Source organism: Streptomyces sp. NPDC057877, from assembly GCF_042796855.1.
GTDB lineage: Bacteria > Actinomycetota > Actinomycetes > Streptomycetales > Streptomycetaceae > Streptomyces.
On sequence record NZ_JBHVMS010000002.1, the window covers coordinates 453980 to 511214 of the forward strand.

Consider the following 57235-nt stretch of genomic DNA (forward strand, 5'->3'; position numbering starts at 1 on the left):
GGCCGGGAACAGCGCCATCCGCTCACCGCGCGCGGTGGACTCCTGAACGACATTGCCCAGGACGTAGTTCCCGCCGTGCCCGTTGACCAGCACCAGGGCGTCGACGCCCGACCGGCGGAGCGACGCCGCTATGTCCCGTATCACCGCGTGAAGGGTCACGGAGGAGATGCTGACGGTTCCCGGCCAGGCCGCGTGCTCGTGCGAGCAGGAGATCGTCACCGGAGGAAGGAGGTGCACCGGGTGTACGGCGGCGATCTCCCGGGCGATGGCGCAGGCCACGAGCGTGTCGGTGGTCAGCGGGAGGTACGGGCCGTGCTGCTCGAGGCTCCCCACCGGCAGGACGGCGACCTGCCGCGCGGCGCCCGCGCCCCGGGTGCGTACGTCCTCTGTGGTGTCCGTCGGCAGTACACCGCCCGTCGGCAATGCACCGCCCGTCGGCAGTACATCGTATGCGGTCGGCAGGCCGTGCGCGGTCGACGAACCATCGTATGCGGTCGACCGTATCTGAGAACCACTCATTTCTTCCCGGCCCTTCATCTCTGCATTAGGAACGCGAGAATCATGACAGAAAACCTCGGCATAATCGGCACCAAGTCACCACAGCGCACCGGCGTGGAACGCGTCGTGAATGCCCCGCTCCCCACCGTGTACGGCGAATTCCGCGCCATCGGCTATCTCGACCACGACCGGGGTGACGAACAAGTCGCCCTGGTGCACGGCGACATCGGTGCCGAGGACGTGCTGACCCGGCTGCACTCCGAATGCCTGACCGGCGACGCCTTCGGATCCCAGCACTGCGAGTGCGGTGACCAGTTGGCCTCCGCGCTGCGTGCCGTCGCGGCCGAGGGGCGCGGCGTGGTCGTCTACCTGCGGGGCCACGAGGGCCGCGGCATCGGACTGCTCGCCAAGCTGCGCGCGATGGCGCTCCAGGCGGAGGGCCTGGACACGGTCGAGGCGAACCTCGCGCTCGGTCTGCCGGTGGACGCCCGGGACTACGGTGTGGCCGCCCAGATCCTGCACGACCTGGGTGTGAACTCGGTCCGGCTGATGTCCAACAACCCCCGCAAGCGGGAGGCGTTGGTCCGGCACGGCATCCAGGTCACCGAGCAGGTACCGCTGTTGATCCCGCCCTGCGAGAGCAACATCACCTATCTGCGGACCAAGCGGGAGCGGCTGGACCACCACCTGCCCCACCTGGACGCGACGGCGCCCCGAGCCGCGGGCGTCACTCCGTAGGGGCTTCGCGGGTCACCCCGTAACCGCCTGGTGCACCAGCCGCTTCAGGTCCGAGAACACCGTGTGCGACGTCCGGGGCCGCACCTGCGTCATGAACTGCACGGTCAGATCGCGGCTCGGATCGACCCAGAACGTCGTGGTCGCCACCCCGGTCCAGCCGTAGGTGCCGAGGCCCGCCGGTGCCTTGGTGCGGTCGGGGTCGATCACCACCGAGACGCCGAGGCCGAAGCCGACGCCCTCGTTGCCGGGTTCGTCATGGGCCGGGCGGCTGCCGAACGCGCGCAGATCTGCGCCGCCGGGCAGCTGGTTGGCGGTCATCAGGTCCACCGTCCGCGGGTCGAGCAGGCGTACGCCGTCGAGTTCGCCGCGGCGGCGCAGCACCTCCGTGAAGCGGTGGACGTCGTAGGCGCTCGCGACCATGCCGCCGCTGCCGGACAGGAAGCGGGGCCGCCCGTGCAACGGCAGCCCGGGGACGGGCTTGACGCCGCCGTCCTCGGTCTCCCCGTACAGCTCGGCGAGCCGCCCGGACTGCTCGCCGTCGACCTCGAAACCGGCGTCCGGCATGCCCAGCGGGCCGAAGATCCGCTCGGCGAAGAAGGTGTCCAGCGGTTGCCCGGACACCACCTCGATGACACGGCCCAGCACGTTGCTGGCGACGGAGTAGTTCCACTGGGTGCCCGGTTCGAACTGGAGCGGCAGTCCGGCGTACACCTCGATCGTCTCGGCGAGGTCGGCGCCCGGCGGCACCGACGACTCCAGTCCGGCGTCGCGGTAGAGGGCGTCGACGGGGTGCGTGTGGTAGAAGCCGAAGGTCAGGCCCGCGGTGTGGGTCATCAGATGGCGGATCAGGATCGGCCCGGCGGCGGGCCGGGTCCGTACGTCGTCCCCGGAACCGCCGTCGTACACCCGCGCGTCGGCGAACGCGGGCAGGTGCCGGGCCACCGGGTCGTCGAGCCCCAGCCTGCCCTCCTCCACCAGCAGCAGCGCGGCGACGGCGGTGACCGGCTTGGTCATGGAGTAGATCCGCCACAGCGTGTCGGACTCGACGGGGAGCGCGGCGGCGAGGTCACGGTGGCCGTAGGCGGTCAGGTGGGCCACGCGCCCGCCGCGGGCGACGGCGACCAGGAAGCCTGGCAGCCGTCCCTCGTCGACGCAGCGGGCGAAGTGCCCGTCGAGGCGGTCCAGTGCCCTCGGGTCCAGTCCGGCCCCGGCCGGGTCGACCTCTTGCCGCAGTCGTGCCATCACGTGCCTCCGGTGCGCTCTGCTCCGCCGTCGTCGCCTCTGACCTCAATCGTCGCCCGGCGACCAGCCGACCGGGCCCTTTTGACGTCCTTGATCGCTGATGGTCAAGTGCCCGTGCCGGTCGGCACCGACACCTCCGGCGAGAGGGGCCGGGCCGGTGCGCCCGGCGTCAGCCCGCGGCTTCCGGCTGCCACGGGCCGACGCCCAGCTTCCCCGTCGTCCCGAGGTCCAGTTCCGGTGTCACGGTCACCGGGTCGGCGCCGGGCTTGGCGCGCACTCTGGCGTACGGCGCGTTCACCGGCGTACCGGCCTGGACGGTGTTGCGCCACACCAGGGAGGAACGGGCGCTTTCGCCGGGTGCCAGGTCCAGCGGGCGCGGCGGGCCGTCGGTGCCGGGGCTCATGGCGATGTCGTCGCTGCCGTCCAGGACCTTCACGTCGGTCACGACGTCGTGGTCCTCGCCGAGCACGTCCACCTCCGGGTAGCCGTCGAGGCGGTACGGGGTGGTGCCGCAGTTCTCCAGCAGCAGCCCGACGACCCGCAGCCCCATCGCGGCGTCCCCCTGGTCCGCCGTCAGCCGGATCCCGGACTCCGGGCACGGGCCGCCCGGCGCGGGTGCCTCGTCGGTGGGGACGCTGCGGACCTTGAGGATCCGCACCAGCGCCTGGCCCTGCGGGGTGACCAGGGGCTGGTGCGCGTCGAGGGTGTGCCGCACGGTCCCGCCCGGCGGAACGGAGGCGACCGTCTCCGTCAGACTGTCCTGCGCCTCTCCGTACTCCGACGTCACGGACAGGGTGACGGTGTAGGTGTGGGCCTTCGCCTCGTCGTTGGTGACGCTGAGCGCGGCGCAGCCGTCGTAGCCGACGCCGCCGAGGGCGTCGACGCGTACGCCGTCCAGCTCCAGGCCCGTGGTGTCGACGGGCTGGGCGGTCGCGCACGCCGTGGACGACGGGGTGCCGCCGTCGGCGGTGCCGTCGCCGTCGCCCTCCGCCGTGCCGCAGGCGGTGAGCAGGAGGACGCCGACGAGCGCGGCCGGTGGGGTGAGGGAGGCGGGACGCATCCGGTCACCCCACCAGGGCCGCGCCCGGCGGGTCCGTGGCGGAGGCCACAATTCCTGTTACAGGGGTGTCACAAGGCGCAGGTGGGAGGGGGCGGCACGGCCGTCAGACCGAGACCGTCTCGCGCCGCTCCACCGTGGCGGCCGTCCGCTCCCCGAGCCGCTCGGTCGGCACCTTGTGCGTCTCCCGGGCGGAGAGCGCGGCGACCACCGGCGGCACGCACAGCGCGGCGGTGAACAGGGCCACCGCGAACCAGTCGTCGCCGTCCGGGCCCGCGATCCGCGCCGCGAACGTGACCGCGAAACCGGCCACGGCGAAACCGATCTGGGTGCCGATCGCCATCCCGGACAGCCGGACCCGGGTGGAGAACATCTCGCCGTAGAAGGCGGGCCACACGCCGTTCGCGGCGCTGTAGACGACACCGAAGGCGACGATGCCGAGGACCAGGACCAGCGGGTAGGAGCCGGTGGAGATCGCCCACAGGTAGAGGAACATCGTCACCGCGCTGCCGACGGCGCCGACCAGGAACACCGGGCGGCGGCCGATCCGGTCCGACAGCGAGGCCCACAGCGGAATCGCGGCGAGCGCGACGACATTGGCGAGGGCGCCCACCCACAGCATCGACGACCGGCTCATGCCGACCGAGTCGCTGGTGGCGTACGCCAGCGCCCAGACGGTGAAGATGGTGCTGACCGAGGCGATCAGCGCGGCGGCGACCACCCGCAGCACGTCCGCCCAGTGCTCGCGCGTCAGCACCGCCAGCGGCAGCTTCACCACGCCCGCGCTGCTCGCCTGCCGCTCGAAGGCCGGGGTCTCGTCCAGCTTGCGGCGGATGACGTACCCGACGACGGCCACCCCGACGCTCAGCCAGAACGGCAGGCGCCAGCCCCAGGACATCAGGTGCTCCTCGGGGAGCGCGGCGACGGGGATGAAGACCAGCGTGGCCAGCAGTTGCCCGCCCTGGGTGCCGCTGAGGGTGAAGCTGGTGAAGAAGCCGCGCCGGTGCGGTGGCGCGTGTTCCAGGGTCATGGAGTTGGCGCTGGCCTGCTCACCAGCGGCCGAGATGCCCTGGAGCACCCGGCACAGCACCAGCAGCACCGGGGCGAGGGTGCCCACCTGGTCGCGGGTCGGCAGACAGCCGATGAGGAACGTCGAGACGCCCATCAGCATCAGCGTGAACACCATGATCTTCTTACGGCCGACCCGGTCGCCGTAGTGGCCGAGGAACAGCGCGCCGATCGGACGGGCGGCATAGGCGACGCCGAAGGTGGCCAGGGACAGCAGGGTCGCGGTGGCCGGGTCGGACTCGTCGAAGAAGACCTCGGGGAAGATCAGCGCGGCGGCGCTGCCGTAGATGAAGAAGTCGTAGTACTCCAGGGCGCTGCCGATCCAGGCGGCCGTCGCGGCCTTCTTCGGCTGACCGGGCGGCTGACCGGGCGGCTGACCGGGCGGCTGGCCGGGCGGCTGGCCGGGCGGGGCGGGGCTGCTGGGGGATGCGGGGACGGACACGCGGCGGCTCCTTCGGGCGCTCCACCATAGGCGGAGGGGTGCGGGGAGGGGGAGAAGTGCCGATCTGTTGAGCGGCTAATTAACCCACTAGATAGTTAGTCGCGGTGGGTAGGGATGTTGCGCCGAGGTGTCCCACGTGTCAAGGGGTCGGGCGGCACCGGGCCGCCCCCGGCTCACTCCGCCGCGCGGTCCGCCGTCAGATAGGCGATCACCATGTCGCCCAGCATGTTCCGGTAGTGCTCGCGCTGCTCCGGATCGACCAGGTCGCGGCCGAACAGGGCCCCGAAGGTGTGCCGGTTGGAGACCCGGAAGAAGCAGAACGAGCTGATCATCGCGTGCAGGTCGACGGCGTCCACGTCCGCGGTGAACAGCCCCGACCTCCGCCCCGAGGCGAGGATCCGGTGGATCACGTCCAGCGCCGGGGAGCCGATCCGGCCGAGCTTCTCGGAGGCGGCGATGTGCTCGGCCCCGTGGATGTTCTCGATGCTGACCAGGCGGATGAAGTCGGGATGCTGTTCATGGTGGTCGAAGGTGACCTCGGCGAGGCGCCGGATGGCGGCGACCGGGTCGAGGTGGTCGACGTCGAGCTGCTGCTCGGCCTCGCGGATCACCCCGTACGCCCGTTCCAGCACGGCCGTGAACAGCTGCTCCTTGCCGCCGAAGTAGTAGTAGATCATCCGCTTCGTGGTGCGGGTGCGGGCGGCGATCTCGTCGACGCGGGCGCCGTCGTAACCGGCCCGCGCGAACTCCTGGGTCGCCACGTCGAGGATCTCGGCCTTCGTGCGGACGGCGTCCCGGATCCGCCCGTTCGGTCGTGCCGGTTCGTCGACGCTGGTCATCGGGTTCCTTCGGGCGTAGGGCCAGTGCCGGTGATTGTAGAAGGAGCGGCACGGCGGATGCCGTGAGGGCTTTGCAAGGATCCGCGCTTGGGGTATGACAGGGGGACTAACTCACCAGTTCGTACATTGGCATCCCCCTGTAAGGGCTGCCCCGCCCAGGAGGTCCGCGTGGCCAAGGACTCGTTTCTCGTCGGGCTGATCGGTTCCGGCATCGGACCCTCGCTCAGCCCCGCCCTCCACGAGCGGGAGGCCGACCGCCAGGGCCTGCGCTATCTGTACCGGCTGATCGACATCGACACGCTCGGGGTGCCTCCCGAGGCGGTGGGCGAGCTGCTGCGCGCCGCCCGTGACCTGGGGTTCGACGGGCTGAACATCACGCACCCCTGCAAGCAGCTCGTGATCGGGCACCTCGACGCGCTCGCCCCGCAGGCCCGGGCGCTGGGCGCGGTCAACACCGTCGTCTTCGAGGACGGCCGTGCCACCGGCCACAACACCGACGTCACCGGCTTCGCCGCGTCCTTCGCCCGTGGACTGCCCGACGCCCCGCTGGAGCGCGTGGTGCAGCTCGGCGCGGGCGGCGCGGGGGCGGCCGTCGCGCATGCCATCCTCACCCTCGGCGCCGGTCGGGTCACCGTCGTGGACGCGCTGCCGGAGCGGGCCGCCGCCCTCGCCGACTCGCTGGGCCAGCACTTCGGACCGGACCGCGCCACCGCCGCCACCCTGGACCGGCTGCCACGGCTGCTCCGCGAGGCCGACGGTCTGGGCGGCCTCGTGCACGCCACGCCCACCGGCATGGCCGCCCACCCCGGCCTGCCGCTGCCCGCCGGGCTGCTCCACCCCGGGCTGTGGGTCGCCGAGGTCGTCTACCGCCCCCTGGACACCGAGCTGCTCACCACCGCCCGCGCCCTGGGCTGCGCCACCCTCGACGGCGCCGGGATGGCCGCCTTCCAGGCGGTGGACGCCTTCCGGCTGTTCACCGGGCGGGAGCCGGACAGCGCCCGGATGCTCGCGGACATCGCGGAACTGGCCGGGCCGGTCACCGCACCCAAGTAAGCCATCCCGAACGGCAGCCCCCAAGCGGTGGCTCCCGTAGGGCAGTCCCCAGAAGGTGGCTCCCGCAGGGCAGTCCCCTAAGCGGTGGCTCCCGCAGGGCAGTCCCCTAAGCGGTGGCTCCCGCAGGGCAGTCCCCAGAAGGAGGCTCCCGCAGGGCAGCCCCCAAAAGCAGCTCCCCCAGCGCGGTCCCCACAAGGCAGCTCCCCGAAAGGCAGCTTCCGACAAGGCGGCTTCCGGCAAGGCAGCTGCCGACAAGGCCGTCCCCGTCGAGGCACCCCCCGACAAGGCACCTCCGACCGGCAGCCCTCCAACGGCAGCCCCCGAAAGGCAGGCCCCCGTGCGCACCTCCATCGCCACCGTCTCCCTCAGCGGATCCCTCACCGAGAAGCTCACGGCCGCCTCCCGGGCGGGCTTCGACGGCGTCGAGATCTTCGAGAACGACCTGCTCGCCAGCCCCCTCACCCCCGAGGAGATCCGCGCCCGGTGCGCCGATCTGGGCCTGAGCATCGACCTCTACCAGCCGATGCGGGACATCGAGGCCGTGCCGCGGGAGGAGTTCGCCCGCAATCTGCGCCGGGCCCGGCACAAGTTCGAGCTGATGCGCAGGCTCGGCGCGGACACCGTACTGGTCTGCTCCAGCGTCTCCCCGCTCGCCGTGGACGACGACGATCTCGCCGCCCGCCAGCTCGCCGAACTCGCCGCTCTCGCCCAGGACTTCGGCATCCGTGTCGCCTACGAGGCGCTCGCCTGGGGACGGCACGTCAGCACCTACGACCACGCCTGGCGGATCGTGGCCGCCGCCGACCACCCCGCGCTCGGCACCTGCCTGGACAGCTTCCACATCCTGTCGCGCGGCTCGGACCCGAAGGGCATCGAGGACATCCCCGGCGAGAAGATCTTCTTCCTCCAGCTCGCCGACGCGCCCCGGCTCGCCATGGACGTGCTCCAGTGGAGCCGCCACTACCGGTGCTTCCCCGGGCAGGGTGGATTCGATGTGCCGGGGCTCGTCGGCCATGTACTGCATACGGGATACCGCGGACCGTTGTCCCTGGAGGTCTTCAACGACGTCTTCCGTCAGGCCGAGGCCGCTCCGACCGCCGTCGACGCCCACCGCTCCCTGCTGGCCCTGATGGAGACCGTGGGCGCGGCCCAACTGCCCCCGCCCGTGGTCCCCACCGGCGTCGCCTTCGCCGAGCTGGTCACCCCGGACTCCGCCCCGGTCACCGCACAGCTCGCCGCCCTGGGCTTCGCCCGCACCGCCCGGCACCGCAGCAAACCGGTCGACCTGTGGCAGCAGGGCGACGCCCGCGTCCTGGTCAACACCGGTCCAGGGGCCCGCCGCGACGGCACCCAACTCGCCGCCGTGGGGCTGGAGTCACCCGACCCCGCAGCCGCCGCCCGCCGAGCCGAGGCCCTGCTTGCCCCGGTGCTGCCCCGCCGCCGCGCCCGCGAGGACGTGCCCCTGGACGCGGTGGCCGCCCCCGACGGCACCGAACTCTTCTTCTGCGCCACGGGAGACCCCGAACTCCCCGACTGGCGCACGGACTTCGTACAGGTCGAGGACGCCTCCGCCAGCCCCGGCGTGACCCGTGTCGACCACCTCGCCCTCACCCAGCCCTGGCACCACTTCGACGAGGCGGCCCTCTTCCACCGCACCGTCCTCGGCCTGCGCGCCCAGGAGAGCGTCGACGTCGCCGACCCCTACGGCCTGCTGCGCAGCCGCGCCGTCACCAACGCCGACGGCAGCGTCCGGATCGCGCTCACCGTCGGCGCGGCGCCCACCGACGACACCGTGCGCGCCCAGCACATCGCGCTGGCCACGGACGACGTCATCGCCGTGGCCCGCCGCTTCCGGGACGCGGGCGGCCGTCTCCTGCCGGTGCCCGCCAACTACTACGACGACCTCGCCGCCCGCCACGACCTGCCCGACGACGAGCTGGCCACCTATCGCGAGCTGGACATCCTCTACGACCGCGACGCGCACGGCGTCTTCCGGCACTGCTACACCACGACCGTCGGCCGGGTCTTCTTCGAACTGGTCCAGCGCGACGGCGGCTACCGCGGCTACGGCGCCCCCAACGCCCCGGTCCGCCTGGCCGCGCAGCACGCCGCGCGCTGAACCCCGTACGGCAGCCGCCTACTTGGCCGACTCGACCGCGTGGCCGCCGAACTGGTTGCGCAGCGCGGCGACCATCTTCATCTGCGGGGAGTCCTCCTGCCGGGAGGCGAACCGCGCGAACAGCGAGGCGGTGATCGCCGGGAGCGGTACGGCGTTGTCGATCGCCGCCTCCACCGTCCAGCGGCCCTCGCCGGAGTCCTGGGCGTAGCCGCGCAGCTTCTCCAGGTGCTCGTCCTCGTCGAGGGCGTTGACGGCCAGGTCGAGCAGCCAGGAGCGGATGACCGTGCCCTCCTGCCAGGAGCGGAAGACCTCGCGGACGTCGGTCACCGAGTCCACGGCCTCCAGCAGCTCCCAGCCCTCGGCGTAGGCCTGCATCATGGCGTACTCGATGCCGTTGTGGACCATCTTGGAGAAGTGCCCGGCGCCGACCTTGCCCGCGTGGACATAGCCGTACGGGCCTTCCGGCTTGAGGGCGTCGAAGACCGGCTGGAGCCGGTCGACGTGCTCCTTGTCGCCGCCGACCATCAGGGCGTAGCCGTTCTCCAGGCCCCACACGCCGCCGGAGACACCGGCGTCGACGAAGCCGATGCCCTTGGCGCCCAGTTCGGTGGCGTGCTTCTCGTCGTCGGTCCAGCGGGAGTTGCCGCCGTCGACGACGACGTCACCGGCCTGGAGGAGACCGGACAGCTCGTCGACGACGGACTGGGTGGCGGCGCCCGCGGGGACCATCACCCAGATCGTGCGCGGCGCGTCGAGGCGCTCGACGAGTGCGGCGAGGGAGTCCACGTCGGAGACGTCGGGGTTGCGGTCGTAGCCGAGGACGGTGTGGCCAGCGCGGCGGATCCGCTCGCGCATGTTGCCGCCCATCTTGCCGAGACCGATGAGACCGAGCTGCATGATCACTTCACTTCCTTGAGGTCACGGTAGGCGGCCACGAGGGCGGCGGTGGAGGCGTCGAGGCCGGGTACCTCGGCGCCCTCGGTGAGGGCGGGTTCGACGCGCCTGGCGAGGACCTTGCCGAGTTCCACGCCCCACTGGTCGAAGGAGTCGATGTTCCAGACCGCGCCCTGTACGAACACCTTGTGCTCGTACAGCGCGATCAGCTGGCCGAGCACCGACGGGGTCAGCTCGGCGGCGAGGATGGTGGTCGTGGGGTGGTTGCCACGGAAGGTGCGGTGCGCCACCTGCTCCTCGGGCACGCCCTCCGCGCGCACCTCGTCGGCGGTCTTGCCGAAGGCGAGCGCCTGGCCCTGCGCGAACAGGTTGGCCATCAGCAGGTCGTGCTGCGCCCTGAGGTCGTCGCTCAGCTCGGCGACCGGCCGGGCGAAGCCGATGAGGTCCGCGGGGATGAGCTTCGTCCCCTGGTGGATCAGCTGGTAGTAGGCGTGCTGACCGTTGGTGCCGGGCGTGCCCCACACCACCGGCCCGGTCTGCCACTCCACGGCGCGCCCCTCGCGGTCCACGGACTTGCCGTTGGACTCCATGTCGAGCTGCTGGAGGTAGGCGGTGAACTTCGACAGGTAGTGGCTGTACGGCAGTACGGCGTGCGACTGCGCGTCCAGGAAGTTGCCGTACCAGACGCCCAGCAGGCCGAGCAGCAGCGGGGCGTTGGCCTCGGGGGGAGCGGTGCGGAAGTGCTCGTCCACGGTCCGGAAGCCGTCGAGCATCTCCCGGAACGCCTCCGGGCCGATGGCGATCATCAGGGAGAGGCCGATCGCGGAGTCGTAGGAGTAGCGGCCGCCGACCCAGTCCCAGAACTCGAACATGTTGTCCGGGTCGATGCCGAACTCCGTGACCTTCTCGCCGTTCGTCGACAGGGCGACGAAGTGCCGGGCGACGGCCTTCTCGTCGCCGCCGAGCCCCTGCAGCAGCCAGGAGCGGGCCGAGGTGGCGTTGGTGATCGTCTCGATGGTGGTGAAGGTCTTGGAGGCGACGATGAACAGGGTCTCGGTCGGGTCCAGGTCGCGGACCGCCTCGTGCAGATCGGCGCCGTCGACGTTGGAGACGAAACGGAACGTCAGCTCGCGCGCGGTGTACGCCCGCAGCGCCTCGTACGCCATCGCCGGGCCGAGGTCGGAGCCGCCGATGCCGATGTTGACGACGTTGCGGATGCGCTTGCCGGTGTGGCCGGTCCACTCACCGGAGCGGACGCGTCCGGCGAAGTCGGCCATCTTGTCGAGCACGGCGTGCACCTGGGGGACGACGTTCTCGCCGTCGACCTCGATCACCGCCTCGCGCGGGGCGCGCAGCGCGGTGTGCAGCACCGCCCGCCCCTCGGTGACGTTGATCTTCTCGCCACGGAACATGGCGTCCCGCAGCCCGAAGACGTCGGTGGCGGCGGCCAGTTCCTGGAGCAGGGCGAGGGTCTCGTCGGTGACCAGGTTCTTGGCGTAGTCGATGCGCAGGTCACCGACGCGTACGAGGTACCGCTCGGCGCGGTCGGGGTCGGCCGCGAACAGCTCACGCAGGCCCGGGACGCCCTGCGCCCGGTGGTCCTCCAGGGCGGCCCACTGCGGGCGCCGCGTCAGCAGGGGGGTGTCAGACATGGGAGGCGGTCTCCTTGGTGGCCTCGCCGCGCAGGGCGACGGCGTACATCTCGTCGGCGTCGAGGCGCCGCAGCTCCTCGGCGATGAGTTCGGAGGTGGGGCGCACCTTCAGGGCGAGGGTGCGCGAGGGCTGGTCGGGCAGGGCCAGCGTGGCGAGCGGGCCCTCGGGGCGGTCGATGACGATCTCGCCCTTCTCGGTGCCGAGGCGTACGCCGGTGACGACCGGACCCGCGGTCTCGACCCGGTCGACGGTGACGCCGAGGCGGGCCTGGAGCCAGCGGGCGAGCAGCTCGGCGCTGGGGTTGTCGGCCTCGCTCTCCACGGCCGCGGAGGTGACGGTGAGGCGGGCCTGGTCCAGGGCCGCGGCCAGCATCGAACGCCACGGGGTGAGCCGGGTCCAGGCCAGGTCGGTGTCGCCGGGCGCGTAGGACTTCACGCGGGTCTCCAGGGCGGCCAGCGGGTGCTCGACGGCGTACATGTCGGTGATCCGGCGCTGGGCCAGCGCGCCGAGGGGGTCCTTCGACGGGTTGTCCGGCGCGTCCACCGGCCACCACACCACCACCGGCGCGTCCGGCAGCAGCAGCGGCAGCACGACGGAGTCGGCGTGGTCGGACACCTCGCCGTAGGTGCGCAGGACGACCGTCTCACCGGTCCCGGCCTCGGAGCCGACCCGCACCTCCGCGTCCAGCCGGGAGCGGTGGCGCTCGCGGGGGGTGCGGGCGTGCCGCTTGATGACGACCAGGGTGCGCGAGGGGTGCTCGTGGGAGGCCTCCTCGGCGGCCTTGATCGAGTCGTAGGCGTTCTCCTCGTCCGTGACGATCACCATCGTGAGGACCATGCCCACGGCGGGGGTGCCCAGGGCACGGCGGCCCTGCACCAACGCCTTGTTGATCTTGCTTGCCGTGGTGTCGGTCAGGTCGATCTTCATGGCCTGCGCCAGCTCCGTCCGTCTTGTGCGAGCATCTCGTCTGCTTCCTTCGGACCCCAGCTGCCCGACGCGTAGCGCGCGGGCCTGCCGTGCGTGGCCCAGTACTCCTCGATCGGGTCGAGGATCTTCCAGGACTCTTCCACTTCCTGGTGACGGGGGAACAGGTTGGCGTCGCCCAGGAGGACGTCCAGGATCAGCCGTTCGTACGCCTCCGGGCTGGACTCCGTGAACGACTCGCCGTACGCGAAGTCCATCGTCACGTCCCGGATCTCCATGGAGGTGCCCGGCACCTTGGAGCCGAACCGGACCGTCATGCCCTCGTCGGGCTGGACGCGGATGACGACCGCGTTCTCGCCGAGTTCCTCGGTGGCCGTGGTGTCGAAGGGCGAGTGCGGAGCCCGCTGGAACACCACCGCGATCTCGGTGACCCGGCGGCCGAGCCGCTTGCCGGTGCGCAGGTAGAAGGGGACGCCCGCCCAGCGGCGGTTGTCGACCTGCAGCTTGATCGCGGCGTAGGTGTCGGTGGTGGAGGCCGGGTCGATGCCAGCCTCCTCCAGATAGCCGCGCACCTGCGCGCCGCCCTGCCAGCCCGGCGCGTACTGGGCGCGCACGGTGTGCCGGGCCAGGTCCTGGGGCACCTTCACCGCCCTGAGGACCTTCAGCTTCTCGGTGAGCAGCGACGCCGCGTCGAACGCGGCGGGCTCCTCCATCGCGGTGAGCGCCATCAGCTGCAGGAGGTGGTTCTGGATGACGTCACGGGCCGAGCCGATGCCGTCGTAGTAGCCCGCCCGGCCGCCGATGCCGATGTCCTCCGCCATGGTGATCTGTACGTGGTCGACGTACGACCTGTTCCAGATCGGCTCGAACAACTGGTTGGCGAAGCGCAGCGCCAGGATGTTCTGGACGGTCTCCTTGCCCAGGTAGTGGTCGATGCGGAACACCTGCTCCGGGTCGAACACCTCGTGCACGATCGCGTTCAGCCGCTCGGCGGACCTCAGGTCGTGCCCGAACGGCTTCTCGATGACGGCCCGCCGCCAGGAGCCCTCGGGCGCGTCGGCCAGCCCGTGCTTCTTCAGCTGCTTGACGACCTTCGGGAAGAACTTCGGCGGTACGGAGAGATAGAAGGCGTAGTTGCCGCTGGTGCCGCGCGAGGCGTCCAACTCCTCGATGGCGGACCGCAGTTGCTTGAACGCGGTGTCGTCGTCGAAGTCGCCGGGGATGAACCGCATGCCCTCGGCGAGCTGCTGCCAGACCTCCTCGCGGAACTCGGTGCGGGCGTGCTCGCGCACCGCGTCGTGCACCACCTGCGCGAAGTCCTGGTCCTCCCAGTCCCGGCGGGCGAAGCCGACCAGGGAGAAGCCCGGGGGCAGCAGGCCACGGTTGGCGAGGTCGTAGACCGCGGGCATCAGCTTCTTGCGGGACAGGTCGCCGGTGACCCCGAAGATGACCAGCCCGGACGGGCCCGCGATGCGCGGCAGTCGGCGGTCGCGGGGGTCGCGCAGCGGGTTGTTCCAGTCGGCGGTCGCCTGGTCCGGCGGGCTTTCGGCGCGCGTGTCGGTCGCGGTGGGCGCGGGCTTCGTCGTGCTGCCCGTGGCCGCGGTGTCCGCGGTGGCCGCGGTGTCCGCGGTGTCCGTGGTGTCCGTACGCTGCTCAGCGGGCGCGGTGTTCGTGGTGCTCTGTGCGGCCCCGGTGCTCGTGGTGTTCCCTGCGGGCGCGGCCTTCGCGGAGGTCACTGCTCCTCAACTCCCTTGCTGTCCATCGACTTCGTCACGGCGTCCAGCAGGTCCTGCCAGGCCGTCGCGAACTTGGCCACGCCCTCGTCCTCCAGCTGGGTGACGACCTCGTCGTAGGAGATGCCGAGGCGTTCCACGGCGGCCAGGTCGGCGCGGGCCTGGGCGTAGCCGCCGGTGACCGTGTCGCCGGTGACGCGGCCGTGGTCGGCGGTGGCGTCCAGGGTGGCCTCGGGCATGGTGTTGACCGTGCCGGGGGCGACCAGGTCCTCGACGTACAGGGTGTCCTTGTAGGCGGGGTCCTTCACGCCGGTCGACGCCCACAGCGGGCGCTGCTTGTTGGCGCGGGCCCCGGACAGGGCCAGCCAGCGGTCACCGGCGAAGACCTCCTCGTACGCCTCGTAGGCGAGGCGCGCGTTGGCGAGGGCCGCCCGGCCCTTGAGGGCGAGCGCCTCGTCGGTGCCGAGCAGGGTGAGCCGCTTGTCGATCTCGGTGTCCACGCGGGAGACGAAGAAGGACGCCACCGAGTGGATGGCCGACAGGTCCAGGCCCGCCTCCCGCGCCCGCTCCAGACCGGCGAGATAGGCGGCCATGACCTCGCGGTAGCGCTCCAGGGAGAAGATCAGCGTGACGTTGACGCTGATGCCCTGGGCGATCACCTCGGTGATGGCGGGCAGGCCCGCCCTGGTCGCCGGGATCTTGATCATCACATTGGGGCGGTCGACCAGCCAGGCGAGCTGCCGGGCCTCGGCGACGGTCGCCGCCGTGTCATGGGCGAGGCGTGGGTCGACCTCGATGGAGACCCGGCCGTCCCGGCCGCCCGACGCCTCGTACACGGGATGCAGTATGTCGGCGGCGGTCCGCACATCGGCGGTCGTCATCATCCGTACGGCCTCGTCCACGGTGACGCCGCGTACCGCGAGGTCGGCGAGCTGCTCCTCGTAGCCCTCGCCGGAACCGATGGCGGCCTGGAAGATGGAGGGGTTGGTGGTGACGCCGACCACGTGCCGGGTGGTCAGGAGTTCGGCGAGATTGCCGGACGTGATCCGCTTGCGGGACAGGTCGTCCAGCCAGACGGAGACGCCCTCGTCGGACAGGCGCCGCAGGGGCTCCGGGGTGGCGGTCGCTTCGGTCATTGTGATCATCTTCTTTCTGGCGGTCGGATCAACCACGCGCGGCGGCGAGGGATTCCCGGGCCGCGGCGACGACGTTCTCGGGGGTGAAGCCGTAGGCGGCGAACAGGGTCGCGGCGTCGGCGGAGGCACCGAAGTGCTCGAGCGAAACGATCCGTCCTGCGTCACCTGTGAACCGGTACCACGTCAGACCCACCCCGGCCTCGACCGCAACGCGGGCCTTCACGGACGGCGGCAGCACGCTCTCGCGGTAGGCGCGCGGCTGCTCCTCGAACCACTCCACGGACGGCATCGACACCACCCGGGCGCCGATCCCCGCCGCCTCCAGCTCCTCCCGCGCGGCGACCGCGAGCCGCACCTCCGAGCCGGTGGCGATCAGGATGACCTCCGGCGTGGCGGTGGAGGACTCCCGCAGGACGTAACCGCCCTTCGCCGCGTCCTCGTTGCGCTCGTAGACGGGCACGCCCTGCCGGGTGAGCGCGAGGCCGTGCGGGGCCGGTGCGGTGGTGTGGCGGCGGAGGATCTCCGCCCAGACGACGGCGGTCTCGTTGGCGTCGGCCGGGCGGACCACGTTCAGGCCCGGGATGGCGCGCAGCGACGCCAGGTGCTCGACGGGCTGGTGCGTCGGGCCGTCCTCGCCGAGGCCGATGGAGTCGTGCGTCCACACGTACGTCACCGGCAGCTGCATCAGCGCGGACATGCGGACGGCGTTGCGCATGTAGTCGGAGAACACCAGGAAGGTGCCGCCGTAGATGCGGGTGTTGCCGTGCAGGGCGATGCCGTTCATCCCGGCCGCCATCGAGAACTCGCGGATGCCGAAGTGGACGGTGCGGCCGTAGGGGTCGGCCTCGGGGAGGGGGTTGTCCGTGGGGAGGAAGGACGACGTCTTGTCGATCGTGGTGTTGTTGGAGCCCGCCAGGTCGGCCGAGCCGCCCCACAGCTCCGGGACGACCGCGCCGAGCGCCTGGAGGACCTTGCCGGAGGCGGCCCGGGTGGCGAGGGACCTGCCCGCCTCGAAGACGGGGATGTGCTCCTCCCAGCCCTCGGGCAGCTCGCCGCGGCTGACGCGGTCGAAGGTGGCGGCGCGCTCGGGGTGGGCGCCGCGCCATTCGTCGAGCCGCTTGTCCCAGGCGGCGTGCGCCTGGGCGCCCCGGTCCAGGGCCTCGCGGGTGTGGGCGAGGACGGCGTCGGGGACCTCGAAGGTGCGCTCCGGGTCGAAGCCGAGGACGCGCTTGGTGGCGGCGATCTCCGCCTCGCCGAGCGCGGAACCGTGGGAGGCCTCGGTGTTCTGGGCGTTCGGGGCGGGCCAGGCGATGACCGTGCGCATCGCGATGATCGAGGGGCGCGCGGTCTCGGCCCGCGCCGCCTTGAGCGCCGCGTACAGCGCGTGCACGTCGACATCGCCGTTCTCGGCGGGCGTGATCCGCTGCACGTGCCAGCCGTAGGCCTCGTACCGCTTCAGCACGTCCTCGGAGAAGGCGGTCGCGGTGTCGCCCTCGATGGAGATGTGGTTGTCGTCGTAGAGGAAGACCAGGTTGCCGAGCCTCTGGTGGCCCGCGAGGGAGGAGGCCTCGGCGGAGACGCCCTCCTGGAGGTCGCCGTCGGAGACGATCGCCCAGATGGTGTGGTCGAAGGGCGAGGCGCCCTCGGGCGCCTCGGGGTCGAACAGCCCGCGTTCGTAGCGGGCCGCCATCGCCATGCCGACGGCGTTGGCGACGCCCTGCCCGAGCGGACCCGTGGTGGTCTCCACGCCCGCCGTGTGGCCGTACTCCGGGTGGCCGGGCGTCCGGGAGCCCTGGGTGCGGAACGCCTTCAGGTCGTCGAGGTCCAGCTCGTACCCGGCGAGGTAGAGCTGGGTGTAGAGGGTCAGCGAGGTGTGGCCGGGGGAGAGGACGAAGCGGTCGCGGCCGGTCCACTCCGGGTCCGCCGGGTCGTGCCGCATCACCTTCTGAAAGATCGTGTACGCGGCAGGGGCCAGACTCATCGCCGTGCCCGGATGCCCGTTCCCGACCCGCTGTACGGCGTCGGCCGCCAGCAGACGGGCCGTGTCGACGGCCTGCCGGTCGAGGTCCGTCCAGTCGAGGCCCTCGGGTGTCTGCGCGCTCATCTGTAGCCAGTCCTCTTCAAGAGTTCATGAAAAGCTGCATCGTCCCTGGTGAGACGCGTTCGACTGTAAAAGTCTGACTTTTCAAAGGACAGGTCGGGGTGTGTCAGCCTGTGGTGAAAGTGGGACACCCTGACGGCCACGAAGACCCTCAAGGCGGCGCGAGAAGGACATGGCGGACACAACCATCGCGGAGCACGACGGCACGGGCAGCGGCAGCGGCAGGGGCAGCGGCATCGACACGTTCGCCTTCCCGGTCGAGGAGAGCATCTGCGGCGTCGGCATCCAGATCGGCCCGATGGGCACCGACGGCGGCTGGCAGGGCGGCGCACCCCTGGAACGCGTCCACCGCATCGACTTCCACGTGGTGATGTTCTTCACCGACGGCCCCGTACGCCACATGATCGACTTCGCCGAGTACGAGGCCACCGCGGGCGATGTGCTGTGGATCCGCCCCGGACAGGTGCACCGCTTCACGACCACCGGCGAGTACCGCGGAACCGTCCTCGCCATGCAGCCCGGCTTCCTGCCCCGCGCCACCGTCGAGGCCACCGGCCTCTACCGCTACGACCTGCCCCCGCTGCTGCGCCCCGACCCCGCCCAGCTCGACGGCCTGCGCGCGGCCCTCGCCCAGCTCCGCCGCGAGTACGAGGACACCGTCACCCTGCCGCTGAGCCTGCACACCTCGGTACTGCGGCACTCGCTCAGCGCCTTCCTGCTGCGCCTGGCCTACCTCGCGGCCAGCTCGGCCGAGGGCGCGCGGCAGCGGTCGGACACCACCTTCACCCTCTTCCGGGACGCCGTCGAGCGGGGCTTCGCCACCAACCACAGCGTCAGCGCCTACGCCGACGCGCTCGGCTACTCCCGCCGCACCCTCGTCCGCGCGGTGCGCGCCGCCACCGGCGACACCCCGAAGGCCTTCATCGACAAGCGGGTCGTCCTGGAGGCCAAGCGCCTGCTCGCCCACACCGACCTGCCCATCGGCCGCGTCGGCGCGGCGGTCGGCTTCCCCGACGCCGCGAACTTCTCCAAGTTCTTCCACCAGCACACCGACGCGACCCCGGCGGCGTTCCGGGCCGAGCTGCGCTGACACGGCGAAGAGGGCCGCCACGCGCGCGGGGCGGCCCACTAGGCAAACCCGGGAGGGAGGAGTCAGCGGCCGAAGTGGAACCAGTTCACATTCACGAATTCAGCCGGCATACCGCTGGGTGATGTGCTATTAAAATAGTGCGTGCCGGTGACGGAACTGATGTTCGCCGGGATGGTCCGCCAGGACTGCCACCCGCCGGTGTTGCCCACCGCGAAGCTCCCGATCGGCGCGTTGCCACGGCTGTCCAGGCGCACCTCGACCAGACCGCTCACGCCGGACCCGGCGCCGCTCGCGACCCGGGCGACGAACTGCCTGGCGGCGCTGGAGCCGAAGTTGACGCCCCGGTAGAGCGCCCAGTCGCCGTTGGCCAGCGCGCCGATGTTCTGCCCGCCGCCCGAGTCGGACGTCGACTCGGTGATCAGACCGGACTGACCGTCGTAGGACTCGGCCTGGATGGCGCTGTAGGCGTCGCGGTTGCCGGTCGGCGGGGGCGTGGTACCGCTCCCACTGGCCGACAGGACCTGGACGTAGTCGACGACCATCGGGTGCCCCGGCACGGTGGCCGCGTCCGGGCCGCCGCCGAAGGCGTCCACGAAGCCGCCGCCCATCGCCACGTTGAGGATGATGAAGTAGCCGTGGTTCGTGGCGTTGGCCCAGGTGGTGGCGTCCACCTGGTTGGCCCGTACGGTGTGGTAGTTGATGCCGTCGACGTAGAAGCGGATCTCCTCGGGGCTCGTCGAGCGGTCCCACTCCATGCCGTAGGTGTGGAAGCCCGCCTGGCAGGTGGTGCCGGGGCAGGCGCGGGAGCCGCCGATGCCGGTGGTCTCGTTGCAGGGGCCGCCCGGTGAGGTGCCGCAGTGCATCGTGGACCACACCGTGTTCAGGCCCTGGACGTTCTCCAGGATGTCCAGCTCGCCCACCGACGGCCAGTTCCAGTAGTTGCCGCGGTAGGGGGAGCCGAGCATCCAGAAGGCGGGCCAGTAGCCGCGGGCGGCGGCGCCGGTGACGTTCGGCATCTGGATGCGGGACTCCACCCGCAGCTTGCCGCCCGCCGGGGGCTCGAAGTCGGTGCGGTTGGTCTCGATACGGCCCGAGGTCCAGTTGCCCGCGGCGTCCCGGCGCGGGGTGATGCGCAGGTTGCCGTTGCCGTCGAGGGAGACGTTGTTGGTGCTCGACGTCATGGTCTCGATCTCGCCGGTGCCCCAGTTGGCGGGGCCGCCCGGGTAGCCGGTGCCGGTCGAGTAGCGCCAGTTGGCGGTGTTGACGCCGGTGCCCGCGGCGCCGTTGAAGTCGTCGACGAAGACCTGCGTCCAGCCGGACGGCGGCGGGGGTGCCGCCGCGGTCGCGGACGGGACGGCGGCCGTGGCGACGAGCCCCGCCAGGCCGAGGCTGCCGAGGACGGCGAGGAGCGCCCGCCTGAGGGGGCGCCGCCGTCTGTGGGATGTGCCGGAGGTTTCACTCATGGGGGGTGCCTCTCGGTACGGATCAGTACGGATCGGGGCGGGTGGGATCGGTAGGGGTGCGGGTGGGATCGGTGCGGTGAAGGGGGGGGGTGGGTTCGGTGGGGGAGGGTGCGTGCGGTGGGGGTGCGTGCGGAGGTGCGTGTGGTGGGGGTGCGTGTGGTGGAGGTGCGAGCGGTGGAGGTGCGAGCGGTGGAGGTGCGAGCGCACCGAGCCCTGGGGTGAGAGCGCTCTCAGAACTCGGTGCGCCCGCCAATGTGCTCCGCGGCACTGCGGTCGTCAAGAGGTGCAACGAGGAAAGTACTTGCCGGGCAAGGGAGTTCATTTCGTGAAGACGGCACAAAGACGACACCGCGCGGTCCGTTCCCCCGAGGCGGGAACGGACCGCGCGGGCGCGGCGGCTCAGCGCTGGGCGGCCAGCTCCCGCTCGGGCTCGACCTCCTCGCGCAGCCCGTACCGGTCGTGCGCCCGGCGCAGTGGCCGCGGCGCCCACCAGGCATGGCGGCCCAGGAGCGACATGGTCGCCGGGACCAGGAGCATCCGCACCACCGTGGCGTCGATCAGCACCGCGAGGGTCAGGCCCAGGCCGATCTGCAGGATCGGGGAGAAGCCGCCCGTCATGAAGGCGCCGAAGACCACCGCGAGCAGTAGCGCGGCGCACGTCACCACGCGGCCGGAGCGGCGCAGCCCGGTCACCACGGCCTCCTGGTCGTCCCCGGACACCTGCCGGGCCTCGCGCATCCGGGCCAGGATGAACAGCTCGTAGTCCATGGCCAGTCCGAACGCGATGGCGATGATCAACGGCGGCGCGGTGAGGCTGAGCGCGCCCAGCCCCTCGGCGCCCAGCAGGCCCGCCAGATGGCCGTCCTGGAACACCCACACCACCGCGCCGAGCGCCGCGCCCAGACTGAGCAGCGTCGTCAGGATGGTCCGCAGCGGGATCAGCACCGACCCGGTGAACGCGAACAGCAGCGCGAAGATCCCGGCCAGCACGGTCACGGCCGCCCAGGGCGCCCGCTCGGCGAGCATCTCGCGGAAGTCGACCAGCCGCGCGGCGGTGCCGGTGACCTCGACCGGGGCGTCCCCGCGGATCTCCCGTACCGACTCGACCAGTTCGGTGGCCTCCTTGCCGTCGACGCTGCCCGAGGGCGGCAGGGAGACGACGGTGGTGCCGTCAGGCAGCTCACGGGACTGCGCGGCGGGGGAGAGCGCGAGGATGCGGTCGGCCGTCGCCGGGTCGGTGTCCGCCCCGACGACGACGGTCACGGCGTCCACGCCGCTGCCCGCAGGGAAGTGCTCCCCGACCGTGTCGTACAACCGCCGTGCCTCGCTGCTCGTGGGCAGCTGCCGGGCGTCGCCGATGTTGACGGTCATGCCGGTGACGGGCAGCGCGAGCACCAGCAGCGCCGGTACGACGGTGGCCAGGACGGCGACCCGGCGGCGGACCGAGAAGCGGGCGAGCCGGGCGAAGAGGCGGCCCTCCGCGCCGTCCGGGCGTTCCTTGGCCGGGTCGATCCTCCCGCCGAACCGGGCCAGCAGCGCGGGCAGCAGGGTGAGGGCGGCCAGCATGTCGACCACCACCACCGCGGCCACGGCCAGGCCCATGCTGCGCAGGAAGGTGCTGGGGAAGACCAGCAGCCCGGTCAGGCTGACCGCCACCGTCAGCCCGGAGAACAGCACCGTGCGCCCGGCCGCCGCGACCGTGCGGTGCACGGCCTCGACGACGTCCGCGGTGTGCCGCCGTTCCTCCCGGAAGCGGACCAGCATCAGCAGCGCGTAGTCGACGGCGAGCCCGAGCCCCAGCATCGTGGTGACCTGGATGGCGTACACCGAGATGTCGGTGACCTGGCTGAACGCGAACAGCGCGAGGAAGGCGCCCGCGATGCCGCTGACCGCGATCACCAGCGGCAGCCCGGCCGCGCGCAGCCCGCCGAAGATCACCAGCAGCAGGACGAGCACGACGGGCAGCGAGATCAGCTCGGCGTTGGCCACGTCCTCCTGGGCGCGCTCGCCGAGCTGCTTGCCCAGCAAGGGGCCGCCGCTGACGTGTACTTCGGGCGCGTCGATCCGCTGGAGCCGCTCGGCCGCGGCGTCCACCGCGCGTTCCTCGGCGTCGTCGTCGAGGCCGCCCTCGAGGGTGACCGGGATGAGCACGGCCCGCCCGTCCTCGGAGGTCAGGCCCGGGGTGGCGTACGGGTCGGGCACGGCGGCGATCCCGTCGACGGCCCGCACCTCGGTGACGGCCCGCTCGACCTCGCCGCGCAGGGCGGGGTCGGTGACCGCGGGGGCCTCGACGATGCCGGTGAGGGACTCGCCGATCGGGTCGGCGCGGTCCAGGTACTGGGCGGCGCGCTCCGACTCGGTGCCGGGGACTTCCGGCACGTTGTCCGAGAGCCGCGCGAAGACGCCCGTCCCGAGCCCGAAGCCGAGCAGCAGGAAGAGCACCCACAAGAGGATGACGGTCAGTGGGCGGCGGGTCGCCGCCCGGGCGAGGCTGGACAGCACGGTCCCTCCCGGCGTGTTGTCGGCTGGTGTCGTCCCACAGACTCCTGCCGGAGGGGGTGCCGCCGGATCGCCGGAGGGAGCGGTTTCCGGCACTCCGTCGCACGGGGGAGGCGGGGTCGTTAGCTCGGTCGCACGGGGGAGGCGGGGTCGTTGGCTCGGTCGCACGGGGGAGGCGGGGTCGTTGGCTCGGTCGCACGGGGGAGGCGGGGTCGTTGGCTCGGTCGTGCGGGGGAGGCGGGGGTGGTGTCCTGGCCGTGCGGGGGAGGCGGGGGTGGTGTCCTGGCCGTGCGGGGAGGCGCGGGTGGCGCCTTGGTCGTGCGGGGGAGGCGCGGGTGGTGTCCTAATCGTGCGGGGGAGGGGCCGACCGGGGACTGAGGCCGGAGCGCTACGGCGCCCCCGGTGACACCAGCCCCGTCTCATAGGCGCAGATCACCGCCTGCACCCGGTCCCGCAGCCCGAGCTTGCCCAGCACATTGCTGACGTGGGTCTTGACGGTGTGCTCGCTGACGAACAGCGTCGTGGCGATCTCGGCGTTGGTCAGCCCGCGGGCCAGCATCCGCAAAGTCTCCACCTCGCGCGCGGTGAGCACGTCGAGGCGCTGCGGGGTGACGTCGGCGGCCGTCGACTCCTCCCGGCGGCGCCGCACGATGTCCGCGACCAGCCGCCGGGTCACCGCGGGCGCCAGCAGCGAGTCCCCGGCCGCGACCACCCGCACCGCGTGCACCAGGTCGTCCCGCCGCACGTCCTTCAGCAGGAACCCGCTGGCACCCGCGTACAGCGCCTCGTACACGTACTCGTCCACGTCGAACGTGGTCAGCATGACCACCTTGCACCCCGACCCCGCGCACACCCGCCGGGCCGCCTCCAGACCGTCCATGACCGGCATCCGGATGTCGAGCAGCAGCACGTCCGGGCCATGCGCCTCGACAGCGGCGACCGCCTGGGCGCCGTCCCCCGCCTCGGCGACGACCTCGATGTCCGGCTGCGCCTCCAGGATCATGGAGAAGCCGCTGCGGACCAGTTCCTGGTCGTCGGCGACGACCACCCGGATGCTCACCCGAGCGCCGCCTGCCGCCGCTCGGCCGCGGGCAGGCGTACGACGACCCGGAAGCCGCCGCCCGGCCCGTGCCCGGCCTCCGCACTGCCCCCGCAGGCCGCGGCCCGCTCCCGGATGCCGATCAGTCCGTGCCCGCCGGTCGGTCCGCCCCCACGGATCCGTTGGCGCGCGCCGGGCGCCGGAGTCCCGCCCGGCCCCTTGCCGTCGTCGGTCACCGTCAGGGTCAACTCGTCCTCCGTCCAGTCGAGGTCGACGGCCGCGGAGGAAGCGTACGCGTGCTTGACGGTGTTGGTGAGCGCCTCCTGCACCACGCGGTAGACGGCGACCTCGGTGTCCGGCGGCAGCGGGCGCGGTTCACCGCGGGTGCGCAGGGTGACCCGCAGGTCGGTGGAGTCGCCGACCTGGCGGACCAGGTCGGCCAGCGCGGCGACGCCCGGCTGCGGCAGCCGGGCCGGGACCTGGCCCCGGTCCTCCGCGAGCACCCCGAGGATGCGGCGCAGTTGGGCCATCGCGTCCCGGCCGGTCCCCGCGATCGCCTCGAACGCGGCCTGCGCGCGGGCCGGGTCGCTGCGCACGACGACCGGCCCGGCCTCGGCCTGTACGACCATCAGGCTGACCGCGTGGGCGAGGATGTCGTGCATGTCCCGGGCGATCCGGGACCGTTCCTGCGCCCGGGCCCGCGCGGTGTCGGCGGCGCGCTCCCGCTCCAGTCGCCGGGCGCGTTCCTCCAGGGCGGCGGTGTAGGCGCGCTGGAGGCGGGCGAGGACGCCGAACGCGTACGCGGAGACCACGCTCATCACCTGGAAGGCGTACTCGTAGGGACGGGCGTCCTCCTTGTGGATCATCGTGAGGGCGACCCCGAGCAGCCAGCCGACCAGCATGAAGCGCCGCTGCCAGGGCGGGCAGAGCGCGGCCACGGTGTAGAGGACGACCAGACCGCCGTAGATCACGTCGGGTGCGGGGGCGTGGTGGACCGCCATCGCCGAAGTGGCCGTCGACACGGCGCAGGCGGTGAGGAAGGGCGCGCGCCGCCGCCAGATCAGCGGCAGCGCGGTCGCGGCGCCGAGCAGGTAGCCCGGCCAGGTCAGCCGGTCGTCCGGCTGGCCGGGGAAGATCCAGGGGAGGGAGGTGGCGAACAGCACCGCGGCGGCGAACGCGGCGTCGACGGCGTACGGGTTCGCCGTGCGCAGCCGGGCGACGGCAGCGGAGAACCAGGACCGGGTGGGCATGAGCGGCTCCTCGGGGCAAGGGCCGTTCCAGTATTGCGAGCGCCTTGGTCCCGGGCCTCACCGGTGCGAGGGATATTGGCGCCCGGTGACCGTGAGCCGACATGATCGCCGGGCGGGCGACAGGCATGCAGGCGACACGGCGGATGCGGAAGGCGGAGAACAGTATGCGGTTGACCATTCTGGGCGGCGGAGGATTCCGCGTGCCGCTGGTGTACGGGGCACTCCTCAGGGACCGGGGAGCGGGCCGGGTGACGGACGTCGTTCTACAGGATCTGGACGCCAGGCGACTGTATGCAGTCTCCCGTGTACTGGCTGAACAATCCGCGAACATCCCCGACGCCCCCCGCGTCACCGTCACCACCGACCTCGACGACGCCCTCCGCGGCGCCGACTTCGTCTTCTCCGCGATCCGCGTCGGCGGCCTCCAGGGACGCGCCGACGACGAGCGGGTGGCGCTGGCCGAGGGCGTGCTCGGGCAGGAGACGGTCGGCGCGGGCGGTATCGCCTACGGGCTGCGGACGGTCCCCGTCGCCCTGGACATCGCCCGGCGGGTGGCCCGGCTGGCCCCCGACGCCTGGGTCATCAACTTCACCAACCCGGCCGGACTCGTCACCGAGGCCATGTCCCACCACCTCGGCGACCGCGTCATCGGCATCTGCGACTCGCCGGTGGGCCTCGGCCGCCGTATCGCCCGGGTGCTCGGGGTGCGCGACCCCGCCGCGGCCTGGATCGACTACGTCGGCCTCAACCACCTCGGCTGGGTCCGCGCCCTGCGCGTCGGGGGCCGCGACGAACTGCCGCGCCTGCTGGCCGACCCCGACCTGCTCGGCTCCTTCGAGGAGGGCAGGATCTTCGGCGCCGACTGGCTCCGCTCGCTGGGCGCCGTACCCAACGAGTACCTGCACTACTACTACTTCAACCGGGAGACCGTACGCGCCTACCGCGAGGCCGACCGCACCCGCGGCGCCTTCCTGCGCGACCAGCAGGCGGGCTTCTACACGACGGCCACGGACCCCGAGGCCTCCGCCCTGGACGCCTGGCAACGCACCCGCGCCGAACGCGAGGCCACCTACATGTCCGAGAACCGGCAGTCGGCCGGAGCGGGCGAGCGCGAGGCCGAGGACCTCGCGGGCGGCTACGAGAACGTCGCCCTCGCCCTGATGCGGGCCATCGCCCGCGACGAGCGCGCCACCCTGATCCTCAACGTCCGCAACCGCTCCGCCCTCTCCGTCCTGGACCGGGACGCCGTCATCGAGGTCCCCTGCCTGGTCGGCGCCAGCGGCGCCCACCCCGTTGCCGTGGACCCGCTGCCCGGCCACGCGACCGGGCTGGTCTGCGCGGTGAAGGCGGTCGAGCGGGAGATCCTCGCCGCCGCCGCGTCCGGCTCCCGCGCCACGGCCGTGAAGGCCTTCGCCCTGCACCCGCTCGTCGACTCGGTGAACGTCGCCCGCCGCCTCGTCGACGGCTACACCGCCGTCCACCCCGGACTCGCCTATCTCAGCAAGGACTGAACTCGGGGGGAGGGCCGAGCCGACTCCTCCGGACAGCAAGCTCAGCAAGAATTAAGAGAGCGGTAAAGCGCCTGGTCATAAGCGGTATGTGAAGCTCCACAGCCATCCCGGTTCGCCTGCCGTACACCGGGAGTTCGCCTGTCGCCTCTGTGATGCGGCGTAAGGAGAGAGAAAGGTGTCACCGTGCGAGACCCGCGTATGTCCGCCATCGGTAAGGGCCTCAGGCGCCGCGGCCGGTTGATGGTGCAGGCGGTGAGCCCGCCGCGCCGGGTGAGTCCGCAGCGCCGCACCCTGAACGCGGTACCGGCCCAGCGGGAGCGGCAGGACACCGTGGGCGGCTACGTCGCCCCGCTCGCGCCCCGGCTGGTGGACTCGCCGGTGTTCGTGCTGTCCTCGGTGCGCTCCGGCTCGACCCTGCTGCGGGTGCTGCTGAACAGCCACAGCCGGATCCGCGCCCCGCACGAGATGCATCTGCGCACGGTGCACGTGCAGTTCTCCCGGGACTTCACGGCGGACGCCATGAAGGAACTGCGGCTGGACCGGCAGGAACTGGAGCACGTGCTGTGGGACCGCGTCCTGCACCTGGAGCTGACCCACAGCGGCAAGGACGTCATCGTCGATAAGACCCCGGCGAACACCCTCATCTTCCGCCGCCTGGAGCGATGTTGGCCGAACGCCCGCTACATCGTGCTGCTGCGCCACCCCGGCGCGGTGATCACCTCGCTGACCAACCGCCGCGACAACCCCGACCACGCGGCGATCCGCGAGGAGGTCCTGCAGTACGCCGAGAAGCTGGACGAGGCCCGCCAGTACCTCCGCAACGCGCACGTCATCAAGTACGAGGACCTCACCGCCGACCCCGAGGGCATGACCCGCGGCCTGTGCGACCACCTCGGCGTCGCGTGGGAGAGCGGCATGCTCGACTACGGCAGCCATGACCACGGCCGCTTCCGCCCCAAGCTCGGCGACTGGAGCAGCACCATCAAGTCGGGCCGCATCCAGGCCGCCCGCGCCGCCGACCCGGCGACCGACCTCCCGCCCAGACTGGCGGAGCTGGCGAAGGCCTGGGGCTACCCGAGCTGACGTACCGTCAGTTCCCGCTCGCCACCGGAACCGGACCGCGCCGCACGCCCCCGCCCGCGTCGAGACCCGCCTCCTCCGCCCATCCCTCCAGCACGTCCGCGAACTCCGCCCCCCGCTCCGCCCAGTCGAGTTCGGCCAGCGCCGCCGCCCGGCCGCGTCCCGCGGTGCCCCGCCGCAGACCCGCGTCCGCGCGCAGCCGCCGTACCGCCTCCGCTGCCGCCACCGGATCCCCGTAGGGGACGACGAGGCCGCAGCGGTGCCGGTTCACCAGGGCGGCGGCCAGGGGGTTGGGCGTGGTCACCACGGGGACGCCGTGGGCCATGTACTCGACGACCTTGGTGGGCCGTGAGTGGCGGTAGTTGGGCTGGTCGTGCAGCAGGGACAGCCCCGCGAGGGCGCCCCGCAGCAGCGCCAGCGCACGGTCGTTGGGCAGATAGCCGTGCCAGTGCAGCACGCCCGCCCGGTCGGCCTCGGTGAGCGCGCCGCGCACCTCCGGGTCGGCGGCGCCGATCGCCTCGACGCGCACCTCCGGGCCGAGCGCGCGGGCCGCCTCGATCAGGTCGAACGCGCCGCGCGCCCGGGACAGGTGGCCGAGGTAGACGATCCGGTCCGTGCCGGGCGGTGGCGGCGGGGAGGGCGGGACGAGGGGCAGGTTCGGTACGACGGGATGGGGCCCGCGGAACCGCTCCCGGTAGGCGTCCTCGGCGAGCAACAGCCGCACATGACGCTCGGCGAGGCGCTCGGCGGCCCGTACCGCCACCCTCAGCGGCGGTCGCAGCGCCGCGGGCAGCCAGCGTTTCATCGTCAGCGCCGCCGCCGTGTCCTCGTGCACGTCCCATACGGTCACCGGGGCCCGGCCGCCCTGCCGCCAGCGGCGCAGGGTGCCGGGCAGGGCGAGCAGCAGTTCGGGGTCGTGCAGCAGCACGACGTCCGCCTCGGGACCCCGCGCGGTCAGCAGGGCCCGCGCCGCGCGCAGCGCCGCCCGGCGGTCGCGGCCGACGGCGCGGGGCAGGTCCACGCCCTCGACACCGGGACGCGGCGCCACCCGGCGCGCGGCGAACGGGGCGGCGTACACGACCCGGTGGCCGCGCCGGGTGAGGGTGGCGATCTCCCGGTGCAGTATCCGCGCGTCCTCGGGATGGTGGACGACGGTCACGACGAGTATGCGCATCGGTGCGAGCCCTTTCGGTTCCGTCCCGGCGGTGGGCCGCTCACAGCACCTCGACGCCGGGCCGGAAGATCCGCCCCCGGGTGTCGAACAGCAGGCGGGCGGTGTCGGCGAGGGCGGGCAGGTCGTAGGAGGAGTGGTCCTGGAGCAGGATCGTCAGGTCGTGGTCGCGCGCGGCGGACCGCGGGTCGTCGACGCGGGGGACCGGCACGTCGTCGACCGTCCAGGCGGCGACGTACGGGTCGTGGAAGGAGACCTCGGCCTCCCGCCGCCGCAGCAGCCGGGCCACCGGGACCGCCGGGCTCTCGCGCTGGTCGGCGACGTCGGGCTTGTAGGTGACCCCGAGCAGCAGCACCCGGGAGCCGTGCAGCGGCCGGTCGGCGGTGTTGAGGAGGTCCTGGGCGCGGCGCACGACGTACTCGGGCATGCGCCGGTTGATCTCCTGGGCGAGACCGACGAACCGGAAGTCGTAGCCGAGCGAGGAACGCACCTTGTACGACAGGTAGTTGGGGTCGATGGGGATGCAGTGGCCGCCGACCCCGGCGCCCGGCCGGAACGCCTGGAAGCCGAACGGCTTGCTGTCGGCGCAGCGGATGGCGTCCCACAGGTCGATGCCCAGCTCATGGCTGATGACGGCGAGTTCGTTGACGAGGGCGATGTTGACGTGGCGGTAGGTGTTCTCCAGCAGCTTGGCCATCTCGGCCTCGCGGGTGCCCTTCGCCTGGACGACCGTGTCGACGAGCTTGCCGTAGAAGGCGACCGCGCGGGCGGCGCAGGAGGGGGTGCAGCCGCCGACCACCTTGGGCGTGTCGCGCAGCCCGTGCCCGGTGTTGCCGGGGTCGATGCGCTCCGGCGAGAAGGCGAGGGCGAAGTCCGCCCCGGCCTTCAGCCCGGACTCCCGCTCCAGCAGCGGCCGTACGACCTCCTCGGTGGTGCCGGGATAGGTGGTGGACTCCAGTACGACGAGCTGTCCGGGGCGCAGCCGGGCCGCGACCGCGTGGGTGGCGGCGGTGACCGCGCTCAGGTCGGGGCCGCCGTCGCCGTTGAGCGGGGTGGGCACACAGATCACCACCGTCTGGGCGCGGGCGAGGCAGTCCTCGTCGGTGGTGGCGGTGAACCCGGCCGCCAGCATGCGGCGCAGGTCGTCGTCCGAGACGTCGTCGACGTGGGAGCGGGCGGAGTTGAGCCCCGCGGCGACCTTGGGGTCCCGGTCCAGGCCGATGACCTTCAGGCCGACCGCCGCCGCCTCGCGCGCGAGCGGCAGGCCGACGTAGCCGAGCCCGATCACGGCGAGTTCCACGGAGGGGGTGTGTGCTGCCGCGCCGTCCCTGAGCGGTTCGGACCGTTCGACCTGCATGGGGCTGCTCCCGTCACCGGATGTGATGTTGTCCGGCGTGGCCCGACCCTCACAGACAGCCAAGGGCGCGGTACGCCTCCCGGGTCGTCGAGGCGACCCGGGACCAGGTGCGGTCGCGCGCCACGCTCTCGCGAGCGGCGGCACCCCATTCGCACCGGTCTCGACTGTAAAGAAGAGTTTCGAGGGCATCCGCCCAGGAGTGCGGCGACGCGGGGGGAACGAGTTGCCCGGTCGCTCCCGGCTTGACGAGTTCCGCGAGCGCGGGGAGGTCGCTGGCGGCCACCGGCAGCCCGCTCGCCATCGCCTCCACCGGCTTCAGCGGCGTCACCAGGCGGCACACCCGCTCATCCGTCCGCGGCACCGCGAACACGTCCAACACGGCGTGGCAGGCGCGCACTTGGGCGTACGGCACCCGGCCCGTGAACACCGCCGTCCCGTCCGCCAGACCCAGCCGCCCGGCCAGCCCGCGCAGCGCCGCGCGCTCCGGGCCGTCCCCCACGATCAGCAGCCGCAGCGGCACCCCGCGGCGCCTCAGCTCGGCACCCGCATGGAGCAATGTGCCGATTCCCTCGTGTGGAGTAAGGCTGCTGACCGTGCCGACCACGAACTCCTCCGGCGCGATGCCGAGCCGGGCCCGCAGCGGGGCCCCGTCGGGCGGCGGGCCGAGGAACTCCTCGTCGACCGCGTTCGGCACGATCAGCACCCGCTCCTCGGGCACCCCCCGCGCCACGATCTCCGCCTTCATCGCCGCGCCCAGCGTCAGCACCAGGTCCGCCTCGCGCATGCAGTGCGTCTCCAGCTCGCGCCGGGCACGGTAGCTCGGGTCGGCGGGGGAGCGGCCCGGGGACTGGGTCAGCCAGGTGTCCTCCAGGAAGCCACGCACCTCGTAGACCACCGGCAGCCCGTAGGCGGCGCGCAGGGCCAGTGCCACCCGTCCGTTGCCGTGGTCGGTGGCCGGGTGCAGTACGGCGGGCCGCAGCCGCTCCACCAGCCGCCCGGCCAGCTCGGCGTTCCGGGCCAGCAAAGCCGCCTGCCCGTACGGCAGCCAGGGCGGCAGCAGCCGGTGCTGCGGCACACCGCCGACCGTATGCAGTGGACTGGCGTCAAGAACCCCCTGCGCCACCGGAAACCCGATCCGCGTCACCACATGCGGATCGAGCCCGGCCGCCCGCTGCGCCTCGGCGATCTTCTGCGTGCGCACGGTGTACCCGGCCTGCTTGAACGGCAGCCCGTTGGTGACCAGATGCAGCACCCGGCCCGGCACCGGGCGGACCGGCCGCGCCCCGCGCGGGGCCGGGGCGGGCACCCGTACCCCGGACGGAGCAGCGGCCGGGCCCGCCGTCCGGGCCCGCCCGGCGAGCCGCCGCTCCAGCGGACGCACCCGGCGCCGCACGGCCGACGGCAGCAGCCGCACCCCCAGCAACACCGCACGGGCCGGGTCATGACGCAGCTCGCCCCAGGCCACGGATGCGGCCAGACTGAACACACGAGGGATATGGCGCGACATGCCGCCACATTAGGTGGCAGAAGCGGAGAAGGATGGACATGAACGGCCGCGTACTCCACGTCGTCGGCACCCGGCCGAACTTCGTCAAGGCCGCCCCGGTCGTCGCCGCCCTGCGCGCCGCGGGCTGCGGCCAGGACCTGGTGCACACCGGCCAGCACTACGACGAACGGATGTCGGACGTCTTCTTCCGGCAACTGGGCCTGCCCGAACCGGACACCGACCTCGGCGTGGGCTCCGGCAGCCACGCCCGGCAGACGGCCGAGCTGCTGATCGCGCTGGAGGGTGAGCTGACGGCCCGGGACCCCGCCCTCGTGATGGTGTACGGGGACGTCAACTCCACGCTGGCCGCCGCCCTCGCCGCCGCCAAGCTCGGGATGCCCGTCGCCCATGTGGAGGCGGGCCTGCGCAGCTTCGACATGACGATGCCGGAGGAGGTCAACCGGCGACTGGTCGACCAGCTGGCCGAGCTGCTGTTCGCCACCAGCCCCGAGGCGGTGGGCCATCTCGCCCGGGAGGGCGTCGACCCCGGCCGCGTCCATCTCGTCGGCAACCCCATGATCGACACCCTGCTCACCCATCTGGACCACTTCGACCCGGCCGCCGCCCGCACCGCCCACGGACTGCCCGAGCGCTACGGCGTCGTCACCCTGCACCGCCCCGCCAACGTCGACGACCCCGAGGCGGCCCGCGCCGCCGCCGACGCCCTCACCGCGGCGGCCCGCCTCCTCGACCTCGTCGTGCCCCTGCACCCGCGCGGCCGGGCGGCACTCGGCGCGGCGGGCCTCGACGGAGCCCCGGGCGTCCACGTCCTCGACCCGCTGGGCTACGTCGAGTTCATGAGCCTGGTGCGCGGGGCCACCGCCGTGATCACCGACTCCGGAGGCGTCCAGGAGGAGACCACCGTCCTCGGCGTGCCCTGTCTGACGCTGCGCACCACCACCGAACGCCCGGTCACCGTCACCCACGGCACCAACCGGCTCATCGGCCACGGTGAACTCGTACCCGAACTGCGCAAGGTGCTCGACGGCGCACCCCCGGCGCCGGACGAGGGCCCACCCCTGTGGGACGGACGCGCCGGGGCCCGGATCGCCGCCGAGGTCACCCGCTGGCTGGACCACCATGCCTGAGGCCACCCGCGACGCCTTCGCCACCCACGGCACCCACGACTCGTCCCCTCGCGGCTCCCGCGCCGCCCGCGACCCCTCGTCCACCCGCGCGTACTGGGACACCCGCCACCGCGACCACGACGACCTCGCCTCCGGTGGCCACATCGGGCTGGACCGGCCGGGCAACGAGATCTTCTACGCGCTGCGGCTCGGCGCCCTCCTCCCGCTGCTCGGCGACCTGGCCGACGCGTCCGCCCCGCTGTTCGTGCTCGACGCGGGCTGCGGCAAGGGGCACTTCGCCCGCGCCCTGGCCCGCTGCGGCCACCGCGTCGACGCCTTCGACGCCAGCGAGGAGGCCCTCGCCCAGGCCCGCGCCCGCGGCGGCGGCCCCCGCTACGCCCGCGCCGGACTGGACGAGTGGCGCAGCCCCTGGCCGTACGACGCCGTGCTCTGCGTCGACGTCCTCTTCCACGTCCTCGACGACCGGGAGTGGGAGGCCGGTCTGCGCAACCTCGCCTCCCTGACGAGGATCACCGGACGGCTGATCCTCACCGACGAGGACACCGCCACCCGCCGACCGCGCGCCGACTACATCCTGCACCGGCCCGCCGCCGACTACCGCGCGCTGCTCGAACCCCTCGGCCTGCGGCACACGGGGTTCACCCCGTACGGCTTCCGCGAGAACGAGGTCGGCTTCCACGTCTTCACGAGGATCCGCTGATGCGCCTGACCGATCTGCTCCACCCCCACCTCGACGGCGTCACCACGGTCGTGGACGCCACCGCGGGCGGGATCGGCCTGGAGCCCTATCTGCACCTGCCCGACGGCATCGCCCTGGACCACGGCGAACGCGACATCGGCGCGGGCGAACTGGTGCTCGTCTCCTACGGCCCCGAACCCGCCCTGCACGGCAGCGAGGCCGACTGCCTCGCCGTCCTGGACCGCATGCGCCCCGGCGCGCGCGGACTGCTCCTCTTCGGCCACCACGGGCCCGAACTGCCCTACCACCGCCTCCTCGACGCCCTCGTGGCCCACCACTGCCAGGTGCTGCGCGCCGCCCCGCTCGACTACGTGCACCTGCACGCGGGCGCGGTGTTCGCCCGCACCGACGAACTCCTGCCCCCGCACGACTGGTCCGGGCGGCCCGTCCCCGGTGAGGGCCTCGCCACCGCGCTGCGGATCGCCGACGAGTACGTGCTCGCCGACCTGGTCTCCCGCTCCCTGCGCGCCCGCCTGCTGGACCTGGAACGCGACGCCGAGGACGCCGAACGCGCCCGGGGCCCCGCCCACCCGGACGGCCTCGCCGAACGGCTCGCCGCCGCCGTACGGGAGAAGGACCAGCTCGCGGCGGCGCTGCACGGCGCCCGGGAGCGGATCGCCCTGCTCCAGGACCGGGTGGCCATGCTGGAGGGGTCCACCTCGCTGCGGGTGGGGCGGGCCCTGGTGTCGGCGGCACGCTCGCCCCGCCGCGCGGCGCCCCGGCTGCCACGGGAGTTGTACGGGCTGTGGCGGGGGCGGGCGAGACAGGGCCCGGAGCCGCGGACCCGCCCCGCCGCCACCCCGACGGAGACGGGGACGGAGGCGGCCGTCGCGGACGGGCGTCTCCACCTGGCCCACCGCGCGTTCACCTCGACCCCCCGCGACCGCATGGTGATCGTCGGGGTGCTCGCCGACGCCACCGCCGCCGACCTCGCCGCGGACGCCGCCGTCAACCGGGCGCTCCCGCACGACGGCCGGGTGATCGTACGGCGCACCGAACCGGACGCCCTCGTCGTCCAGCTCAGCGCCTGCACCGGCGACGGCCCCTGGTCCCTCACCGGCACCGGTCTCGCCCCCGACCTCGACCGCCACCTGGCCGAACTGCTCACCGAGACCCGGGCGCTGGGCGGCTCCTGCGTGCTGTGGCGGGACGGCCCGGCCGCGGCGGCCCCCGGACTCACCCGGTTCGCCTGGGACGCCGTCCTCGACGCGGACGCCGGGGTCCGGCTGGCGAGCCTGGACCCGGCGGCGGACGGACGGCGGCGACTGCGCGAGGCGTTCCGCGCGGACAGCACCCGGGTCCGCCTGTCGCAGCTCGCCCGCCGGGTCGGTGCCCCCGATCCCCTCGACCAACGCCGCGTCTGCGTGCTGGCCGCCCCTCGGGACCGCGTCGGCATCGCCCGGCTCACCGCCCAGGTACTGGGCCAGCGGCACCGGCCAGCCGAGGTCGTCGTGCCCGACCCCGCCGGACTCGACGAACTCACCGCCGCCGGGGTGCCCGTACGCACCGGTGCGCCGGAAGCCCCCTGGGTGGCCGACTGGACGGACCTCACCGAGGACCGCCCCGACACCCTGCTGCTCGACCTGATGTGCGCGCAGGAGTACTCCGGCGCCGACGCGGTGGGCAGCACGCCCACCGCCGACGACTACGTCTTCGTCCCCGACCTGACCCCGCTCCTCGTACGCCGCGCACTGCTCGAGTCCGGCGCACCGCCCGCGACCTGGGCGCGCGGGGGACACCGCCTGTTCGCCTGGTCCGGAAAGGAGCCGACGGCATGAGCCGGACCCTGAACGCCCTCGTCTACGGCGACGTCGACCTCAACCTCATCGACGGCTCCGCCGTCTGGGCCCAGTCCACCGTGCAGGCGCTGTCGCGGGCGGGCTGCCGGACCCGGCTCGTCCTGAAGGCCCCGGTGCACACCGGGCGGCTGATCGACCCGCTGGCCGGACTGCCCGGGGTCACCGTGGTCCGCCCCTACGAGGAACGGCTGCTGCCCGGGCAGGGCGACCGTCCGCTGTCGCCCGTGCAGGCCTCCCGGGTACTCGCCGGGCTCGACGAGGAGGAGCCCTGCGACCTGCTGGTGCTGCGCGGACGGCGACTGGTCGCGCGGATGGTCGCCGACGGTGACTTCGAGGGCCGGATCTGGGCCTACCTCACCGACATCCCGCAGTCGGCCGCCGACATGACCGAGGAGGCCCGCGCCGACCTCACCCGCATCGCCGAGTCCTGCGGGCGTCTGCTGTGCCAGACGGAGGAACTGCGCGGTCTGCTGGAGACCTGGGTGCCCGAGGCGGTCGGCAAGTGCCTGCTCAGCCCGCCCGCCGTGCCCGAGCCGGACTTCGACGTCCCCGGCCACGCCCGTCCGCACGACCCGTTCCGGCTCGTCTACACCGGCAAGTTCGCACCCCTGTGGAACACCCTGCCCATGACCCGCCTGCCCGCCCTGCTCGCCGAACGGGGCGTCCGGGCGGAGCTGCACACCGTAGGGGACAAGGTCCACGACGACCCCGCCCGCCCCGAGTTCCACGCCGCCATGACCCGGGCCCTGGCCACCACACCCGGCGTCCAGCACCACGGCGGGCAGCCCCGCGAGGAGGCCATGCGGCTCGCCGCCGACTGCGACCTCGGCCTCGGCTGGCGCGAGCCCGCGCTCGACGCCAGCCTCGAACTCTCCACCAAGGTCCTGGAGTTCGGCGCCCTCGGACTGCCCGTCGTGCTCAACCGCACCCCCGCCCACGAGGCCCTGCTCGGCGCCGACTACCCCCTCTACGTCCCCGGACGCGCCGGACTCGACGACGCCGTGGACGCGGTCGCCCGGGCCGTGCACGACCCCAAGGCCCGCCAACTCGCCGCCGGACGCTGCCGCGACGCCGCCGCCCGGTACACCCTCCAGGTGGCCGCCGACCGCTGGCGCGCCCAGCTCGACCAGGCCTTCCCCTCGGCACCGGCCGCCGTGACCGCCCGCCCCCGCCCCCTGCGGGTCGGAGTCGCGGGCCACGACCTGAAGTTCCTCACCCGCATCCTCGACCACTTCCGTACGCTGCCCGGCCTGGACGTCCGCGTCGACGCCTGGGCCGCGCTCGCCCGCCACGATCCGGCGGTCAGCCGCGAACTCGCCGACTGGGCGGACGTCGTGATCGTCGAATGGTGCGGCCCCGCGGCCGTCTGGTACAGCCGCCACAAACGGCCCGGCAGCCGTCTCATCGTCCGGCTGCACCGCTTCGAACTGGACGCCGACTGGCCCGGCCAGGTGGACATCGACGCCGTGGACCGGGTGATCTGCGTCAGCCCCTCCTACGCCCGCCGCACCGTCGAGCGCACCGGCTGGCCGGAGGCCAAGGTCACGGTCGTCCCCAACTGGGTGGACACCGACCAGCTCGACCGCCCCAAGGCGCCCGGCGCCCGCTTCCGGCTCGGCATGATCGGCATCGCGCCCAGCCGCAAGCGCCTCGACCTGGGCCTCGACGTCCTGGAGACCCTGCGCGCCCACGACCGCCGCTGGCACCTGTCGGTGAAGTCCAAGCCGCCGTGGGAGTACTGGTGGATCTGGAACAAGCCCGAGGAACGCGCCCACTACGACGCCGTCCTGCGCCGCCTGCAGACCTCCCCCCTCCTGGCGGGAGCGGTCGTCTTCGACGACTTCGGCGCGGACGTGGCCGCCTGGCTGCGCCGCATCGGCCACGTCCTGTCCACCAGCGACGACGAGAGCTTCCACCTGGCCCCCGCCGAGGGCATGGCCTCCGCCGCCGTGCCCGCCCTGCTGCCCTGGCCCGGCGCCGACGAGATCTACGACCGCCGCTGGATCCACCAGGACCCGCACACCGTGGCGGCCTCCCTCGCCGACCTGACCGAGGAGACCTGGCGGGAGGCGGGCACCCTGGCCCGCACCCAGGTGCGCGAGCGGTACTCCCTCACCCGGGTGGCCAGGGACTGGACCGAACTCCTGCTCCCCGCCTGACCCACGGCCCTACAGCGGCAACGCCTGCGCCGCCCCGGACACGGTGTCCACCGGCGTCGGCGCGGGCGCCCGCACCGGCTCGGGCTCCTCCACCCGCTGCTGCGGCAGCGACACCGCCCGCAGCGGACGCGGCCCCGACACCACCGTGTAGTCCTGGCCCAGGAACGGCGGCGCGATCTCGCCGGGGTCGTCGCCCAGGGCCAGCCGCACCGCCGCCCAGGGGGCGTTGACCCCGCACAGGGACAGCTGGTGCAGCCCGCCCGCCGGGCGGGTGTTGACGTCCATCAGGACCGGACGGTCGCCGAACATCCGGAACTGGATGTTGGACAGGTAGTGCAGTCCGAAGCCCTCGGCGATACGGCGGGCGGGCTCCAGCCACTGGTCGCTGAGGGTGAAGCCGCGGCGGCGGCCGTTCTTGGTGCGGCCCACCGCCAGCCGGACCCGGTTGTCCGGGCCGGTCAGACAGTCGACGGACACCTCCGGCTGCTCCAGCCGCGGCATCACCAGCCAGTCCACCGGCTCCTCGGCCGCCCGCACCGCGTCCAGCACCAGGTCCAGGGGCACGTACGGGCTCGGGAATCCGTTGAGGTGCACGAGTGAGAAGGGGGCGCGCGTGATCACGCGGAAGCCCACCCCGCCCGCGCCGGACGCAGGCTTGAAGCACGCCTTGTGCCCGGCCGTCTCCAGCTCCTCCACGGCGGCGACGAGTTCGTCCGCCGACCGCACCCGCCACCAGGGCGGCACGGGCGCGCCGATCGCCTGGACCGCCTCGTAGGCGATCACCTTGTCCTGGAAGACGGCCACCGCCTCGGGCGGCGGCGCGAGCAGCGCCGTACCGGCCGCCTGGAAGTCCGCGCGGTGCGCCACCACCGCCGCCTGGTGCAGCCGGGGCACGAACACGTCGATGCCGCGCCGGACGCACTGGTCGAGGGCGAACTCGACGTACGCAGCCGGGGAGAGGCCCTCCGGCTCCAGCTCGGCGGTGTCGGCGGCGGCCAGGACGGGGGAGTCGGGATCGCCGTGGGTGGCATGGATCTCCACCGCCCGGTCGCTGGGATTTCGGCGCAGCTGATCCATGAAGAACACGTTCTCCGCGTACGTGCGGTTGAGCCAGACGCGTACGCGAGAGACCATGCAGGCCGCCTTTCACGGTTCGCGGGCACGGCGGAGCGGGCCGTGCCCGGCCAGGATGGTGGGAGGGTCACCAAGCCGCCCTCAGGGAAGGGAGTTCGGGGGCGTCGGTGTTGGGGCGATCATACGGCTTCCCGGGACCCCCGCGTGCAACGCGCGTGTTACGGATTCCCGGCACGGACCCGGCACGGACCCGGCACGGACCCGGCACGGACCGGCACGGACCCCGCACGGACCCGGCACGGACCCCGCACGGTCCTGGCACGGTTCTGCGTAGGGTGCCGTCCCGGGGCGCCCTTGCCCGGTGCGGTGCGCGTGTGCTGTCGTGTTCGGGTCCGAACTGATCGTGAGGGGGCGACAGGTGACATCGACGGCCGGTGGTGCCGGGCAGCTGCTGGCCATCAGTGACCTGCACATCGGGTACCCGGAGAACCGCGCGCTGGTCGAGGAGATGCGCCCCGGCTCGGACGAGGACTGGCTGCTCGTCGCCGGGGACGTCGCCGAGACCGTCTCCGCCGTCCGCTGGGCGCTGGGGACCCTCGCGGGCCGCTTCCGCCAGGTGGTCTGGGCACCCGGCAACCACGAACTGTGGACCCACCCCAGCGACCCGGTCACCCTGCGCGGCGCCGCCCGCTACGACCACCTCGTGGCGGTCTGCCGCGAACTCGGCGTGCTCACGCCCGAGGACCCCTACCCGCTGTGGGAGGGCCCGGAGGGACCCGTGGCCATCGCGCCCCTCTTCCTCCTGTACGACTACTCCTTCCTCCCGGCGGGCTGCGCCACCAAGGAGGAGGGGCTGGCGTACGCGCACTCGACCGGCGTGGTGTGCAACGACGAGTACCTGCTGCACCCCGACCCCTATCCCACCCGCGAGGACTGGTGCCGGGCCCGGGTCGCCCTGACCGAACGCCGACTCGCCGCGCTCCCCGAGGATGTGCCCACGGTCCTCGTCAACCACTACCCGCTGGACCGGCACCCGACGGACGTGCTGTGGTACCCGGAGTTCGCCATGTGGTGCGGCACCCGGCTGACCGCCGACTGGCACCGCCGCTTCCGGGTCCGGACCATGGTCTACGGCCATCTGCACATCCCGCGCACCACCCACCTCGACGGCGTCCCCTTCGAGGAGGTCTCGGTGGGCTACCCCCGCGAATGGCGCCGCAGGGAACGGCCACCGGGACAACTGCGCCGCATCCTGCCGAGGGAGGTCGCGGCCCGGTGATGGGGGAACTGCTGCCCGGCACGGTGGTCGCCGTGGAGGCGTACGGCGACGACGGCACCGAGGCGGCGCCGCTGTACCCCGAGGAGGCGGCGCTGGTGGCGCAGGCGGTGGCCAAACGGCGCCGGGAGTTCACCGTCGTACGGGCCTGCGCCCGCCGCGCCATGGAGAAGCTCGGGGTGCCCCCGCAGCCCGTGCTGCCCGGCGAGCGGGGCGCCCCGCGCTGGCCCGCCGGACTGACCGGCAGCATGACCCACTGCGACGGCTACTGTGCCGCCGCCCTGGTCCGCGCCGCCGACCTCGCCTCCCTCGGCATCGACGCCGAACCCCAGGGGCCGCTGCCCGACGGGGTGCTGGAGGCGGTGGCGCTGCCCTCGGAGCGGGAACGGCTGCGCACCCTCGCCGCGGCGCACCCCGCGGTCCACTGGGACCGGCTGCTGTTCAGCGCGAAGGAGTCCGTCTACAAGGCGTGGTTCCCCCTCACCGGGCAGTGGCTGGAGTTCACCGAGGCCGACATAGACCTCCGGGTCGGCCCCGGCGAACCGCTGGGCGGTACCTTCCGCGCCGAACTCCTCGTCCCCGGACCCGTGGTGGCCGAGCGCCGTCTGACCCGCTTCGACGGCCGCTGGACGGTCCAGCGCGGCCTGACGGCGACGGCGGTCGCGGTCCCGCACGGCTGAGGGGGGCTCAGGGCTCCGGGCACCAGCTGTGCAGCAGCCGGAAGAACTCCGCCTCATTGCCCGTCAGACCCGCCTCGGCGAGCGCCTGTTCCGCCTCGGCCAGCGCCGACGGCGGCACGACCGGCGGGCGTGGGGTGCCGGGCGGGCCGGAGGCGGTGTCGAGGGCGGCTCGTACGGTGTGCAGCAGCCGCAGATAGGCCTGGACGGCGGTGCGCTCACGGTCGGTCAGTACGGCGGTCGGCATCGGTCGGCTCTCCCCGCGTCGTCGGTCTCGGTCGTCGGTCGCACGCCCCGCACGGCGGGGGCGTGTCTCCAGCTTGCCGTCCACCACTGACAATCCGGCCGGACTCGGTCCCGATTCGCCCGGTTAGGCCCATTGACCCCCATAGCGCCCCGGGGTTGCATGGTGGTAGTTCTCCGGTGGAGATCCGGAGGAGAGACCGTGTCTGATCCGGGGTCTCGTCCGGAGTCCGATCCGGGGCCTTCCGATCTTCCGGGCCTTTCTCCGGGTCTCGTCCGGGCCTGATCCGGGGTCTGATCTGGGGGGAAAATGAGGGGAACCAAGAACCGGGGCACGACCAGACGCGTGCGGGCCGCCCTGAGCGCGGCGGTCGCGGTCTGCGCCGTCACGGCGGCGCTGCCCGCCGTCGCCTCGGCACGGCCCACGGCCGTCGCGGGCACCAGCGGAGCCGGTGTCGAGCTGATCAGTCTCGCGACCGACGGCACGCAGGCCGACGGCGACTCCGACGGGGCATCGATCACGGCCGACGGGCGCCGCGTCGCCTTCCTGTCGTTGGCGACGAACCTGGGGGGATCCAGCAGTTCGGGCACACACAAACAGGTGTACGTCCGTGACCGGCGGACGAGCCAGACCGCGCCGATGTCGTCCATCACCTCCGCGATCCGGCCCCCGGTGATCAGCGGCGACGGGCAGTACGCCGCCCACTGGGGGCAGTTGCTCAGGGACACGAAGGTCTTCCTGTCCCAGGTGGGCACGGGAAGGACGATCGGCATCAACTGCTCGGGCCTCAGCTGCGGGCAGCCGTCGCTCAGTGCGGACGGCCGCTACATCGCCAACGTCGCCACGCACGGCCGACCGGCCACCCGGCAGACCGTCGAGGTGGCCGACTGGCAGGCCAACACCACGGAGCTGGTCGCCGAGTTCTTCCACACGTCCCCGGCCCGGCCGTCCATCAGCGCCGACGGCGAGTACGTCGCCTATCAGGACGGTGCGGCGCAGGACGTCTGGCTGTGGAACCGGACCGACGGCACCACCTCCGACCCGATCGAGGGCCCGGCCACGGCGGCGACCCTCGTCCAGCTCAGCCAGGACGGCCGCAAGGTCGTCTACCTCGCGGGCTCCGACACCCACGTCTACGACGTGGCCTCCGACACCGACCAACTGGTGCCGGACGTACGGGGCGTGGCCATCGACCCGACCGGCACCTATCTGCTGTACGCCCCGTCCGGCACGAGCGGCCCGTCGCCACTCACGCTGCGGGACCTGCGGACGGGTACGGACGAGGTCGTCTCGGCCCAGCCCGCCACGGCCGAGACCGGCTCGGTCACCGCCGGTGGCCGTGACGTGGTCTTCCAGTCCACGGCCGACGACATCGTGCCCGGCGACACCAACGGCAGGTCGGACGCTTTCGTCCGCAGCCTCTACTGACCGACGGCCGCGACCTCCACCGGCCCGGCCCGGCAGGTGCGCCCACCTGCCGGGCTTCTCGCCGTCGCCCTAGTCGCCCTAGCCCTGCGGCCCCAGATACCCCAGCGACGTCTCGATCCGCCCCGCCAGATGGTTGCGCCGCACCGGCCCCCGTGCCGTCGCACCCGGCAGCCACGTACGGCACTTGCTGGCCAGCAGCAGGCCGAAGCTCTCGGCGTCCCGCTCGTCGGCGAGGTCGAAGCGGGTGCGGGCGGCGACCTTCAGGACGGTGGCCCGCAGGTCCGCGTCGTCGTGCAGGAGACGGGCGGCCACGGCGGCGCCGTCGACATGGTGGCCGCAGTGCCCGGCCTTCATGTGCCACAGCTCGTGCCCGAGGATGACCAGCTGGTGGTCCGGCGCGGTGCGCTCCTCGACGACGACGAGGTCCTGCTCGGCCAGGTCGAGCCAGAGCCCGCTGGCGGTGCCGGGCGGGAAGGCCGCCGTACGGAAGCGGACGGGGCGGCCACGGCGTCGGCTCATGGCGTCGCACAGCGCGGCGTACAGGTCGGCGGGTGGGGCGGGGGCGGGCAGATCCAGCTCGGCGACCAGCTCCCGGCACAGGCGGCGCATGTCCCTACCGATGCCCACGGACTCTCCCCGGCTCACGACTCGGGCCGCTGGACGCTCTCCAGGAGCATGTCCAGCCACTCCGCGACCTTGTCGCGGTGCTGGTCGGTGGGCAGCTGGGCCGCCCGCCAGGCGATCCCGCGCACGCCGTGGTCCTGCAGGAGCCGCTCCAGCGGGTCGTCGGCGGCCTCGGCGGCCTGCCGCTCACGGTCGGCGAGCTTCTGCAGCAATTCCTGCTCGGTGCGCTGCAGCGCGCCCGCCAGCGCCTCCGGGTCCTCGGCCGTGAGGAACCCGGCGTGCACGCGGAAGAAGCGCTGGATGGCGTCGCAGTGCTCCATGGTGGGCCGCCGGTCGCCGTTGATCAGCGCGCCCGCCTGCTGCCGGGACATGCCCGCGCCGTCGGCGATCTCCTGCTGGGTGTACTTGCGGCCGTTGGGCTTGAGCCGGGTCCGGCGCAGCAGGTCCAGGCGTTGCAGAAAGCGGGCCTGTACATCGGGCTCGCCCGCCGGGCGGCCGCTCAGCAGCTCCCTGACCACGGGCTCCGGCACACCGCAGGCGGTGGACAGGCGGGTGATGTCGAAGACCTCGGGGTGCGGTACGCCGAGCCGGTCGGCGAGCGCGGTGACGCGGGAGACGACGGCCGGCAGCGCGGCCGTCACCGTGGCGCCCGGAACCTCGTAGCCATCCGTCACCGACAGGTCTCCTACGTCTCTCACAGGCTTCTCACAGATGGTTGCCGTGAACTTCCCGGAGAGTAGCCGGTCGTTCGAACTTACATCCAGGTCTCGCCACAACTGTGGCCAATTTCAGCCGTCAACAGGCATGAAATGCCACGATAGTTGACACGCCTCGCTCGGGGGCACCAGGATCAAGGCGCCGCGTGAAGGGCCGCAGAGGCATAAGGGGTGACCTCCCGATGGCGTATCAGGCAGGTGGGCAGCGGTCCGCGCCGCGGCCCCGCCCCGAGAATCCGACGGCCGAGGCCTATCTGCGGGACTACGCGGCCTTCCTGGACGCTGTGCCCTTCCCGTCCCTCGTCGTCGACCACCGCTGGGACGTGGTGCTCGACAACAGCGCGTTCCGGACACTCTTCGGCGGCGTCGGACCGCATCCGACGGCCATGCCCGGCGACAACTTCCTCAGGTTCGTCCTCTTCCACCCGGACGCGTGCACGGTCCTCGGCGAGCACGAGTCCAGCTGGTGCCTGCCGATGCTGGCGCACTTCGCCGCCGCCGTGGAGCGGCACGGCCACGACGTGCAACTGCAGACCATCCTGCGGGACATCGTCCAGGACCCGATCATGGAGGCGGCCTACCGCCAGGGCCTGCCGCACTGGATCCGGGCGGTGGGCGCGGCGGCCGTGGAGCACGACGGCGCCGTCCGTCCGCTGCTGCACCCCGACCCGCGCTGGGGCGCCACCGACTGCCGGATCGTCTGCGAGACCCCGAGGGTCCTGGAGGAACTGGGCTACACACGGCTGACGATGATCCTGCGCGAACCGCGCAGGCCGACGCATACTCCGCACCAGCGGGCCCGCGCCCGGCGCGCGGTGAGCCACCTGAGAGTGGTGCCCGCCCCCGAGGCCTGACCGGGCACCGTCGGCGTTCAGGTCGCCGACGGCGCCTCGGTCGGGCCGGGGGCATCCCACGGCCCCCCGCGCCTGGCCGCCTGGATCTGCTCGTACACATGGGTCCGCAGCTCCGCGAAGCGCGGCGCCACGCGCGTGTGCAACTGGTCCCGCTCCACCGGCAGATCGACCTTCAGCTGCTCCTGTACGACGGTGGGGGAGGCGGACAGCACGATCACCCGTTCCCCCAGGTACACGGCCTCGTCGATGTCATGGGTGACGAACAGGATCGTCATCGCGCGCTCCCGCCACAGCCCCCGTACCAGGTCCTCCAGATCGGCCCGGGTCTGCGCGTCGACCGCCGCGAACGGCTCGTCCATCAGCAGCACCTCGGGCTCGTACGCCAGCGCCCGGGCGATGGCGACGCGCTGCTGCATCCCGCCCGACAGCTGCCAGGGGTACGCCCCGGCGGCCTCCGCGAGCCCCACCGACTCCAGCGCGTCGGCGACCAGCTCCCGTCGCCGCGCCTTGCTCAGCCTCTTCTGCTTCAGCGGCAGTTCGACGTTCTCGCCGACCCGCATCCACGGGAAGAGGCTGCGCCCGTACTCCTGGAAGACGATCGCCATCCCGGGCGGCGGCCCGCCGACCGGGCGGCCCGCCAGCAGCACCTGACCGCCGGTCGGGCTCAGCAGCCCGCCGACGCACTTCAGCAGGGTCGTCTTGCCGCACCCCGATGGGCCGACCAGACAGACCAGTTCGCCCGCCTCGACGGTGAAGGTGAGATCGCGCAGCGCCTCCACCCGCCGCCCGGCGCCGTCGTAGACCTTGCGCAGGCCGCGTACGTCGAGCATGGACCGCCCTTTCTCGAACGCCACGGGGGTCATGGTGACCGCCTGGCCGAGGCCCGCAGCCCGTGGTACCAGCCGAGCACCCGCCGCTCGACCAGCTGGAAGACGACGGAGAGGACAAAGCCGAGCAGGCCGAGCAGGAGGATCCCGGTCCACATGTCGGGGAGGGCGAAGCCGCGCTGGAACTGCACGATGGCGAAGCCCAGCCCGTTGCTGGGGGCGAACAGCTCGCTGATGACCATCAGGATGATGCCGATGGACAGGGCCTGGCGCAGCCCCGCGAAGATCTGCGGGCTCGCCGCGCGCAGCACCACGTGCCGCAGCCGGGCGGCGCCCGTGACGCCGTAGGAGCGGGCCGTCTCCGTCAGGACCGAGTCCACCGCCCGCACCCCCTCGACGGTGTTGAGCAGCACCGGCCAGACGCACCCGGTCGCGATCACGGTCACCTTCATGGTGTCGCCGATCCCCGCGAACAGCATGATCACCGGCACCAGCACCGGCGGCGGCACCGCCCGCAGGAACTCCAGGACCGGCTCGCACACCGCCCGCACCCACGGGTACGAGCCGATGACCGTGCCGAGCCCCACCCCCACGACCGCGGCCAGCGCGTAGCCGCCCATCAGCCGCAGCACGCTGGGCAGCACGTCGGCGCGCAGCCGCTGCCCGGTCCACACCTCGGGGAAGGCCCGCAGGATCGTCTCCAGCGGTGGCCAGTACACCTGCGTACTGCCCGCCGAGGCCACCCACCAGACGGCGACCAGCACGGCGGGCAGCGCGCCCACCAGCACCAGCCGCAGCAGGACCCGGCTCACACCGCCACCTCCCCGCGCACCGACTGGTGCCAGGCCAGTGCCCGCCGCTCCACCGTCCTTGCGCCCACGTTGATCAGCAGCCCGAGCACTCCGGTGACCACGATCAGCGCGTACATGTCCGGCACCGCCTGCGAGGTCTGGGCGACCGCGATCCGGGCGCCGAGACCGGGCGCGCCGATGACGAGTTCGGCGGTCACCGCGAGGATCAGCGCCACGGCCGCGGCCAGCCGGACCCCGGTCATGATGTACGGCAGCGCGGTCGGCCACAGCACGTGCCGCACCCGCGCGAAGGTGCCGAGGCCGTAGGAGCGGGCCGTCTCCTCGGCGACCGGGTCGACGTCCTGGACGCCGTACATGGTCTGGATCAGCACCTGCCAGAACGCGGCGTACACCACCAGCAGCAGCACCGAGCGCAGTTCGGTGCCGTAGAGGAGGACGGCGAGGGGGATGAGGGCGACGGACGGGATGGGGCGCAGGAACTCGATGGTGGAGGCCGTGGCCTCGCGCAGGTACGGCACCACCGACAGGACCACCCCCGCCACGATGCCCGCGCCGACCGCGAGCGCGAGGCCCAGCGCCCAGCCGGTGAGGGTGTCGCCGAGCGCCGTCCAGAAGGCGCCGTCGCCCAGCTCCCGGCCGAGCGCGTCGGCGATCTCGCTGGTCGGCGGGAAGTACTCCCTCTTGACCAGGCCGAGCCGCGGCACCGCCTCGCCCAGGGCGAGGAAGCCCGCGAGCCCGGCCGCGCCGAGCGCGGCGCCCGCGCCCCTCACGGGAGCAGCGCGTCCAGGTCGGGCGCGGTCTTGAACAGGCCGTCCCGCTGGCCGAGCCGGGCCAGTTCCTCGATCCCCGCGCGGTTGGGCTCGGCGGGCCACTTCGGCAGGGTCACCTCGGCCAGCACCTCGGCGGGGATCTTGGTGTACGAGGTGACGACGGCGCGCGCCTCCTCCGGGTGGGCGTCGGCGTAGGCGAGGGACTCGGCGGTGGCCTCCTGGAACCTCCGCACCACGTCCGGGTTCTTCTCGGCGTACTGGGCGGAGGTGAAGTACAGCGCCACGGTGAGGTCGTCGGCGACGTCGACGAGGGCGGAAGTGACCTCGCGGGCGCCCTGGCTCTTGACGGTGGCGAGCGCGGGCTCGACGACCATCGCGGCGTCGATCTGGCCGCTGTCGAGGGCGGCGGGCATCTGGTCGAAGGCGAGTTCGACGAAGTCCACCCGGTCCGGGTCGCCGCCCGCCTTGCTCACGGCGGCGCGTACGGCGGTCTCGTTGATGTTCTTCAGCGTGTTGACGGCGACCTTCCTGCCCTCCAGGTCCTTGGCCGTCTTCACCGGGCTGTCGCCCTTGACGGTGATGGCGCCGAAGTCCGCGCCCTGCTCGCCGGTCGAGGCGATGCCGTTGGAGACCGCCTTCACGGGCACGTGGGTGGACTGGGCGATCAGCAGCGAGGTCACGTTCGAGAACCCGAACTGGAACTGCCCGCTGACCACCCCGGGCACGATCGCCGCGCCGCCCTGCGCGGTCGACAGGGACAGCTTCAGGCCGCGCTCGGCGTAGAAGCCCTTCCGCTCGCCCAGGTAGAGGGGGGCCACGTCCACGATCGGGATGATGCCGACCTTCACGGTCGTCGTGCCGTCGGACGCGGTGCCGGAGTCGTCGGACGATCCACAGGCCGCCGCGGACAGGAGCAGGAAGCCGGTGGTGACACCGGCGAGCAGACGACGCATGGCTCCTCCTGTGCAGACAACGTGCGACGGTGTTCCGACAGGCTGTGCGCAGACCGCACAGTGGTACGCGTTTGGTGCTCAGCGGGACCGTAGAACCGGCTCGGACAGCGGTCAATGCCCCTGCCGGGCAATGTTGTTGACAATCCACCCGGTCCGGAGCGGGTCACACCGGGCCCGGACCGCTGCACCGCTGGAGGCGAGATGAGCCCCGCAGACCGCGCACCGCACTTCGTGAGGTCCTTCGAACGCGGCCTCGCGGTCATCCGCTCCTTCGACGCCGAGCACCCCGCCCGCACCCTCAGCGAGGTCGCCCGCGCCTGCGACCTGACCCGCGCGGCGGCCCGCCGACTGCTGCTCACCCTCGCCGACCTCGGCTACGTCCACACCGACGGACGGCTGTTCCGCCTCACCCCGCGCGTCCTCGAACTCGGCTACGCCTATCTCGCGGGCCTGACCCTGCCGCAGCTCGCCGAGCCGCACCTGGACGAACTGGTCGCGGAGGTACGGGAGTCGTCCTCGCTGTGCGTCCTGGACGGCGACGACATCGTCTACGTCGCCCGGGTGCCCACCCGCCGCATCATGAGCGCCGCCATCACCGTCGGCACCCGCTTCCCGGCGCACGCCACCTCCGTCGGCCGGGTCATCCTCGCCCACCTCCCCGAGGCGGAGCGCGAGGACCACCTCACCCGCGCGGAGCTGCGGCCCCTCACCGCCCGCACGCTCACCTCGCCCGACGCCCTGCGCGCCGAACTCGTCCGGGTCCGCCGCCAGGGGTACGCCCTCGTCGACCAGGAGCTGGAGGAGGGCCTGCGCTCGGTCGCCGCCCCGGTGCGCGACCGGGACGGCACGGTGGTCGCCGCGGTCAACATCGCGGTCCACGCGGGCCGTACGTCGCTGGCCTCGGTCCGCCGCGAACTGCTGCCGCCGCTGCTGGCGGCCGTGGCGCGGATCGAGGCGGACCTGGGGGTCACCGAGCCCGGCGCGCGCCCGCCGTACCGACGACCTTCACCCTCGGTCCACCGGACCCTTCCGTGACGTTCGGCGGTCTTGGAACACTCCCTTCCGCACGTCACGTCACATCACACGCATGCGTACCACGACGTATGACGACGTATTCGAGGCGAGAGGCTCACCCATGCCCGAAGTCAACCGGCGCAGATTCCTCCAGCTCGCGGGCGCCACGACGGCCTTCAGCGCGCTCTCGGCCAGCATCGAGCGGGCCGCCGCGATCCCGGCCGACCACCGCTCGGGGACGATCGAGGACGTCGAGCACATCGTCGTCCTGATGCAGGAGAACCGCTCCTTCGACCACTACTTCGGCACGCTGAAGGGCGTGCGCGGCTTCGGCGACCCACGGCCCGTGACGCTGGACAGCGGCAGGCCGGTCTGGCACCAGTCCGACGGCACGCGGGAGCTGCTGCCCTTCCACCCCACCGCCGACGACCTCGGCATGCAGTTCCTGCAGGGCCTGCCGCACTCCTGGCCCGACGGCCAGCAGGCCTACCACGGCGGCAAGTACGACCGGTGGGTCCCCGCGAAGGGGCCGGTGACGATGGCGTACCTGACCCGCGAGGACATCCCCTTCCACTTCGCGCTCGCGGACGCCTTCACGGTCTGCGACGCCTACCACTGCTCGTTCATCGGCGGCACCGACCCCAACCGCTACTACATGTGGTCGGGCCACACCGGAAACGACGGCACCGGCGGCGGCCCCGTCCTCGGCAACGACGAACTGGGCTACGACTGGACGACGTACCCCGAGCGGCTGGAGCGGGCCGGGGTCTCCTGGAAGATCTACCAGGACATCGGCGACGGCCTGGACGCCAAGGGCTCCTGGGGCTGGATATCCGACGCCTACCGCGGCAACTACGGCGACAACTCGCTGCTGTACTTCAACCAGTACCGCAACGCCACCCCGGGGAACCCCCTCTACGACAAGGCCCGCACCGGCACCGACGTCAAGAACGGCGACGGCTACTTCGACCACCTGCGGGCCGACGTCAAGGCGGGCAAGCTGCCGCAGATCTCCTGGATCGTCGCCCCCGAGGCGTTCACCGAGCACTCCAACTGGCCCTCGAACTACGGCGCCTGGTACATCGCGCAGGTCCTCGACGCCCTGACCTCCAACCCGGCGGTGTGGGCGCGGACGGCCCTGTTCATCACCTACGACGAGAACGACGGCTTCTTCGACCACGTGGTGCCGCCGCTCGCGCCGAGGTCGGCGGCGCAGGGCAAGTCCACCGCGGACGCCTCCCTGGAGTTCTTCGCGGGCAGCGGCACGCACGTGCCCGGCCACTACGGGCTCGGCCCGCGCGTGCCGACGCTGGTCGTCTCGCCGTGGAGCAAGGGCGGCTACGTCTGCTCCGAGACCTTCGACCACACCTCGCTGGTGCGGTTCATGGAGGCCCGCTTCGGCGTGCACGAGCCGCAGATCTCCCCCTGGCGGCGGGCCATCTGCGGCGACCTGACCTCGGCCTTCGACTTCTCCCGCCCGGACGCCCGCCCGGCCGCCCTGCCGGACACCGACGCCTACGAGCCCCCGGACCGCGACCGCCACCCCGACTACCGGCCGTCGCCGCCCGCCGACCCGGCGATGCCCGTCCAGGAGCCCGGCCTGCGCCCCGCCCGCCCGCTGCGGTACGCCCCGCGCGTGGACGGCTCCGCGCACCCGGAGACCGGCCGCTTCACCCTCACCTTCGCCTCCGGCCCGAAGGCGGGCGCCGCCTTCCACGTCACCTCCGGCAACCGCGCCGACGGCCCCTGGACGTACACCACCGAGGCGGGCAAGTCCCTCTCCGACACCTGGAACTCGGCCTACTCCGACGGCGCGTACGACCTGACCGTGCACGGCCCGGCCGGTTTCCTCCGCGTCTTCCAGGGCGACAACACCACCCCCGGCCCCGAGGCGACCGCCCGCCACCGCGGCGACGACCTCGAACTGACCCTCACCCACCACGGCCCCCGCACGGCCCGTCTGACCCTCACCAACGCCTACGACGGCCGCTCCCGCACCCTGACGGTCCGCCCCGGCACCACCGTCCGCCACACGGTCGACCTCACCCGCAGCCGCCGCTGGTACGACCTCACCCTCACCGACACCGCCGACCCGGCCTTCCTGCGCCGCTTCGCGGGCCATGTGGAGAACGGGCGGCCGGGGGTGAGCGACCCGGCGATCATCACGGGGTAGCGCGCCCGGTGCTCACAGCGGCGTGAGCCGCCCGGGTCCGGGCTGCTGGGGCACCGAGGCCTCGTCGGGCAGCGGCTGCCCTGCGACGGGCGGCCCTCCGGAGCGGACCACGGTGGCGGATGCCGGGCGGTCCGGTTCCGGGGCCGCCCGGGAGAGCAGGACCACGCCCCAGGACGCCAGGGCCGCGCCGGTGAGGGCGAGGAGGGCGCCCGCAGGGCCGCCGCGGAGGCGTTCGCCGAGGAGGGTGAGGCCGATCAGCGCGGCGGCGACCGGGTTGGCCAGGGTCACCACGGCCAGGGGCGCGCCCAGGCCGCCCCGGTAGGCGGTCTGGGCCAGCAGCAGCCCGGCCGTGGCGAAGGCCGCCACCAGCAGGGCGACACCGACGACCTGCACGCTGAGCAGCGGGCCGGAGCGGTCGGTCGCGGCCACCGTCACCGTCTGGGTGAGCGCGGAGGCCACCCCGGAGGCGACGCCCGACGCCGTGGCGTGGCGCAGCCCGGGGCGGCCACCCGGCCAGGCGAGCGCGCCGATCAGCGCCGCCGTGGTCCCGGCGACGGCCAGCGCCTCCGGCACGCTCAGCACGTCGTCGGGGGCGGGCCCGGACGCCGTGAGCAGCAGGGCGCCCAGACCCAGCAGGGTCAGGCCGGTGCCCCGCCACTCGACCGCGCTGACCCGCCGCCCCGCGACCCGGGCGCCCAGCGGCACCGCCGCCACCAGGGTGAGCGCGCCGAGCGGCTGGACGACGGTCAGCGGGCCGTACCTCAGCGCCACGACGTGCAGCAGCGCCCCGGCCCCGTTCAGCAGCACCGACCACCACCAGGCCCGGTTGCCGAACAGCCGCAGCACACCGGTGCCCGCGGACCGGAAGGCCAGCCGTTCCTGGGCGACGGCCGCGGTGGCGTAGGCGACGGCGGAGAGCAGGGAGAGGACCACGGCGATCAGGGCGGCGTTCATCGGTTCGCCCCGACCAGTCCGCGCTCCCCGGACCGGGCCAGGTGCCGCCTGCCGCGGCTGACCGCGAGGCCCGTCCGGTGCGGGACGTGGATCGTGAGCAGGGCGAGGCCGAGCAGGACCGCCGCGACCAGCGCGTCCAGCCAGTAGTGGTTGGCCGTGCCCACTATCACCAGCAGGGTGACCAGCGGGTGGAGCAGCCACAGCCACCGCCAGCGCGACCTCGTCGCGACGATCAGGCCGACCGCCACCATCACCGCCCAGCCGAAGTGCAGCGACGGCATCGCCGCGAACTGGTTCGCCAGACGGTCGGTCTCCGGCGGGCCGTAGACCGACGGACCGAAGACCCGGGCCGTGTCCACCAGCCCGGTCGCCGTCAGCATCCGCGGCGGGGCCAGCGGGAACGCCAGATGGACCACCAGCGCGGCGGCCGTGACCGTCGCCAGCACGCGGCGCGCCCACACGTAGTGCGCGGGGCGGCGCAGATACAGCCAGACCAGGAAGGCGGCGGTGGCCGGGAAGTGGACGGCGGCGTAGTACGTGTTCGCGAGGTGCGCCAGGGACTCCGCGTGCAGCAGCACCGACTGCACCGCGCCCTCGCCGGGCAGCCGCACCGCGCGCTCCAGGTCCCACACCCGGTGCGCGTTGCGGATCGCCTCGGCGGTGTGGTCCGGGGCCAGCAGCCGCCCGAACTTGTACACCAGGAAAAGCCCCACGACCAGCAGGAACTCCCTCAGCAGCGGTGGTCGCGCGGTCCTCGCAGTCATCCCCCGGCCCCTTCACTGACGGTGATGCTGTCGGCCCCGCCGGACACGGGGACGCATGCATATGACATCGATACGTTTGCGTACCGATACGGGAGTGTACCGATACGGTCCGGTACCGGTACACTCGCGTATCGATAGACGTACGACACACTGGAAATACGCGCCCCGCCGTGCCGTCCCCCTGAGTCAGGAGCAGAGCCGATGACGTCGCCCCAGGCCGCGGACCGACCGGAACCGGTCGTCGCCTCGCGCCGCTCCAAGCTCACGCCGGAGCGTGAGCAGGAGTTCTTCGACGCCGTCCTGGAACAGATCCGCGCGTGCGGCTACGACGCCGTCAGCATGGAGGGCATCGCCAGCAGCACCCGGTGCAGCAAGTCCACGCTCTACCGGCAGTGGAAGACCAAGCCCCAGTTCGTCGCGGCGGCCCTGCGCTCCCGTCGACGGGTCCGCTTCGCCGGTATCGACACCGGCTCCCTCGCCGAGGACCTGCGCCAGGTCGCGCGGGTCGCGGGGGACTGGTCGAACAAGGACAGCCGCCTGCTCCAGGCCCTCGGGCACGCCGTGATGGAGGACCGCGAACTCGCGCGGGCGCTGCGCGAGGCCCTGGTGGACCCCGAGATCCACGCCCTCGCGGAGATCCTCCGGCGCGGCGTCGAGCGCGGTGAGATCGCCGCGGACCATCCCGCGCTGGACTACGTACCGGCGCAGATGTTCGGCGTCCTGCGGGTGCGGCCCCTGCTGGAGGGCGCGGACGCCGACCCCGACTACCTGCTCCGCTTCGTGGAGGCCGCCGTGCTCCCGGCACTCGGCCTCACCTGATGCTCAGGCCGCCGTCCACGGGATGACTGGACGGTGACCTGACCGCGCCGCACCGTGGGGACGGGGGCGGCGCGCACCACCGGCCGGGTGGGGTTCCCCTGGAGCGGAGGGGCACCCCACCCGGCCGAATCGTTCCGTCAGACGTCCTGGCCCCGGCCGCCGCCGGACGACTTCTCGATGCTCTTGGTGATCTCGTCGAGCAGCGACTCCTTCTGGTCGGTGTCCAGCCCGACCCGGACCACGACCAGTTGCTCCGGGTTCACCGGCGAGGGGAACACCAGCGACTGGACGTAGCCGTCCGAGCCCTTGGCCGTGACCGCCTTCCAGCGGACCTGGTAGCCCTTCTGCCCGGCCACGGTCACCGCCTCGGAGGCCAGCACCTCGTGGGAGGTGATCTCGCCGTAGGACTTGCCGCCGTAGGACTCCTTGGCGTTCTCGCCGATATCCGCCTTGGCGACCTCCTCCGGGGTGTCGCCCTCGGTGCCCAGCGCCACGGCGGGCGCCGAGTACGCGCCGCCCTTGGTGCAGGACGCGGAGGTGTCGCCGGGGCACTTGTAGGTGGTGTCCGAGGTCATCTGCGCGCCCACGGTCATCTGCTGACCGGTCCAGCCGTCCGGCACCCGCATGCTGATGCCGTTCACCGGGTCGGCCAGGGTGTCTCCGCCCCCGACCTCCGGGGCCTCCGACTCACCGGGGCCGGGCGGCTCGTCGCCGTCCCCGCCGCCGCCGTCCGAGCCGCCGTCGGAGCCGTCCTCGTCCGGACTGCCGAAGGGACCGCCCGGGTTCCCCTCCTGCCCCTGCTGCGACCCGGCCCGGTCGCCGTCGCCGCCGTCGTCCTTGCTCAGCGCCCACACGCCGACGCCTATGCTCGCCAGCACCACCGTGGCGACCGCGACCGCTATCCCGGTGCGCAGCCCGCGCCGCGCACCGGCGGGCGGCTGACCGGGATAGCCCGGATGGCCGCCGAAGGCCGGATAGGCGGGATGCGCCGGATACCCGGGCGGCGCGGGAAACCCGCCCGGCGCGGGCGGCGCGGCGCCCGCCGGGGACTGCGCCGGGGCGCTCCACGCGGCGCCCGACCCCACGGGACGGACCTGGTCCGTCCAAGCCTTGCCGTCCCACCAGCGCTCGGTGGGCGGCCCCTCATTCGTCTGCCCGGGGTCGGGATACCACCCGGGAGGAGTCACCTGCGTCATGACCCCACCGTATGAGGCGTCGGTGAAAGACGGATGAGAGGGTGGGCGGCCATCTCGCGGCAACCACCGTCACCCGTCCCGGGAACAGTCACCGGACCACCCTCCAACGCGACTTGAGGAGGACTACGCTCGCCCCTGTACGTCGTTCGGGCGACTCGGGGAGGTAGCGGGATGACGGAGGCACGGCCCACGGCGGTCGCCTCGGCTTCCCTGTGGGAGCGCGACCGGGAGGTCACCGCGATCGGACGGGCGGTGGACGCCCTGTGCGCGGACCGCTCGTCGTCGGGCAGCCTGCTGATGTTCTGCGGCGAGGCCGGACTCGGCAAGACCGCGCTGCTGGCCGAGGCCCGCCGGATCGCCGAACTGCGCGGCTGCACCGTCTGGTCGGCCCGCGGCGGCGAGACCCTCAGATCCGTCCCCTTCAACGTCGTCCGGCAACTGCTCCAGCCCGCCCTCGTCTCCATGCTGCCGGAGGAGGCCCGCGAGTACCTCGGCGACTGGTACGACATCGCGGGCCCCGCCCTCGGGATAGCCGACCCCGGCGGGCCGCAGGCGGACCCGCAGGGCGTGTGCGACGGCCTGGTGGCCGCGGTGGGGCGGCTCGCGGACCGCGACTGGCCGCTGGTACTGCTCATCGACGACGCCCACTGGGCCGACCAGGAGACCCTGCGCTGGCTCGCCGCGCTGGCCGAACGGCTGCGGGAACTGTCCGTCCTGGTCGTGGTGGCCCGCAGGCCCGGCGAGGTCAGCGGCGACAGCGCCCGCCACCTCGACGCGGTCGCCGCCGCCGTCGGCAGCCCCGTCAGCACCCTCAGCGCGCTCACCCCGGACGCCTCCGCCGGGATCACCCGCGCCACCCTGGGCGAACACGCCGACGCCCCGTTCTGCCGCGAGGTGTGGGCCGTCACCGGCGGCAACCCCTACGAGACCGTCGAACTCCTCGCCAAGGTGCAGGACAGCGAACTGATCCCCACCGAGTCCTCGGCCGGTGAACTGCGCGCCCTGAACCGCTCCGCCCGAGGCCGCGGCCTCGTCGCCCGCCTGGAGGGACTCGGCGTCGACGCCACCCGGTTCGCCTGGGCCGCCGCCATCCTCGGCAACGGCATCTCCGTCGACCTGGTCGCCCGGCTCACCACCATGGACCGCGACGAGGCCGCCCGCTGCGCCGCCCTGCTGCGCACCGCCCGCATCCTCACCGCACCCGACCCGGCCGAACCTCGCGCGGGCGACGGCGACCTGGAGTTCGTCCACCCGCTCATCGCCACCGCCGTCTACAACTCCATCCCCGAGGGCCTGCGCACCGCCATGCACGGCATCGCCGCCCAGGTCGTCACCGACTCCGGGCTCGGCGCCGCCGCGGCCTCCCGCCATCTGCTCCAGGTCCACCCGGACGACGACGCCGAACTCGTCGACCAACTGCGCGAGGCCGCCCGCGAACACCTCGCCGTCGGCGCCCCCGACGCCGCCCGCCGCTGCCTGGAACGCGCCCTGAAGGAGCCACCGCGCCCCGAGGCGCACGCGCGCGTGCTCTACGAACTGGGCTGCGCCACCCTGCTCACCGCGCCCGCCACCACCATCGGCCACCTCCAGACCGCGCTCGCCATGCCCGGCCTCGACGGCGACGCGCGCGTGGACGCCGTCTTCCGCCTCTCCCAGGCGCTGCTCCACAACGACCAGCTGGAGCAGGCCGTCCGCACCGTCGAGGCGGAGGCCGCCCGCCACCACGACGACCCCGCGCGACTGCGGCTCCAGGCCGTCCAGTACATGTGGGAGGGCATCTACGCGGGCGAGGCGGCCACCCCGGGCCGCTCCGAACGCCTCGCCCGGCTCGCCCGCACCTGCACCGGCCGCGACAACTCCGAACGCGCCCTGCTCATCCTGCGCGCCTTCGACGCCATGACCCACGGCGAGAACGCCGAGGAGGTCGTCGAACTCGCCGACCGCGCCCTCGTCAACGGCCGCCTCGCGCCCGGCCTCGGCTGGACCGACACCGAGTGGGGCATCGAACTGCTGATGATGCTCGGCAGCTGCTACGCCCACGCCGACCGGCTCGACCGCGCCGAGAGCCTCTTCGCGGAGGCCCTGCGCGCCTACACCACCGCGGGCTGGAGCGGCGGCCACCTCGCCCTGGCCAACGCCTTCCTCGGCCTCGCCTACCGCAGGCAGGGCCGCCTGAGGGACGCCGAGGAGGTACTGCGCGCGTCCCTGCGGCTGGCCGAACGCGTCGGCCGCGGACTGCCGCTGTACTGGTCGGCGACCTGCGGTCTGATCGACACCCTGCTCGCCCGCGGCCATGTCGACCAGGCCTGGTCCATCGCCGAGCGCTACGGCTTCGCGCCGCCCTACCCGTCCACCATCGTGCTGCCCGACACCCGCTCGGTGCGCGGCAGGCTGCTGCTCGCCGTCGGCCGCACCAAGGAGGGCGTCAACGAACTGGAGGCCGCCGAGAAGGCCGCCGCGGCGCGTGGCGGGCACAACCCCGTCCTCGCCCCGTGGACCGTCGACCTCGCCCGCGCCCTCGCCGTGGAGGACCCGGCCCGCGCCGCCCGGCTCGCCACCGACGCCCGCCGCCAGGCCGAGCGGTTCGGCACGGACACCGCCATCGGCGAGGCCCTGCGCTGCGCCGCCGCCCTGGAGACCGGCCAGCGCAAGGTCCGCCTCGCCCACCAGGCCGTGACCTATCTGGAGGCCTCACCCTGCCTGTACGAACACGCCGTCGCCCGCGTCGAGTACGGCATGGCCGCCCGCTCCGCCGCCGAACTGAACCGCGGT

Annotated in this window: 47 protein-coding genes (2 of these 47 cut by a window edge); 18 read left to right on the top strand and 29 right to left on the bottom strand. The window is 73.0% G+C overall.

Features of this window, described 5'->3' with window-relative positions:
- Nucleotides 1-519, bottom strand: partial view of a creatininase family protein gene (locus tag ACFVQG_RS05890; protein ID WP_383377285.1) — the 5' portion only. 324 nt of this gene lie to the left of the window's left edge; only the first 519 of its 843 coding nucleotides appear in the window; it begins with the start codon at nt 517-519; the stop codon falls past the left edge of the window.
- Between the two features lie 42 nt (nt 520-561).
- On the opposite strand from ACFVQG_RS05890, the gene ribA reads away from it, so the two are divergent.
- The gene (gene ribA / locus ACFVQG_RS05895; RefSeq protein WP_383377287.1) at nt 562-1236 is read left to right on the top strand and encodes a GTP cyclohydrolase II; all 675 of its coding nucleotides are present in this window, start codon (nt 562-564) and stop codon (nt 1234-1236) included.
- Nucleotides 1237-1248: 12 nt separating this feature from the next.
- Here ribA and ACFVQG_RS05900 read toward each other — a convergent pair whose 3' ends face one another.
- The 4 genes from ACFVQG_RS05900 to ACFVQG_RS05915 form a co-directional block, all read right to left on the bottom strand.
- Nucleotides 1249-2478, bottom strand: coding sequence for a serine hydrolase domain-containing protein (locus tag ACFVQG_RS05900; protein WP_383377288.1), 1230 nt, complete (start codon nt 2476-2478; stop codon nt 1249-1251).
- A gap of 169 nt (nt 2479-2647) precedes the next feature.
- Entirely contained in the window at nt 2648-3538 is an 891-nt protein-coding gene (locus ACFVQG_RS05905; RefSeq protein WP_383377290.1) for a DUF4232 domain-containing protein, read from the bottom strand.
- A 103-nt stretch (nt 3539-3641) separates the two neighbouring features.
- Entirely contained in the window at nt 3642-5045 is a 1404-nt protein-coding gene (locus tag ACFVQG_RS05910) for an MFS transporter (RefSeq protein WP_383377292.1), read from the bottom strand.
- 173 nt (nt 5046-5218) lie between these two features.
- Nucleotides 5219-5884 (bottom strand): TetR family transcriptional regulator, encoded by a 666-nt coding sequence (locus tag ACFVQG_RS05915; RefSeq protein WP_383377294.1) that lies wholly within the window; start codon nt 5882-5884, stop codon nt 5219-5221.
- A gap of 168 nt (nt 5885-6052) precedes the next feature.
- Between ACFVQG_RS05915 and ACFVQG_RS05920 the strand changes: the two genes are divergently transcribed.
- Nucleotides 6053-6937, top strand: coding sequence for a shikimate dehydrogenase (locus tag ACFVQG_RS05920; protein WP_383377296.1), 885 nt, complete (start codon nt 6053-6055; stop codon nt 6935-6937).
- Between the two features lie 337 nt (nt 6938-7274).
- A complete protein-coding gene (locus ACFVQG_RS05925) occupies nt 7275-9056 on the top strand; it encodes a bifunctional sugar phosphate isomerase/epimerase/4-hydroxyphenylpyruvate dioxygenase family protein (protein ID WP_383377297.1) in 1782 nt (593 codons plus the stop codon).
- Nucleotides 9057-9074: 18 nt separating this feature from the next.
- Here the strand turns inward: ACFVQG_RS05925 and gnd are convergent, their stop codons facing one another.
- From gnd to tkt, 6 genes are all read right to left on the bottom strand, one after another.
- Nucleotides 9075-9953, bottom strand: a complete 879-nt coding sequence (gnd, locus tag ACFVQG_RS05930) for a phosphogluconate dehydrogenase (NAD(+)-dependent, decarboxylating) (protein ID WP_383377299.1) — start codon at nt 9951-9953, stop codon at nt 9075-9077.
- Nucleotides 9954-9955: 2 nt separating this feature from the next.
- Nucleotides 9956-11602, bottom strand: a complete 1647-nt coding sequence (pgi, locus tag ACFVQG_RS05935) for a glucose-6-phosphate isomerase (RefSeq protein ID WP_383377301.1) — start codon at nt 11600-11602, stop codon at nt 9956-9958.
- Complete coding sequence (opcA, locus tag ACFVQG_RS05940; protein WP_383377303.1) at nt 11595-12530, bottom strand: glucose-6-phosphate dehydrogenase assembly protein OpcA; 936 nt, start codon at nt 12528-12530, stop codon at nt 11595-11597. The genes pgi and opcA overlap by 8 nt, the downstream gene beginning before the upstream one ends.
- A complete protein-coding gene (gene zwf, locus ACFVQG_RS05945) occupies nt 12527-14032 on the bottom strand; it encodes a glucose-6-phosphate dehydrogenase (RefSeq protein WP_383377954.1) in 1506 nt (501 codons plus the stop codon). Before zwf ends, opcA begins: the two co-directional genes overlap by 4 nt.
- A 227-nt stretch (nt 14033-14259) precedes the next feature.
- Nucleotides 14260-15405 (bottom strand): transaldolase, encoded by a 1146-nt coding sequence (gene tal / locus ACFVQG_RS05950; protein WP_383377305.1) that lies wholly within the window; start codon nt 15403-15405, stop codon nt 14260-14262.
- 19 nt (nt 15406-15424) lie between these two features.
- Nucleotides 15425-17500 carry a transketolase gene (gene tkt, locus ACFVQG_RS05955; RefSeq protein ID WP_383377306.1) on the bottom strand — a complete coding sequence of 692 codons (2076 nt, stop codon included), beginning with the start codon at nt 17498-17500 and terminating at the stop codon, nt 15425-15427.
- A gap of 169 nt (nt 17501-17669) precedes the next feature.
- Between tkt and ACFVQG_RS05960 the strand changes: the two genes are divergently transcribed.
- Nucleotides 17670-18587 (top strand): helix-turn-helix domain-containing protein, encoded by a 918-nt coding sequence (locus tag ACFVQG_RS05960; RefSeq protein ID WP_383377308.1) that lies wholly within the window; start codon nt 17670-17672, stop codon nt 18585-18587.
- A 62-nt stretch (nt 18588-18649) separates the two neighbouring features.
- On the opposite strand, the gene ACFVQG_RS05965 is transcribed toward ACFVQG_RS05960, so the two are convergent.
- From ACFVQG_RS05965 to ACFVQG_RS05980, 4 genes are all read right to left on the bottom strand, one after another.
- Nucleotides 18650-20050: a glycoside hydrolase family 16 protein gene (locus ACFVQG_RS05965; RefSeq protein ID WP_383377310.1), complete on the bottom strand. Its 1401-nt coding sequence runs from the start codon at nt 20048-20050 to the stop codon at nt 18650-18652.
- 399 nt (nt 20051-20449) lie between these two features.
- Nucleotides 20450-22552 (bottom strand): MMPL family transporter, encoded by a 2103-nt coding sequence (locus ACFVQG_RS05970; protein WP_383377312.1) that lies wholly within the window; start codon nt 22550-22552, stop codon nt 20450-20452.
- Between the two features lie 385 nt (nt 22553-22937).
- Complete coding sequence (locus tag ACFVQG_RS05975) at nt 22938-23609, bottom strand: response regulator (RefSeq protein ID WP_383377314.1); 672 nt, start codon at nt 23607-23609, stop codon at nt 22938-22940.
- Complete coding sequence (locus tag ACFVQG_RS05980; protein ID WP_383377316.1) at nt 23606-24838, bottom strand: sensor histidine kinase; 1233 nt, start codon at nt 24836-24838, stop codon at nt 23606-23608. Before ACFVQG_RS05980 ends, ACFVQG_RS05975 begins: the two co-directional genes overlap by 4 nt.
- Before the next feature lie 164 nt (nt 24839-25002).
- On the opposite strand from ACFVQG_RS05980, the gene ACFVQG_RS05985 reads away from it, so the two are divergent.
- Together ACFVQG_RS05985 and ACFVQG_RS05990 are read left to right on the top strand one after the other, a co-directional pair.
- Nucleotides 25003-26349, top strand: coding sequence for a 6-phospho-beta-glucosidase (locus ACFVQG_RS05985; protein WP_383377318.1), 1347 nt, complete (start codon nt 25003-25005; stop codon nt 26347-26349).
- Nucleotides 26350-26532: 183 nt separating this feature from the next.
- Nucleotides 26533-27432 carry a sulfotransferase family protein gene (locus tag ACFVQG_RS05990; protein ID WP_383377320.1) on the top strand — a complete coding sequence of 300 codons (900 nt, stop codon included), beginning with the start codon at nt 26533-26535 and terminating at the stop codon, nt 27430-27432.
- A 7-nt stretch (nt 27433-27439) separates the two neighbouring features.
- Here ACFVQG_RS05990 and ACFVQG_RS05995 read toward each other — a convergent pair whose 3' ends face one another.
- From ACFVQG_RS05995 to ACFVQG_RS06005, 3 genes are read right to left on the bottom strand one after another with little or no spacing between them, the layout of a single operon-like run.
- Nucleotides 27440-28603, bottom strand: coding sequence for a glycosyltransferase family 4 protein (locus ACFVQG_RS05995; RefSeq protein ID WP_383377322.1), 1164 nt, complete (start codon nt 28601-28603; stop codon nt 27440-27442).
- 40 nt (nt 28604-28643) lie between these two features.
- Nucleotides 28644-29957, bottom strand: a complete 1314-nt coding sequence (locus ACFVQG_RS06000; RefSeq protein WP_383377324.1) for a nucleotide sugar dehydrogenase — start codon at nt 29955-29957, stop codon at nt 28644-28646.
- A 49-nt stretch (nt 29958-30006) separates the two neighbouring features.
- Complete coding sequence (locus ACFVQG_RS06005; protein WP_383377326.1) at nt 30007-31464, bottom strand: glycosyltransferase family 4 protein; 1458 nt, start codon at nt 31462-31464, stop codon at nt 30007-30009.
- A gap of 38 nt (nt 31465-31502) precedes the next feature.
- On the opposite strand from ACFVQG_RS06005, the gene wecB reads away from it, so the two are divergent.
- Genes wecB through ACFVQG_RS06025 form a run of 4 tightly spaced genes read left to right on the top strand, consistent with a single transcriptional unit; the run spans nt 31503 to nt 37288 of the window.
- The gene (gene wecB, locus ACFVQG_RS06010; RefSeq protein WP_383377328.1) at nt 31503-32591 is read left to right on the top strand and encodes a non-hydrolyzing UDP-N-acetylglucosamine 2-epimerase; all 1089 of its coding nucleotides are present in this window, start codon (nt 31503-31505) and stop codon (nt 32589-32591) included.
- Complete coding sequence (locus tag ACFVQG_RS06015; protein ID WP_383377330.1) at nt 32584-33291, top strand: class I SAM-dependent methyltransferase; 708 nt, start codon at nt 32584-32586, stop codon at nt 33289-33291. The genes wecB and ACFVQG_RS06015 overlap by 8 nt, the downstream gene beginning before the upstream one ends.
- Nucleotides 33291-35108, top strand: a complete 1818-nt coding sequence (locus tag ACFVQG_RS06020) for a hypothetical protein (protein WP_383377332.1) — start codon at nt 33291-33293, stop codon at nt 35106-35108. Before ACFVQG_RS06015 ends, ACFVQG_RS06020 begins: the two co-directional genes overlap by 1 nt.
- Nucleotides 35105-37288 carry a glycosyltransferase gene (locus ACFVQG_RS06025; protein ID WP_383377334.1) on the top strand — a complete coding sequence of 728 codons (2184 nt, stop codon included), beginning with the start codon at nt 35105-35107 and terminating at the stop codon, nt 37286-37288. The genes ACFVQG_RS06020 and ACFVQG_RS06025 overlap by 4 nt, the downstream gene beginning before the upstream one ends.
- Before the next feature lie 9 nt (nt 37289-37297).
- Here the strand turns inward: ACFVQG_RS06025 and ACFVQG_RS06030 are convergent, their stop codons facing one another.
- Nucleotides 37298-38422 carry an ATP-grasp domain-containing protein gene (locus tag ACFVQG_RS06030; protein WP_383377336.1) on the bottom strand — a complete coding sequence of 375 codons (1125 nt, stop codon included), beginning with the start codon at nt 38420-38422 and terminating at the stop codon, nt 37298-37300.
- Between the two features lie 358 nt (nt 38423-38780).
- Here ACFVQG_RS06030 and ACFVQG_RS06035 point away from each other — a divergent pair, with 358 nt between their 5' ends.
- Together ACFVQG_RS06035 and ACFVQG_RS06040 are read left to right on the top strand one after the other, a co-directional pair.
- Entirely contained in the window at nt 38781-39641 is an 861-nt protein-coding gene (locus ACFVQG_RS06035) for a metallophosphoesterase family protein (RefSeq protein ID WP_383377338.1), read from the top strand.
- On the top strand, nt 39638-40318 hold the full coding sequence (locus ACFVQG_RS06040) for a 4'-phosphopantetheinyl transferase (protein WP_383377339.1): 681 nt from the start codon (nt 39638-39640) through the stop codon (nt 40316-40318). The genes ACFVQG_RS06035 and ACFVQG_RS06040 overlap by 4 nt, the downstream gene beginning before the upstream one ends.
- Nucleotides 40319-40325: 7 nt before the next feature.
- Here ACFVQG_RS06040 and ACFVQG_RS06045 read toward each other — a convergent pair whose 3' ends face one another.
- Complete coding sequence (locus ACFVQG_RS06045) at nt 40326-40562, bottom strand: hypothetical protein (RefSeq protein WP_383377341.1); 237 nt, start codon at nt 40560-40562, stop codon at nt 40326-40328.
- 306 nt (nt 40563-40868) lie between these two features.
- On the opposite strand from ACFVQG_RS06045, the gene ACFVQG_RS06050 reads away from it, so the two are divergent.
- Nucleotides 40869-41987: a hypothetical protein gene (locus ACFVQG_RS06050; RefSeq protein WP_383377343.1), complete on the top strand. Its 1119-nt coding sequence runs from the start codon at nt 40869-40871 to the stop codon at nt 41985-41987.
- 78 nt (nt 41988-42065) lie between these two features.
- On the opposite strand, the gene ACFVQG_RS06055 is transcribed toward ACFVQG_RS06050, so the two are convergent.
- A complete protein-coding gene (locus ACFVQG_RS06055) occupies nt 42066-42596 on the bottom strand; it encodes a toxin-antitoxin system, toxin component (protein WP_383377956.1) in 531 nt (176 codons plus the stop codon).
- A gap of 32 nt (nt 42597-42628) precedes the next feature.
- A complete protein-coding gene (locus tag ACFVQG_RS06060; RefSeq protein WP_383377345.1) occupies nt 42629-43285 on the bottom strand; it encodes a helix-turn-helix domain-containing protein in 657 nt (218 codons plus the stop codon).
- A 224-nt stretch (nt 43286-43509) separates the two neighbouring features.
- Here ACFVQG_RS06060 and ACFVQG_RS06065 point away from each other — a divergent pair, with 224 nt between their 5' ends.
- Nucleotides 43510-44181, top strand: a complete 672-nt coding sequence (locus ACFVQG_RS06065; RefSeq protein ID WP_383377347.1) for a hypothetical protein — start codon at nt 43510-43512, stop codon at nt 44179-44181.
- Between the two features lie 17 nt (nt 44182-44198).
- Here the strand turns inward: ACFVQG_RS06065 and ACFVQG_RS06070 are convergent, their stop codons facing one another.
- Genes ACFVQG_RS06070 through ACFVQG_RS06085 form a run of 4 tightly spaced genes read right to left on the bottom strand, consistent with a single transcriptional unit; the run spans nt 44199 to nt 47543 of the window.
- Complete coding sequence (locus tag ACFVQG_RS06070) at nt 44199-45011, bottom strand: ABC transporter ATP-binding protein (RefSeq protein ID WP_383377958.1); 813 nt, start codon at nt 45009-45011, stop codon at nt 44199-44201.
- 29 nt (nt 45012-45040) lie between these two features.
- Entirely contained in the window at nt 45041-45820 is a 780-nt protein-coding gene (locus ACFVQG_RS06075; protein ID WP_383377349.1) for an ABC transporter permease, read from the bottom strand.
- Nucleotides 45817-46590, bottom strand: coding sequence for an ABC transporter permease (locus tag ACFVQG_RS06080; protein WP_383377351.1), 774 nt, complete (start codon nt 46588-46590; stop codon nt 45817-45819). Before ACFVQG_RS06080 ends, ACFVQG_RS06075 begins: the two co-directional genes overlap by 4 nt.
- The gene (locus ACFVQG_RS06085; protein WP_383377353.1) at nt 46587-47543 is read right to left on the bottom strand and encodes an ABC transporter substrate-binding protein; all 957 of its coding nucleotides are present in this window, start codon (nt 47541-47543) and stop codon (nt 46587-46589) included. Before ACFVQG_RS06085 ends, ACFVQG_RS06080 begins: the two co-directional genes overlap by 4 nt.
- Before the next feature lie 201 nt (nt 47544-47744).
- Between ACFVQG_RS06085 and ACFVQG_RS06090 the strand changes: the two genes are divergently transcribed.
- Together ACFVQG_RS06090 and ACFVQG_RS06095 are read left to right on the top strand one after the other, a co-directional pair.
- Nucleotides 47745-48578 (top strand): IclR family transcriptional regulator C-terminal domain-containing protein, encoded by an 834-nt coding sequence (locus ACFVQG_RS06090; protein ID WP_383377355.1) that lies wholly within the window; start codon nt 47745-47747, stop codon nt 48576-48578.
- A gap of 100 nt (nt 48579-48678) precedes the next feature.
- The gene (locus tag ACFVQG_RS06095) at nt 48679-50730 is read left to right on the top strand and encodes a phosphocholine-specific phospholipase C (RefSeq protein WP_383377357.1); all 2052 of its coding nucleotides are present in this window, start codon (nt 48679-48681) and stop codon (nt 50728-50730) included.
- A gap of 12 nt (nt 50731-50742) precedes the next feature.
- On the opposite strand, the gene ACFVQG_RS06100 is transcribed toward ACFVQG_RS06095, so the two are convergent.
- Together ACFVQG_RS06100 and ACFVQG_RS06105 are read right to left on the bottom strand one after the other, a co-directional pair.
- On the bottom strand, nt 50743-51684 hold the full coding sequence (locus ACFVQG_RS06100) for a hypothetical protein (RefSeq protein WP_383377359.1): 942 nt from the start codon (nt 51682-51684) through the stop codon (nt 50743-50745).
- Nucleotides 51681-52448: a phosphatase PAP2 family protein gene (locus ACFVQG_RS06105; protein WP_383377360.1), complete on the bottom strand. Its 768-nt coding sequence runs from the start codon at nt 52446-52448 to the stop codon at nt 51681-51683. Before ACFVQG_RS06105 ends, ACFVQG_RS06100 begins: the two co-directional genes overlap by 4 nt.
- A gap of 201 nt (nt 52449-52649) precedes the next feature.
- Here ACFVQG_RS06105 and ACFVQG_RS06110 point away from each other — a divergent pair, with 201 nt between their 5' ends.
- Nucleotides 52650-53267 carry a TetR/AcrR family transcriptional regulator C-terminal ligand-binding domain-containing protein gene (locus tag ACFVQG_RS06110; protein ID WP_383377362.1) on the top strand — a complete coding sequence of 206 codons (618 nt, stop codon included), beginning with the start codon at nt 52650-52652 and terminating at the stop codon, nt 53265-53267.
- 137 nt (nt 53268-53404) lie between these two features.
- Here the strand turns inward: ACFVQG_RS06110 and ACFVQG_RS06115 are convergent, their stop codons facing one another.
- Nucleotides 53405-54463 (bottom strand): DUF2510 domain-containing protein, encoded by a 1059-nt coding sequence (locus tag ACFVQG_RS06115; protein WP_383377364.1) that lies wholly within the window; start codon nt 54461-54463, stop codon nt 53405-53407.
- Between the two features lie 171 nt (nt 54464-54634).
- Between ACFVQG_RS06115 and ACFVQG_RS06120 the strand changes: the two genes are divergently transcribed.
- A protein-coding gene (locus tag ACFVQG_RS06120; protein WP_383377365.1) for an ATP-binding protein crosses the window boundary here: on the top strand, nt 54635-57235 show its 5' portion. 93 nt of this gene lie beyond the right edge of the window; the window shows 2601 of its 2694 coding nt (coding positions 1-2601); the start codon lies at nt 54635-54637; its stop codon lies off the right edge, out of view.

Coding starts and splice junctions, on each gene's coding strand:
- ACFVQG_RS05995 (WP_383377322.1), bottom strand. CDS start 28,603: ATGCGCATACTCGTCGTGACCGTCGTCCACCATCCCGAGGACGCGCGG.
- tal (WP_383377305.1), bottom strand. CDS start 15,405: ATGATCACAATGACCGAAGCGACCGCCACCCCGGAGCCCCTGCGGCGC.
- ACFVQG_RS06000 (WP_383377324.1), bottom strand. CDS start 29,957: ATGCAGGTCGAACGGTCCGAACCGCTCAGGGACGGCGCGGCAGCACAC.
- opcA (WP_383377303.1), bottom strand. CDS start 12,530: ATGAAGATCGACCTGACCGACACCACGGCAAGCAAGATCAACAAGGCG.
- ACFVQG_RS05915 (WP_383377294.1), bottom strand. CDS start 5,884: ATGACCAGCGTCGACGAACCGGCACGACCGAACGGGCGGATCCGGGAC.
- ACFVQG_RS06050 (WP_383377343.1), top strand. CDS start 40,869: ATGAGGGGAACCAAGAACCGGGGCACGACCAGACGCGTGCGGGCCGCC.
- ACFVQG_RS06005 (WP_383377326.1), bottom strand. CDS start 31,464: ATGTCGCGCCATATCCCTCGTGTGTTCAGTCTGGCCGCATCCGTGGCC.
- ACFVQG_RS06055 (WP_383377956.1), bottom strand. CDS start 42,596: ATGCGCCGCCTGTGCCGGGAGCTGGTCGCCGAGCTGGATCTGCCCGCC.
- ACFVQG_RS05905 (WP_383377290.1), bottom strand. CDS start 3,538: ATGCGTCCCGCCTCCCTCACCCCACCGGCCGCGCTCGTCGGCGTCCTC.
- ACFVQG_RS06115 (WP_383377364.1), bottom strand. CDS start 54,463: ATGACGCAGGTGACTCCTCCCGGGTGGTATCCCGACCCCGGGCAGACG.
- ACFVQG_RS06020 (WP_383377332.1), top strand. CDS start 33,291: ATGCGCCTGACCGATCTGCTCCACCCCCACCTCGACGGCGTCACCACG.
- ACFVQG_RS06045 (WP_383377341.1), bottom strand. CDS start 40,562: ATGCCGACCGCCGTACTGACCGACCGTGAGCGCACCGCCGTCCAGGCC.
- ACFVQG_RS06025 (WP_383377334.1), top strand. CDS start 35,105: ATGAGCCGGACCCTGAACGCCCTCGTCTACGGCGACGTCGACCTCAAC.
- ACFVQG_RS06110 (WP_383377362.1), top strand. CDS start 52,650: ATGACGTCGCCCCAGGCCGCGGACCGACCGGAACCGGTCGTCGCCTCG.
- tkt (WP_383377306.1), bottom strand. CDS start 17,500: ATGAGCGCGCAGACACCCGAGGGCCTCGACTGGACGGACCTCGACCGG.
- ACFVQG_RS06085 (WP_383377353.1), bottom strand. CDS start 47,543: ATGCGTCGTCTGCTCGCCGGTGTCACCACCGGCTTCCTGCTCCTGTCC.
- ACFVQG_RS05985 (WP_383377318.1), top strand. CDS start 25,003: ATGCGGTTGACCATTCTGGGCGGCGGAGGATTCCGCGTGCCGCTGGTG.
- ACFVQG_RS06065 (WP_383377347.1), top strand. CDS start 43,510: ATGGCGTATCAGGCAGGTGGGCAGCGGTCCGCGCCGCGGCCCCGCCCC.
- wecB (WP_383377328.1), top strand. CDS start 31,503: ATGAACGGCCGCGTACTCCACGTCGTCGGCACCCGGCCGAACTTCGTC.
- ACFVQG_RS06100 (WP_383377359.1), bottom strand. CDS start 51,684: ATGAACGCCGCCCTGATCGCCGTGGTCCTCTCCCTGCTCTCCGCCGTC.
- ACFVQG_RS06095 (WP_383377357.1), top strand. CDS start 48,679: ATGCCCGAAGTCAACCGGCGCAGATTCCTCCAGCTCGCGGGCGCCACG.
- ACFVQG_RS06105 (WP_383377360.1), bottom strand. CDS start 52,448: ATGACTGCGAGGACCGCGCGACCACCGCTGCTGAGGGAGTTCCTGCTG.
- ACFVQG_RS05900 (WP_383377288.1), bottom strand. CDS start 2,478: ATGGCACGACTGCGGCAAGAGGTCGACCCGGCCGGGGCCGGACTGGAC.
- ACFVQG_RS06070 (WP_383377958.1), bottom strand. CDS start 45,011: ATGCTCGACGTACGCGGCCTGCGCAAGGTCTACGACGGCGCCGGGCGG.
- ACFVQG_RS06090 (WP_383377355.1), top strand. CDS start 47,745: ATGAGCCCCGCAGACCGCGCACCGCACTTCGTGAGGTCCTTCGAACGC.
- ACFVQG_RS05980 (WP_383377316.1), bottom strand. CDS start 24,838: ATGCCCACCCGGTCCTGGTTCTCCGCTGCCGTCGCCCGGCTGCGCACG.
- ACFVQG_RS05965 (WP_383377310.1), bottom strand. CDS start 20,050: ATGAGTGAAACCTCCGGCACATCCCACAGACGGCGGCGCCCCCTCAGG.
- ribA (WP_383377287.1), top strand. CDS start 562: ATGACAGAAAACCTCGGCATAATCGGCACCAAGTCACCACAGCGCACC.
- pgi (WP_383377301.1), bottom strand. CDS start 11,602: ATGTCTGACACCCCCCTGCTGACGCGGCGCCCGCAGTGGGCCGCCCTG.
- ACFVQG_RS05960 (WP_383377308.1), top strand. CDS start 17,670: ATGGCGGACACAACCATCGCGGAGCACGACGGCACGGGCAGCGGCAGC.
- ACFVQG_RS06030 (WP_383377336.1), bottom strand. CDS start 38,422: ATGGTCTCTCGCGTACGCGTCTGGCTCAACCGCACGTACGCGGAGAAC.
- ACFVQG_RS06015 (WP_383377330.1), top strand. CDS start 32,584: ATGCCTGAGGCCACCCGCGACGCCTTCGCCACCCACGGCACCCACGAC.
- gnd (WP_383377299.1), bottom strand. CDS start 9,953: ATGCAGCTCGGTCTCATCGGTCTCGGCAAGATGGGCGGCAACATGCGC.